Origin of the sequence: Gimesia aquarii, from assembly GCF_007748195.1 — a bacterium.
In the GTDB taxonomy this organism is placed as follows: Bacteria; Planctomycetota; Planctomycetia; order Planctomycetales; family Planctomycetaceae; genus Gimesia; species Gimesia aquarii.
Genome location: NZ_CP037920.1, coordinates 1,499,457 through 1,557,127 on the forward strand (window position 1 = coordinate 1,499,457; position 57,671 = coordinate 1,557,127).

Here is a 57,671-nt window from a genome sequence, read left to right on the forward strand (position 1 = left end):
ATTTACAGAGAAAGCAGCCGAGGGACGCAAAATGGATTATGCTGCCTTGGAAAAATTAGCCCGTGGTCGTGTTTATACCGGATCAATGGCTTTGAAAATTGGTTTGGTCGATCAATTGGGAACTCTTGAAGATGCCATCGAATATGCGCGTGAACTCGGTAAAATTCCCAAGGATCAGAAGTTTGAAAAATTAATTCTCCCTCGGCCTACCAGTCCTTTTGAACAACTATTTGGTACCGCTGATGCACAGTCGCGTCAGACTCAGGATCTTTCTAAAATGTTGAATCTGCTTTCTCCTGAGCTATCGGAGCAGCTGAAAAAACTGGATCTGGTTAACCTGCTTTCACGAGAAAAAACGTTGACGTTAATGCCCTTTGAGGTTCGTGTGAAGTAGTAATCGTCTTGGAAAAGTGTGTCTCGCATTGTGCCTCAGGCTGATATGGGAAACCAAATCAAACAATTTATGGTTAGGAAGACAGGATGCTTAACAACTTTTTAAGAGCATGTCAGAATTTTTACTTCATCGCTCTGGCTGGTTTGATCGTTTGTGGGAACTCAGTTCCGGTGTTCTCTGCTGAAGCAAATCAAGTAAATGACCTTGCCCAATATTACGGATTCAAACCTCTCGAGATTTTCAAGTTATCTGCTCGCTCATCAAACATGCTGGCTGAAGATTTGAACGGTGATGGGAAAACAGACCTTGTACTGATTGATAATAGTAATAGCCGCATTGATATCTTGCAGCAAAGGAACGGAAAGCAAAAAAATACAACGGAATCAAAAAATGAAGAAATCAACTTCATTCCTAATGATAAACGACTGGAGCACATTAAAGTTCCGGTAGATGTATCGATTTCAGCTTTAACAGTTGGCGATTTCAATGGCGATGGTCTTAACGACCTGGCTTACCTTGCGCCCCCGGATCGATTGATCATCCGCTACCAGTCGAAATCAGGAGACTGGACCAAACGCAAACGAATCCGTCTTGCCGAGCTGCAATCAACTCAGTGGACAATCGCCGCCGGTGATCTGAATTACGACCAGAAGACCGATCTAATCGTGTTGGGAAAAAATCACACTTATGTCGTAATACAGGATCAAAATGGAGGTTTGAATGCTCCGCGATCCATCTTGAGTACCTCGCCTAAGTTAGGACTTGCTACGATTGCTGATCTGAACGGCGATGGCCGAAATGATTTTACCTATGTGACCCGCGATGGAAAAAATCAGATTTTATGCAGCAGAATTCAAAAGCAAGATGGAAATCTGGGACCAGAAATCAGATTTGAACTATCAAATCCGCGTTCTGTAACGTTGGCTAACGTTGATGGGAAACCAGGGCATGAAATTCTGACCATTGATTCTCAAACCAGTCGTCTCAAAGTTCAACAATTGGAAAATGCACATAATGGAAATGGTCAACTTTCCAAGCGACTCACGATGTATGGATTTGGTGAAGAAGGCGCGGGACGTAATCGAGGATTTGATCTTGGTGATATCAACGGTGACGGTCTGACTGATGTGGTGGTTTCTGATCCGGAAACAGCACAAATGCTGGTTTATCGGCAGGCAAAGGGGCGCGGGCTCGATCTGGGACAGACTTACCCGGGATTGCTAGGTGTTCAGCAGTTGCGTGTGGAAGATGTTGACGGTAACGGATTGGACGAAGTCTTCGTACTCAGTGAACGGGAAAAAATTATTGGTGTCAGCTCCTATGCCAAGCAACGCTTATCATTCCCTAAAATTCTTCCCATCAAAGGAGAGCCGCTGGCTTTCGAACTGGTAGACCTGGATGGTAATCAGTCGCTGGAATTAATTTATGTTGCGAAAGTGGGAAACAAACGCCAATACAGCTATAAGTTGCAGGCTCTGGTTCTCAATCAACAGGGAGTCTGGAGCGAATATAAATTCCCGAGTGCCCCCCCTGCCCTCGATTCCGCCCCCAAAAGATTGCTCAAACTGGACGCCAATTCAGATGGCCTTTTTGAATTAATGGCCTTTTATGGCCTCTCACGTGCGCCAAAAATATTTACATTAGTTCCAAGACAGACACCCAAAGTGATTACTCCTTCGGGCGGAATTAATTTAGATGAAATTAAACCGGAGTCGACTTTCGTTGGAGGTCCAAAGCGAGATTGGTTTTTGACAGCTCAGAATAATTTCGCACGCAGACTGACCTTAAACTCAGCCAATCAATGGCAGGTCGTTGATCAGTTCAATGCTCCTGAGACAAAAGCACGCGTGGTGGGAGCTGTCAATATTAACCTCGATGGAAAACCTGGAGACGAAATTGTTTTGGTCGATTTGGGTGTCAAGAAGCTTCGTATTCTTCGCAAGGAATCCAATGTATATCGTCCTTGGAAAGAAGTAGAAATTGGCGAGTTCCCTTACCTCTCAGCACATGTTGCCGACTTGAATGGTGATCAACAATCAGACTTGCTGCTCTTTGGTCGTGGTCAGTTTGGAATCCTTTACTCAGGTCAAACACCACCAACTTTGAAAGAGGTTGCATCGTTTGAATCAAAACTACCTCAGGCCTACTTTACCGATTCCGTTGCGGGAGATCTGAACGGCGATAAACGATCCGAAATTGTAATCCTCGATACGAGAACGCATCATCTGGAGATCTTGAATCTCAATGCGAAACAGGGTTTGAGGCATGCTTTAAATTTTAAAGTCTTTGAGGATAAAACCTTTTCTCGGTCCAACCGAGCCGGAATTAATCCCCGGGAAGCGGTGATCGCAGATGTGACAGGCGATGGTCTCAAGGATCTGATTCTACTATGCCATGATCGTGTTTTGCTCTATCCACAAGATGATGGTAAGAATTGAGGCCCGAATCAATCAAACTTCTGAAGTATCATGTAGTGCATATTTCTGCGAAAGCTTGTCGAGCCCCCATACCAGAAAAGCAGCTCCGATAATCAAAGCAATTGAGGTCCAGAATGTGCCTCCAAATTCAGTTGGCCAGATATTTTCATAGATACGATGTTTGAAAGGGACCATTTCGGGTGTTTGACCGTCTGAATAAGGTGTCACATCGATCTTGAATGGCCAGATCCGGCGTAGGGAGCCGACCATCAACCCACAGAGCACAGCCATAATCAAAGAATGATAATTGTGTAGTAGCCAACGCAGTAGTTTACTGAACAGGATCAGTCCCAAAGCACAACCGATCACAAAGACGAACACTGTCAACAATCCACTCCAATCGATGTTCCCCTGTAATAGCTGTTTTGGAATACTTTTGAGCAAGCCGGTGATGTCATGATATTTTCCTAACAAAACCAGTATGAGCGCTCCGCTGATTCCGGGTAAAATCATTGCACAGATGGCGACCATTCCACAGAGAAACACATACAGATTCCCTTCGGGAGGACGGACAGAATGTTCCCCGACGAGCCAGTAGATCCCCATCAGTGAGACGAGAAAGCCAACAATGTTTGACACATTCCAATGTTCCACCATTTGCGCAACTAAAAAACTGGATGCGAGGATCAAGCCAAAAAAGAGAGACATGGTCAATTGAAGATGGTGGTCCAGTAGGTAATGCATCAGACTCGCCAGGCTGATAACACCTGTCAGAATTCCAATGCCCAAGGGGATCACAAAACGCAAGTCCAGATGGACAGCAGCCTCTCCCCATTTTCGGCTCGCCAGGAGTTTGAAAAGCCGAATGTCAACATGGCTGATCGCAATAATTAATCGTTGATAGATTCCCAGAATCAAAGCCACAGTTCCCCCTGAGACACCGGGAATAATGTCTGCCCCACCCATTAAAAGGCCCCGTCCTACCTGTAGAAGATCTTGTTTGGATGGAAATTTTGACTTTGGCTGGGCAACGGATTCTTGGGAATCTGACATCAATCAACCTTGATTTAATGAACAAAAGGACTTTCGATTCAATTATTTCTACGCCAGCAATTGAACAACAGATACGGGATCAGGTATGTTTCATAGAGAGCAAGAGTGTAATGTAGTGAAGCGTTTCTGAAAAGCGTTGATTTCAGGTCCTCCAGGAGTAAAGAGAAAAGCATTATGAAAGGCCCCGGATTAAAGCTGGACCTCGACGTCAGAAGGCTCTGGAAGTGTCCTAAAACCGGTGAAACGATCCGTTTGAGTGGTAATGTTGTTTCTAAAACCATGCAAGTGGAAGGCGAAGAGGTCTTCATGCAACTGGTCGAAGAAAAACGAAGTCTTTACCGCGATCCTTTTCACTTTGATTATTTCGAAATGCCCACAGACGATCAGTCTTCTTCAGAACGCGCTGCCGCGGCTGCACGTTCGCTTGATGAACCTGAAGCAACGCAGAAAGAAGTAACTCCAGAGCAGGAAGTGCCTGAAACTTCAGTGAGTCTTTCTGAAAAGTCTGAGTCTGAGGTTCCTCAGAATCTTGAACAGGCAGACGATGAAGATGAGGACAGTTTTGGAGGCGGGCTTCTCTAAAACACATTAACTCAATGCGTTCGACATTATCATGAATTAGTTAGACATTCTTATCTCGGCATCAGCCGATTGGTATAACGCGGTCCATGTCACAAACAGATATCATCATCACCGGTGCTCGCGAGCACAATCTGCAAAACGTCAGTGTCCAACTTCCCCGAAACCAGTTAATTGTTATGACGGGAGTCAGTGGTTCCGGTAAAAGTTCACTTGCTTTTGATACATTGTATGCGGAAGGTCAAAGACGCTACGTGGAGTCGCTTTCCAGTTATGCGCGTCAATTTCTGGGACAAATGCCCAAACCGGAAGTAGACTCGATATCCGGTCTCGCTCCTTCGATTTCGATCCAACAAAAAATGAGCGGACGAAATCCACGCAGCACGGTAGGAACGATTACAGAAATCTACGATTACTTGCGTGTGCTGTTTGCCCGGGTGGGGCAGGGAGTTTGCGAAAAATGTGGCAAGCCGATCACTTCACAAAGTAGCGAGCGGATAATTGACTCCATTTCCTTGCTTCCCGCTAAAACCCGCTTTTCGGTTTTAGCGCCCTTAATTCAACAGCAGAAAGGAGAATATAAAGATCTCTTTGAGGACCTGTTGAAACAAGGTTTCCTCAGGGCACGCGTTGATGGTCAAATTGTGCAACTCTCCGACCAACTTCAGCTTGACCGGCAAATGCGACATACAATTGAGGTGGTCGTTGATCGTCTTGTTGCGGGAAAGACCAGTCGCTCCCGGTTGGCAGAATCCGTTGAGTTAGCTTTGAAACTTTCGAATGGAACTTTGATTGTTGCAGAAGAAGTTTCATCCCAGCATCCAGACAAAACAAACGCGGATGCGCTTCAGGATAAAATTTATAGTTCCCGATATGCCTGTGCCGATTGCGGTATCAGTTATGAGCCACCAACTCCTCAGCTTTTCAGTTTTAATAGTCCCCTGGGGATGTGTACTGAATGTAATGGGCTGGGAATGCGATACGATTTCCCGTTGGAGGCACTCATCACGAAAGAACATCTTTCGATGCAAAAAGGTGCCTTTGAACTGATGGGGCCGATGAGCAAAGTTGGAAAGTGGCGACGACATATTTACGCCGGTGTTGCCCGCTCGATCGAAAAAGATTTAAACCTGAAGGAAGACAGCTTCCTGAAAACCCCCTGGAACGAATTACCCGAGGCTGCGCAACACCAGTTTCTCTATGGAACCGGTGATCGAAATATTACCTATAGCTGGCGGCATTCAGGAGGAGTCTGGAAACATGGTGGCACCTGGAATGGATATGTCGAAGAACTGCTGGAGAATTATCGCAAAACCAGTAACCCGATGCTGCGGAAGTACCTCGAAAAATACATGGAATTTGTGCATTGTTCCAGTTGCGATGGAACGCGTTTGAATTCACAGGCTCGCCATGTTCGCATCGCTTCCAATAGTTTTTCCTCTAATGGGAGCCGAAAGGCAATAGAAAAAACGCTACCAGAAGTTTGTGCTTTCAGTATCGAAGAAGCGGCCGCGTTTTTTGAATCACTGGACCTGGATGAAACTGGTTCTCTGATCGCAGATGAAGTGTTAAAAGAAATTCGGGGGCGGCTTGGTTTTCTGTTACGCTGTGGTCTGAATTACCTGACGATTGACCGGACGGCACCCACACTTTCCGGAGGCGAAAGCCAACGTATCCGGTTGGCAGGGCAGATTGGCTGCGGTCTGGTGGGCGTGGTTTATATTTTAGATGAGCCCTCGATTGGCCTGCATCCCCGCGATAATACGATGCTACTGGAAAGCCTGTGTGACCTGCGCGATCAAGGTAATACCGTGATCGTAGTTGAACATGACGAAGAGACCATGCGTGCCGCCGATCATATTGTTGACTTTGGACCCGGTCCGGGCATACGCGGAGGCCATATTGTTGCGGAAGGTTCATTTCAGAATGTTCTGAAAGCGAAAGAAAGTGTAACGGCTCAATTTCTTTCCGGGAAAGAAAAAATTGAAATTCCGGAAACACGACGTCGACTGATCAAAAAAGAATCCATTACCATCAAGGGAGCCAAACACCATAACCTGAAAAATATTAATGTCGCGATTCCGACGAAGGGGTTTATCTGTGTCACCGGTGTCAGTGGTTCCGGAAAGAGTTCTCTCGTCAATGATATTCTCTGGCCTGTGTTGAATCAAAAGATCAACAAGGGAAAGGGAAGTCCGGGCGAGCATCAAAAAGTCACCGGGTTAGAATTCATCGACAAAGCCATTGATATCGATCAGTCTCCCATTGGTCGAACTCCACGTTCTAATCCAGCGACGTATGTGAAAGTCTTTGATCTGATTCGTGATCTCTATGCCAAACTGCCTGATTCTCGGATGCGAGGCTATAAATCCGGAAGATTCAGTTTCAATGTGAGTGGCGGACGCTGTGAGGCCTGTGAAGGGCACGGGGCCAATAAACTGGAGATGGACTTTCTCGCGGATGTCTGGGTACCCTGTCCGGTCTGTGAAGGGCGACGCTTTCATCACGAAACTTTGGAAATTCGTTACAAGGGAGCCAATATTGCGGAGGTCCTGGATATGGATATCCAGCAGGCGATTGAACATTTTCAGAATGTTCCCAAAATTTTGAAACTGCTTGAATCACTGCATGCGGTCGGACTGGACTATCTTAAGCTGGGACAACCTTCCCCTACGCTTTCTGGTGGCGAAGCACAACGGGTTAAGCTGGCTCGCGAGTTAGGCAAGCGTTCAACGGGGAGTACATTCTATCTGTTAGATGAGCCAACGACGGGGCTGCATTTCGCTGATGTCAAGTTACTGCTTGATGTGCTACATCACCTGGTTGATGCCGGCAACACGGTGCTGGTTGTGGAACACCATCTAGATGTCATTAAAACGGCGGACTGGGTCATTGACTTGGGACCAGAGGGAGGGGAAGGGGGAGGCACCATTCTGGTGGAAGGTACACCCGAGGAAGTTGCTGCTTGTCCGTATTCCTACACTGGTTTAGCTCTGAAAGAACAGACAGATCTGGTACCCGCGAAAGCAGCCAAGCAGAAGAAAAAAACAAAGCCTTTGCAACTCAATAATCCTCATCTGCGTTGGCAGTCAGCAACAACCAAACAAAATGGAAAGGCTAAAAGTGACAGCTCTCGCATTACCATTCGAGGGGCGGGACAGCATAATTTACAGAAATTAGATGTGCAAATTCCCCGTAACCAGATGAATGTGTTCTGCGGTCCGAGTGGCAGTGGTAAAAGTTCACTGGCGATGGATACACTGTATGCGGAAGGACAACGGCGCTATGTTGAATCGTTGTCTGCGTACGCGCGGCAGTTTTTAGGGCAAATGCCCAAGCCAAAATTTGAACACATTCATGGACTCTCCCCGGCGATTGCCATCGAGCAAAAGACAACAGGCCACTCACCACGTTCGACAGTCGGGACAGTGACGGAAATTTACGATTACCTGCGTGTGTTATATGCCCGCCTGGGAGCCATGTATTGCCCGGACTGTGATGTTCCCGTTGAAACGCAGACGACAGATGAAGTCATCCAGAGAATTCTGGCCATGGAAACAGGCACAAAACTACTCATTCTGGCTCCCGTAGAAATCAATGTGGGCCAGTCCTATGACACTCTCTGGGAAAAGTTACAGACACAGGGTTTTCTGCGAGTTCGCATCGATGGCATCACCTATCGCCTGGAAGAGGTTCCCGATATCGACCGTCGTCGTCGCCATGAAGTAGAAGTTGTCATCGACCGAATTACGGTAGCTGCCAAGAGCCGTTCGCGAATCGCCGATTCCGTCGAGTCGGCATTGGCACTCGGGGAGGGGCTGATGTATGCCTGCTATTGTGATGATGAGATTCCGGAAGATGAATGGGACTTTGAAACATTCAGCCTCTATTACTTCTGCGAACAGTGTGGGCAAAGTTTTGAAGAGCTTACGCCTCATAATTATTCTTTCAACAGCCCTTTGGGATGGTGTGAATACTGTGAAGGCTTGGGGACCGAACTGGGTACGAACTTATCTGAGTTGATTCCTGATCCGAATCGCAGTTTGCAAGATGCTGCCGTGGCAGCCTGGCCCGATCCGCGATCGAATCCGCAATTCAAAAAAATGCTGGCAGCGATTGCCAAACAATTTCGCATTCCATTGGATGTGCCTTTCAATCAACTCAGTGTGAAACAACAACGGTTGGTACTCTATGGTGATGAGGAGCGTTGGGTTTCACTGGATCGCTCCGGGAAAATTCAATTCCAATACAAGGGGCTCTATCCGGCCATTGAAGAAGCCTCGCGCCTGTCGTTTGCCTATCGCAGTCGTTTACATGAGATGACAGGCGAAGTGCCCTGTTCGGTTTGTAATGGAAGTAAATTACGTACAGATGCCGCCGCGGTGCGATTTCATGGGAAAACGATCAATCAGTTCTGCGAGCTTCCTTTGAAAGACGCTTTAATCTTTATGAAAAAAGTAAAGCTTGACAAACGAGAAAAGCAGATCGCGGGTGACTTGATTAAAGAAGCAACCAGCCGACTGCAGTTTCTGGTGGATGTCGGTCTTGACTATTTAACGCTCGGCCGTCCTTTGCCTACGCTCTCCGGTGGGGAAAGTCAAAGAATCCGTCTAGCAGGACAAGTTGGACGATCTCTGACCGGGGTCCTGTATGTCTTGGATGAACCGACCATCGGTTTGCATCCGCGTGATAACACTCGCTTGATCAACACGCTCAAAAAACTCCGAGACATCGGCAATACAATTGTGATGGTCGAGCACGATCGTGAAGTGCTGGAAGCGTCAGACCGTCTTTACGACTTCGGACCCGGTGCAGGGCGATTTGGCGGAACCATTGTTGGTGAAGGTTCTCCCAAACAATTACAACGCAGAAAGAAATCACTCACGGGTCAATATCTGTCGGATCACTTAACAATCACAGTTCCTGAAGAACGTCGAGTGATTTATCAAAAACAGGGGAAGCGAGAAAATCCCGTTTCCCCAACAGGACACTGGCTGGAACTAAAGGGCGCCCGGCAAAATAATTTGCAGTCGGTCGATCTTTCGATTCCTCTGGGAGCGTTTGTTTGTATCACCGGTGTTTCCGGTTCAGGAAAAAGTTCTCTGATCGAAGAGACTTTGGCTCGCGCCGTTACCAAAAAACTACATCGTTCTAAAGAAGCACCCGGCCCTCACGATGAACTACTGGGACTCGATCAGATCAATAAAGCCATTATTGTTGATCAGAAGCCGTTGGGAAATACGCCTGCCTCGAATCCCGCCACTTATACCGGCGTGTTTGATCAAATCAGAGAACTCTTTTCACGACTGCCTGATTCAAAAGTCCGCGGGTATCAACCAGGTCGATTCAGCTTTAACCGATCCGGCGGTCGCTGTGAAGACTGTGATGGGAATGGCCAACGCTGTATCGAAATGCATTTCCTCCCCGATGTGTGGGTCACCTGTGAAACTTGTAACGGCAAGCGATACAATCAGGAAACATTGGCCGTTCAGTATAAGGGTAAGTCAATTGCCGATGTACTGGAGATGTCGATTGGCGAAGTGGCTGATTTGTTCAAAAACATTCCAGCCATTCGTCGTACCATGGAGACGCTCTGTGCCATTGGTTTGGATTATTTGACCTTAGGGCAGTCTGCACCCACTTTATCGGGAGGTGAATCACAGCGCGTTAAACTGGCAGCAGAGTTGGCCCGTCCCAATACCGGGAAAACGTTGTATCTGCTGGATGAACCGACGACAGGCCTGCACTTCGATGACATTGCCAAGCTTTTGAAGGTACTCAACAGTTTGGTTGAATTAGGAAATACGGTGATTGTCATCGAGCATAATCTGGATGTCATCAAAACCGCGGACTGGTTAGTCGACATCGGACCGGAGGCCGGTAGTGCCGGAGGTCAGATTATTGCTTCCGGAACTCCGGAAAAACTGGTCGAACATGCAGAACAATTTCAGAAGCAGCCGACTTCAACTAAATCGCGAAAATCAAAACGAGTGCCTCTCTTAAGATCATATACAGGAGAAATACTGAAACCGATTCTCTCATCTGGCAAACGGCAGGAGCGCGAAGTCTTTGATGCGCAAAGTTTGAGTGAAAAGCAGGCGGGAGATATTGACCTGAAACAGATTGGCCGTGATGCCCAGATGCCCTGGCAGAAAGATGGTCAAGCCTGGCACACACAGGATCACATGGCACTATCGGGGGCTTCTTGCAAGTGGGAAGGGAAAGCTCTGGAAGCCATCATTGCGTTCATCGAAACCAAAGAAGGATTTGGTGAGATTAACTGGAATCATCGCAGCATTGTCGAAGTAGGTGGTCCGGTCAAAAAGCAGGGTTGGTTTTTGCATGCAAATACCGGGGACCAGTGGTTACTTAGGCTCAGCTTCCGGGTAAAACGAAATACATTCAAGCAGGATGAATTACGCGGACAGTTGGCGTTGAAGTCGCTCGATGACCTGGATGAATTGCCCATTTACGGACGTTCGAATCGTGTACGCGTCAAAAACCTGAAAGGACCCTGGCAGGAGGTGAGTCTGACAATTCACTGGTACGAAGAAATTGACACGTCCGAATTTTGGGCATTTCTGGAGTCGGCCTGTGAGTCTTATCTGGGATTAATTCACCGAGATCAAATCAAACCCGATGAAATCATGCCCTGGAAAGTATTGAAAAAGAAATGGCATCTTTCTCGAAAAGGGTTTCCTAACAATAAACGCATCGCCTGGGATGCAGAACTATTAGAATCACTCTTTGAATTGGTCGAAAAAACATATCCCGATTCGACTATTCAATGGGACAATAAATCTTTGGTCAATTTTGTGAGTTCTGGTAAGAAGAAACCGTTTCTGATCATTCATACCAAACGACGTGAAGGTGTGGATGTCACTCTGCAATCGGCAAATGGAGAAATCACGCTGGGTAAAATTGCGGAACTCGGAATGGAACGTGAAATCAAATCTGATTCCAAAGGCAAAGAACAGGCGCGAATTCGTTTCGCCAGTAAAAAACAGATTCAATCAAAAGCTTTCAAACAACTTCTCAAAGAAATGGTGAAGTGAGCATGACCTTGGGGAATCCATCAACATATCCCCATAGAATGAGGGGTTAATACCCTCAAGTTGGAAAAGATATTGACGTTTTTAGTACAACCAGATACCATGCTCACTGTGAGAGTAGAATTTGTGCTCTCATGTCGTATAGGAATCGAATCTTAATCAGGTCAAAGCTGCTCTTATCACCCATCAGTCAAGAAATGGGGACCTGTTCAGTAAATGACTACGAAATCACTTTAGTAGGAACTTTGGAAATGTGACGGATGCTCTTTTCTTACTCCAACTCGCGCTCCCTTACAGTTCAGACTCCTGCGAAATTAAATTTATTCTTAAGTATCGATCATAAAAGGCCCGATGGTTTTCACGATATTACTTCGTTGATGCTTTCGGTAGGAATATACGACACTTTAGTTTTCACGGAGGAACCTTCATCAGAAGTTGAGTTGCATGTTGTTGATGCAAACCCTCTTCTTTCCCCAAAAGCTAAGCTCCAGCAGTGTATCCCGTCTGGAGAAGATAATCTGGTTGTGCGTGCTCTCAGGTTGCTTCAAGAGAAGACAGGAACACACAAAGGGATTCGAATTCAGTTGCTGAAGCGAATTCCCTCTGAAGCGGGTTTGGGGGGCGGATCAAGCGATGCAGCGGCAACATTATTTGCTGCCAATAAACTTTGGCAATTGGGACTGACGCTAAATGACTTACGTGATCTGGCGTCTGAACTGGGAAGTGATATTCCTTTCTTTCTCACAGAAAGCAGCAGTGCTATCTGTCGGGGGAGGGGCGAAATTATTGAGTCTGTTTCAATTCCCCATTGTCTCTACTTTGTTATTGTGCGTCCCAGTTCGGGGTTATCAACGGCAGACGTTTATCGGCACTGTCGAGTAAGAACGCACTCGGAAAATCAAGTTGATCAACTTGTCAGCCACTTAGCTTCTGGTCAATTTCATTCATTATCCAGCCTGATTTTAAATGATCTTCAGATTCCAGCCGAAAAACTAAATTCTGAAATTTTAATTTTGAAGGATTTTTTTGCAAAACAATCTGTTTTGGGGCATATGATGAGTGGTAGTGGGACTGCCTATTTCGGGATCTGCCATAACAGAGCCCAGGCATGTCAAATTGCCGCCCGATTACGATCCACAGTGAAAGGGCACATATTTGTTGTCCAAAACCGACTATAGATGAGCAATTCTAATTTTGGCACAAATGGAGTGAGGCCATGGAGATCAGTGAAGTTCGCATCAAGTTGATGAATGATCCACACGAAAGGTTACTTGCCTTTTGCTCGATTACTTTCGATGTTTCCTTTGTCATCCGGGATTTGAAGATTATTCAAGGTTCCAAAGGCGCCTTTGTCGCGATGCCCAGTCGCAAATTAATGGACCGTTGTCCAAAGTGCCACAATAAGAACCATCTGCGGGCATCGTTTTGCAATCAGTGTGGTGTGCGGCTCGATGAAAATCGAGCAGATAAAGATGATGCCGGACGGGCGCGTCTTTATGCCGATATCGCACATCCCATTAATTCCGAGTGTCGAGAACTCATTCAGGAAGAAGTGCTCAAAGCCTACCAGGACGAAAAAGTCTCTGCCCAACAGGATGGGTATGTCTGCCGCTACGATGATTTTGGCGAAGAGGACTATGCCAGACTCAGTCCTCAAGAAGCAGAGTTTGAAGAGACCATTCCACTTGAGACATCAGGTTCAGAATCGACTCATATCCGTAAAAATAATCAGATTCTCCGAATTGATTCTGCCGAGCGTGCTGAGGAAACGAATCAGCCACACCACAATTCATCAGACGTGCCCGAACCAGACAAAGTTTCATCGAATGAGAATGAACCTCGTTCCAAAGGTGATACGTTCGGCTCGGGGATTGTCTAAAATCATTTGAGATTGATTCTGCTATGAATCTGAAACTCATCTTCATAGCAGAATCCCTCGTTTTGCCACTACCTCTGGTGGTCAAACTGCTTAATTGCATTACATCAAAAACAGTCCGGTCATCATAATGGTGATACCGGTTGCTTTTGAAGTCAGCAGATTCTGCAAACGATCCATCATATTATCGTTTGTCTCAAGTGCGACTATTTCCTGCTTTTCCACCTCTTTACGTAATTCCGCGTTCAACCATTCCAGGACTGAGATGCTAAGATTTTGAGTCTCGTCAGTTTTCTCTAAAGAATCTTTTTGAATCATCAGTGAATCGGATGGTGTCGTCGTTTTTGGTAAAGAGTATTCGGGTGTGATCATTAATTGCTGCATGCTGCCCATTTCTTTCTCGGTTGATAACCGAAATCATTGGCCGATGATTTTGAACGCGGGGAAGGAAATTTCCGGCAATGAAGATTAAAAATGAAACTGTTTTCCCTTTGAGGCGAATCAGTAAAAGGAGAGTACATGTTATGTATCGGTAATCTTCGAGGGATCTACCGCATCTATTGGAAAGATAATGCAGTAAATATGACTCATGAGAGAAAGATGTACCGATTATATGCGTCCTGAGTAGAAGACAGGCAGGCAGGCTTTAGTGTGTCGTACGAATATTGTAGGATACGGGTCAGACCAGAAATTGTGTTGCGCGCCAAGTACAGAAATTTCAATAAACATGCCTTGAAAGATAATTTACCATGAAATACCTGCCCACGTTTTTCATTTTGAGTTCCGTAGCATTTCTTATCAATGGTTGTAGTGGTGACTCACCGACTGAGAAACAAAAAGAAGAAGCAGCCAAGGATGTTTCCGCAATTGACTTACCAGAAAAAACGTTAGAATCGTTATTTGAAGTTGAAAAAGGTTATACGCTTCTGACCTTGAAAGACTTTAAAGAGTTTCAAGGGAAAGCAGCAAAATCTGTCGAGGAGCCTACTTGGACAGAAAAAGGAGGAGTGATTTCATGCACGGGTAATCCCAAAGGTTATCTCTATTCGTTGAAGAGCTATAGTAACTTCTCAGTGCGTCTTGAATATCGTTTCCCGGAAACCGGCCAGAAAAATGACAATCCGAATACGGGCTTCTTATTTTATATCACCGGCGAAAATCGGATCTGGCCTAAATGTCTGGAAGTGCAAGGGAAGTTTGCAGAGATGGCTCATATCAAATCCAATAGCAAAGAGATCACTCTGGAAGTGACTGACAACCAGGAAGCAAGAGAAATGGCCCGAAAACCTGTGGGTGAATGGAATAGCATCGAAGTCATTTCCAAAGATGGTGCACTGACTTCAGTTTTGAATGGGACGCCGATCGCCTCATGTAAACCGAGTGAACTCAAGGCAGGCTACTTTGGTATTCAATCAGAGGGTGATGCAGTCGAGTTTCGAAATATCCGCATTCAGAAACTGACTGATTAGGCGTTTGGTTTGCATTGGCTTGACTGCTTATTTTAAAATAAACAAACAAATTCTGGCTTTCCTCAATACCCAACCGCGGAGTGAATATCATGCGTTTTCCCTTAATAGTTACAACCTGCCTGCTGGCGTTCTCCTGGCTCGTGACACCTTGTAATGCGAAAGCTGAATCAGGAAAGACCCGGATTCTGATGCTCACTCAGAGTAAGGGTTATACCCATGGTTCTGTCAAACGAAATAAAACAGAGTTAGCGCCTGCGGAAATCGCGATGGTGCAATTAGGAAAGCAGTCAGGTTTGTTTACCGTCGATTGTACGCAGGATGCTGCTGCCGATTTCACTAAAGAAAACCTGAAGAATTATGATATTGTCATTTTTTATACCACGGGTATGTTACCTATTAAAGAAGCAGACATGCAGTATTTTTTGAATGACTGGCTGAAACAAAAAGGGCACGGATTCATCGGCTTTCATTCCGCCACCGACACATATAAAACCTACCAGCCTTATTGGGACATGGTGGGTGGTTCCTTTAACGGACATCCTTGGAATGCAAATAACATGGTGACGATTACCGTACATAATCCTAATCACCCGGCCATGAAGCCCTTTGGGAAAGAGTTTCAGTTTAAAGATGAAATCTATCAATACAAAAACTGGCAGCCCGAAAAAGTGCATGTGTTGATGAGCTTGAATATGGAGAAAAGCAATCCTAAACGTCCTTATCAAGTTCCCGTGGCCTGGGCGAAAGAGTGGGGGCAGGGCAAAGTCTTTGTAAATAATTTAGGACACAATCCACAAACATGGACGAATCCAGCATTTCAAAAATCAGTGATCGGAGCCATCAAATGGATTAGAGGCGACGCTCCTGCGGCTGTTCCCGTGAATCCTGAGCTTTCCAAAAAGGAAGATGCAAAAGCGGCTGCCGCAACGAAAGCGGCTACGAAATAATAGCATCATTCAAAGCAGGTAGAAGTTTAGGAAAAATTCATGGCGAAAGTGATAGTGGTAACCGGAGTGACCCAGGGGCTGGGTCGCGCCATGGTTGATGGTTTGATTGAAGCGGGGCACACTGTCATAGGATGTGGACGTTCCAGGGAACGGATCGATGAATTGTCAAAGCAGTATGGTTCACCTCATCAATTTTCGGTCGTTAATATTGCAGATAATAATGCCGTAGGCTCTTGGGCTAAAAGCACACTTGATCAATTTGGCCCTCCCAATCTACTCATTAATAATGCCGCTCTGATCAACGAAAATGCACCGCTCTGGGAAGTTCCCACAGAAGACTTTGATGCTGTAATCGATGTGAATATTAAAGGCCCTACCAATACAATCCGCCATTTTCTACCTGCGATGATCGAACGTCAAACAGGAGTGGTTGTGAATTTCAGCTCTGGTTGGGGACGTTCCGCTTCTGCAGAAGTCGCCGCCTATTGTGCGACAAAATGGGCTGTGGAAGGTTTAACGCTTTCACTCGCGCAGGAATTACCCCGTGGTATGGCAGCGATTCCTCTCAACCCGGGGGTTATCAATACATCCATGTTACAAAGCTGCTTCGGTTCTCAGGCCGCACATTATCCTACGGCCGAAGAGTGGGCAGAAACTGCGGTTCCCTTTCTACTGAGTCTTTCTGCAAAACATAACGGACAACAGTTGACAGTTCCCGTTTAGAAAGATTCATTCTCGCCACTTCCAATTTAGGGGTTTCTTTCCGCTGGTTGGAAATTCGCTTCTATTTAGATTAGACTCAGGGTAGATTTCATATTCATCTAAGATCGACAATCGAGTTCCCTCCCGTAAAGTAATCAAACATGGCCAAATATTTTAAGTATAAATCTCCTGACGATGTTGTTGCAGATTCTGAACGTCTGGGCTGCCCGATTCAGATGTCGAATCACTTTGATGTGTTGTACCAACCGATTCAGATTGGTCATCTGGAAGCCAAGAGTCGTTTGGGAATTCAACCGATGGAAGGCTGCGATGGAACAACTGACGGCTTTCCTGATGAGTTAACTTACCGTCGTTACCGAAGATTTGGAGCGGGAGGGGCATCATTAATCTGGGGAGAAGCGACGGCAATTGGTCCCGAAGCACGAATGAATCCCCGTCAGTTAATGATCAACGATCGGACGGCCTCTGCGCTAGAGCAAATGTTAGTCGGTTGTCGCGATTCACATCAGGAAGTTTTTGGCTCAGACATAGGACTCGTGATCGGACTGCAGCTAACGCATTCGGGTCGGTTCAGTTTTGAAAAACCGCTAGTGGCCACCCGCGACGCTGTGCTTGACCCGCGTACGATTGATAAAGCGACCGGGCGTCCTATCGACGAGAGTTATCCGATTCTCACCGACGATGATCTAAAGCGAATTGAAGACCAGTATGTTGCTGCTGCCAAACTGGCGGAGTCAATTGGAGTTGCGTTTGTCGATATCAAGCAATGCCATCGTTATCTCTTATCAGAATTATTGGCATCCAAAAATCGTCCTGGAGAATATGGCGGTTCTTTGGAAAACCGGACCCGGTTGGTGCGAAATGTCGTTCAGCGCATCAAAGAAGAGTGCCCTCAATTGGTCATCGCGACTCGCATGAATGGCTACGATGGTATTCCCTATCAGGGGGCCGGTGACGATTTTATTGGAGAACCTTGCCCTCACGAACTACCCTTACAGACGGCCTTTGGTACGGACCCGCATGACCATTTAAAAGAAGATCTTTCAGAACCTATCGAAGTGGCGAAGCGACTACGTGAGTGGGGCGTGAGTATGATCAATATTTCCAATGGCAATCCGTATGCGAATCCCCACATTGTTCGTCCCGCCGAATTCCCTCCGACGGATGGCTATCATGCGCCCGAACATCCATTCATCGGTGTTGCCAGACATTTTCGGATTGCTTCGCAAATTCAAGCAGCAGTTCCCGATATTCCTGTAGTGGGGAGTGGCTACAGTTGGTTGCAGGACTTTGCAATGCATGCCGCCGCTGCCAACGTGGAGCAGGGAAAGATTTCTATTGTCGGCATGGGACGTGCGACGCTTTCTCAACCCGAGTTTGCCAAAGTCTTACGGGATGAAGGCAAGCTCAATCGGAAAACTGTCTGCCGGACATTCTCTTATTGTACGAACCTCATGCGGACGAAAGACCATCCCTTGGGGCAGTATGCCACTGGATGTCCTCCGTTTGATAAAGAGGTCTATGATCCACTTTGGAAAGAAGCAAAAGTCAAGTTGGAAGAAAAAAAGAAAGCGTCGTCTGAGTAATCAGGCGGCTTGTTGCAGCGGAACTTCCTCACTTTGCTCATCCGAGATGACTTCTTCTACCAGACCGGCATAGTCTTTTGCACCCGGACAATTTTTGGAATAATCAAATACCGATTGTCCAAAACTGGGAGCTTCCGCCAGCTTAATATTACGGCGAATGCGACTCTGGAATACTTTGGCCGAAGCCCATGGTGCCTCGGGATCACTTTCACTTAAAAATGCGGACAAGTCATCTGTAACGTCGGCTGCCAGTCGTGTTCCTGTTTCATACAGACACAAGACAACACCCGAGACTCTTAGTTCGCGGTTCAGACGACGGCGGACCAATGCAGTTGTTTCCAACAGTTTGGATAAACCCTGCAACGCGAAAAAGTGAGGTTGCAGAGGGATGATGACTTCCGTAGCTGCGGTTAACGAATTAATTGTCAACACACCCAGAGAAGGGGGGCAGTCCATAATCAGATAGTCAAATGGTTCGGTTTCCGCCATCTTATGAATGGCATTGCGTAACACAATTTCCCGATTCTCGGCATCAACCAATTCCAGTTCCGTCGCTGCGAGATCCAGAGTCGCGGGAACGACCCATAAATTTTTCGCAACCAGCTGCCGGGTTTCGGCCAGTGTTTTAAAACCAGAAAAAACATCGTAAGCTGTCGGGACATTTCCCATGGGTTCGATTCCCAAGTGCAAAGAGGCATGTCCCTGCGGGTCCAGGTCGACCAGACAAACTTTTTTGCCTTGCATCGCCAGTCCGGCAGCCATGTTCACGCTTGTCGTTGTTTTGCCAACGCCCCCTTTTTGGTTCATAATCGCAATGATACGCATCGGGAGTCCCTTCCCTCTTTCTCTTATGTAGATTGGGTCATATATTTAATCCAAACGTCTTTATAATAACACCTTACGTCATTCGTGATTCAGGTGAAAAACGCTGGATTTGAGCTTGGTTTCGCCTTAAGGTGGGGAAGTATATCGGGAAATCGCTTTTAAGGAAACACGAATCACAGGGCTCAAATCTTGGATCGTTCTGGTACATTTCAAATGTTTTTACCTCCTTTGTTTCTATGACTTTCGCCGCATGACACAATCCATTTCAATCAGAAACAGCGAATCATGATCTCGTGAGACAGGGAAGAGCCCCGTCAATTCAAAGCTTTTCTCTCGAAACGCAGTCATCGACTCAATGTAGTCCGGCATCTCCTCATACAAAGGGAGAATGGCGATTTCTGATTGGAGTGCAGCAATCTGTTCGATAGATTTTTCTGCTCCCTTAAAAACTTCCTGATCAAAACCCTGAGTGTCCATTTTCAAATAAATCTGGTGATTGGTTCCGGAACATTTGGAAATCACTTCTTCAAAAACGTCGTCCAGTTTTTTGACTTCGACGGTTTCTTTTTGATCAATCTGAACCTGTTCGCTCCGCACCTCTTTGGCATATTCATTGGGATTCAGAAATGACGCAAACACAGACGAACTGGTAAAATTAATTTCCGTCGTTTCAGATACAGAACCCAGGGCACAATTGTAAGTGTGCCACTTGGTATCTCCCGCGCTACTCTGTAATAATTCCTGGTATGCTTCTTTCAAGGGTTCGAACGAAATGATATCGCCTGTAAACCCCATCTCGCGAAGCAGACATCCATATTGCCCGCGGTTGGCACCCACATCCAAAACGATGTTGATGTTCAATTTTTCAAATAAAAACTTTAAGTGTGACTCAAGCGTGGGGTGGTTTCTTTGGATATGAATCAAGTCATATCCGAATAGTTGTGGAATCCTGCGATGTAGTCTCATGATTAATCCTTAATCATTTTCGGTTACTGATGAACCTGATCTCTTCTTAAGATCAAATCGTATTGTGATCGCAAACTCAATTTAGATGATTACTATGAGCTATGCAATAAATTATCGCTCTCTGTTTTTGTTGAACTCTCCTCTAAACGCTGCAAGATGTAGAGCACATGTTGGGCTCTTAAGTTGGCGAGCCACGCTTTTTCAACCGCACGATGATTGATGATTGGAATTTCCTGCAAAATCTCAATTCCCAATAATCGCATCAGATCCTGAAAGTCATGCATCGACATTAAATGCAGGTTGGGTGTGTTATACCATTCGTATGGTAAAACTTCGGTCACCGGCGCACGTCCCTGTTTGAGAACCTGGAGACGAATTCGCCAGTTTCCAAAATTGGGAACTACCACCAACGCCTGTTTCGCGACGCGGACCATTTCTTCCAGCAGCTGTTTCGGATGCAGCACCTGTTGCAGCGTTTGACTCAGCACAACGTAATCAAAAGCGCCATCAGGAATATCCTGCAGGCCTTCATCCAGGTCTGCCTGAAGCACGGGGACACCGCGGGCAATGGAAGCGTGGTGTTGCGTAATATCAATTTCAATTCCCAACACAGAAGCATCTCGTTCATCACGCAACCGCGCCAGCAGACGACCATCGCCGCAGCCCAGGTCTAATACGCGACTTCCCGGTTGAATTTGTTCGAGTAGCAGTTTATCCGTCACTTCCAGCGACGGGTCCTGCATACAATATCGATGTTGTGCACACATAGTCAATTTTCCGTGTCAACCATTGGTAGCGAAGTGCCTTCAGCTACCTTTGATCATGATTTTTTGGCACTCTCCGCTAAACGGGTTTGATAAGCTTGTTCCAGAAAAGGCGTAATCATTTTTTGTAACTGTTCAATTTCAATCAAAAAAGAATCGTGGCCGAATGGGCTTTTTAATTCAATGAAGGAAACATGTTTGCCGCATTCAATTAACGCTCTCACCAACTCTTTACTTTGGGTCGTAGTAAACAACCAGTCCGAATCGTAGGAAGCGATCAGAAACCGGGCATCCGTTTTTCCGAGTGCCTTGGTCAATGAACCATATTGAGAAGCGAGATCAAAATAGTCCATTGCTTTCGTAAGATATAGGTAGCTGTTAGCATCAAAACGTTCGACAAATCGTTTTCCCTGATAATGCAAATAGCTTTCGACCTGAAATTCGACTTCTGGCAGCATCTCGTACTGAAAGGTATCCTGATCCTGTAAACGTCTGCCGAACTTCATTTCAATCGATTGATCAGAAAGGTAAGTAATGTGCGCAATCATGCGCGCGAGTGCCAATCCATAACGGGGGCCGGCTCCTTTTTCATACTTACCCTCCTTGTACTCAGGGTCTGTTTTGATGGCCCGCCTGCCCACCGCATTAAAGGCAATTCCCTGTGCCGAAAGTTGAGCGGCGGTCGCCAGACAGATCGCCCCTCGAACTTGATCAGGAAATCGAGCCGCCCAGTCCAATACCTGCATCCCTCCCAGGCTGCCTCCAATCACAGCCAGCAACTGGTCAATCCCCAGATGTTTTGTGAGCGCCGAATGGACTTCCACAATATCACCGACCGTAATAAATGGAAAATCGAGTCGATAGGAATGATCGGTTTCCGGATTTTTGCTTTCGGGCCCGGTCGTCCCCTGACAGCCTCCCAGCACATTCGCGCAAATCACAAAGTATTTATCGGTATCAAGGGCTCTTCCCGGGCCGATTAAATCGTCCCACCAACCGGGCTTCGCTTTTTCGTCGTCCTGTTCGTAGTAACCGGCGGCGTGCGCATCGCCCGTGAGTGCATGGCAAATAAAGATGGCATTATCTTTCGCGGGCGTCAATTCGCCATACGTTTCATAGGCCACCTGAATCGGTCCCAGTTCTCCTCCTCCAGCCAGTTTTAAACTATGAGGTGGTTCAAATAGAGTTGCCAATTGGGTCTGAACAAAACCAACACCCGAGTGTTGGCGAATTTCAGAAATTTCCTGTTGTGTAGCCATAGAAAAATTACGTTTCCGGTTTCCTGCAAAATAGACAATAGTCGCTTCGTTGTTAAATCAGTATACCGAACCTCCTTCTGAATTTCGACACGTGGCCGCTGCGTTACCTGCTGACCTTGCAATTTTAGAACAGAAGCACCTCAAATTCATTCATTGGCACGGATTATTACAGGCTCAATGTTCTCTTTCGTCATCGAGTTTACTGGGTCAATTCCAGAAAACGGTCCACCCGTCGGTCAATGATATCGATGCTCTTGTTCCAGAACTCAGCTTCTCCCAGGTGATAACCAAATGTATTGGCGACTGCCTCCTCAGTGAGCTGACAGCCGGTGGCAATCAAGAGTTCGCGGTATTTGTCAGCAAATTCGGTTTGATCAGAAAAGGTATCTGACAGAGCATAAACTCCCAGTGACAACAGGTAACCAAAGGTGTAAGGGAAATTATAAAACGGTAATTCGCTGATATAAAAATGCAGTTTGGAGACCCAGAACAGCGGATTCCAGCCTTCGTCATCCAATGAATTCAGGTAGGCTTCTTTTTGCGCCTCTAACATCAGTTCGGAAAAACGCTCTGATGTCAATTCGCCATCCAGACGTTCCTTGTGAAGTCGGTCTTCAAACAGAAACCGCGTATGAATATTGAGCATGAAAGCGACGGAGTCTCCCAGCATTCCATCCAGGATCTGCAATTCTTCTTCTCTGGTCTGAGCAGCACTCAAGCGTTGTTCGCCCAGAACGGCTTCGGCAAACGTCGAAGCGGTCTCCGCCAGATTCATGGGATAGTCACTGAGTACGAATGGCTCATCCTTTAAGACATACGAATGGTAAGCATGCCCCAATTCATGAGCGAGCGTTGACATGCTGTCAGCAGAGTTGGTATAGGTCATAAAAATACGCGATTGTTTTTGAACCGGGAATCCCGTACAAAAACCGCCTTGCCGTTTGCCGGGGCGATTCTCGACTTCAATCCAACGTTCGCGGAGCGCCTTTTCTGAAAACTGACTCAGATCGGGGCTGAATTTTTCAAAGGAGTTCACAACCAACTCGCAGGCACGGTCATACTGGAGTTCCGCAGATTCCCCCCCGCTGAGAGGTAGCGGCGCATTCACATCGTACCAGCAGAGTTTGGAAAGACCGAGAAGCTCTGCTTTCTTATCGAGGTAGCTCACCAGTTTATGTTTGCGTTCGGTGATCACCGACCACATGGTATCGAGGGTGGCACGTTCCATTCGGTTGTAAATCAAAGGAGCATCCAGATGGTCGTTTACTGGCAGGTGTTTGTAAGTCGTTAGTCGAGTTCCCGCGAGATGATTCAAAGCATCGGCACAGGAGTCAGCAATGGTGGCCCAGGCTTTGTTTGCTGCATAAAAATTATTCTCACGAATTGTTCTTTGTGGCGAATCAAATTGAATCTGACCGGGCGAGCGGTCTACCAACTCTCCTTTTTCCATCACACGGATCTTGAGTTCTCCCGACAGACGATCATAGAGCCGTCCCCAGGCATGCAATCCATCGACGGCTAATTCGGAAGCGAGAATTTCCTGATCTTTAGGTAATCGTAACTTGGCATTTCGTTTGGAATCTTCCAGAAAGAAATGAATCTCTTGCAGACGACTGTCGGCTTGAGCAAATTGTTGTAAGACTTCATCGGTGACATCGCGCAGTGTCAGTTGTAGCTGCGTTTCGATGTTCTCCCGCAAAGGGCGAATGCTGGCCAGTCGAGCCATTAATACTTGAAAGTGTTTGTTGTAGGCGTCTTCGGCACAGTGGCATTCCAGGAACGCAAAGAGTCCAGATAAGTCGGCAGTCGCCGCTTGATAGTCTGTTAGAAAATCCCCCCAGACGGCCGCACTCGCTTCGGAAGCGGTCGCCTCAGGTAATGCTTCAACCCGTTCGATAAGGCTTTCCAGAGAAACCTTCATCTGATCCAGGCAGTTTTCAAAATCAGAGTGATCCGGATGAGGATACAGGGAATCGAGTTCCCAGGTCAGAGGATAAGCGGCTACTTCAGTCATTGTCGTCGATCCCGTTCAGTAAATGTGGGGTAATGATTCACAAGTTTAAATTTAAAAGCACCTTGAATTAGGGGCGTTTCGAATGTGAAGAAATGTGTGTTAAGCCTCACATTATCGCAGAACGACACTAAACTGTCGAGCGGCCGGAAAAAACACATTCCAATTTTAAAGTGATACTCCACACCACTCCATGAGCGGTACGGCGCTAGCCGCCGGTACCATGTTTTTTGTATTTGACAGAGACACATCTCTTCACTGATCAGCGCGCATAACCGATGATAATTCAGGTCTTGACACGGTCGCGCCGTTGTTGAAACTCCCTGTTCTGCGTCGCGCGCGCGAGGGACGTTTTTTCGATGGTTGAACACCGCGCACCACTTCAATTTATGCATGCGAAAATTGATCGTTTTTCCACATTTTCACCTGAAGTACCAGAGCTGGTTCCCAATGTCTCGTAGCGAGCCACCCCTTTTGAACACGTTTTCCACACCCACAAGGGAAACCAAACCATCATTTCGTACCACTTCCGAGACATTAAGGCGCATAAGTTTCTCTTGATCCTCCCACGCCTTTCCGCATGATAGAGAACCGTCAGAACAATGAATGTCATACAAACACAGAGAAACAAAATCCGAGGAAACAAAGGCATCACAACCCTCAAAAAACAGAGCATAAACAGGAGCAACCCACCAACCCGGCACCAGAACCACTCCAGAGTTTGCCTGCGAATTAGCAATGGAGCAAGTCGGGAATCTTTGGTTCTATCAAAGGCCGAACAATTTTACCGGATGCAACTCGAACGCCTTAGATGAATAGAGAGCACCTTTGCACAAGCGGAGTTGCGCTGTAGAAAAGATGTTGTGAATATTCATTCGTTTAAATGGATGAGAGTTACGAGTCTCTCGGCAAAAATTCTCTAGGTTATGTTTATCATATTTGTGATGTATGGTTCATCAATGTTCGGTGGTTTATGAGTAAGAGCCATTCCACATTGGAGGAATTAGTGGCAGTAAATCTACAAGTTGTGCTCATAGATCACTACTGCTTATCTAAGTAACATGACGAAGAATTTCAAAGTGATAAAATATTACCAAATGGATTTGTCACAGGAGAGATTTGTTATTGAATCGAAGTGATTTCTCGCTGAGAACTACGGTGATCTACTCACCACAAGCGTCATTAAACGAGCCCCCACACATGTGTTGGCAGGAAAGGCAACAGTTCTTGATTTCCCAGAATTAAAAGTGGTCGAAGTGATGAATTTCAATCGCGATTTGTGTGAAGTGTTGAGGCCCTATATTAAAGGGTGATTATCATACTGATGAACAAATAAGAAAACATTATGGAGCGTATTGCTGTTTAGATTGTCCATGAAATAAAAAGTGTGGGAGACTTGCTCGGAGAAATGGAGTTCTTTCGAAGTCAGGAATGCCGCAAAATGTCGAATGCGGCATAGCACTACAGTGCAATATTGTATAGGGAAATTAACTGGCAATCCATCCCAAATCACTGTATAATTCAGTACATTTATATAAACTAATTCATACTGGGCCACAACAGTTGGTAGTGTTTTGCCAAGCTTCGGCGGTCAAATACATATTATGTAACATAAAGGCATCGTTATGGAAGTCGCACTCTACTATCCCCATACCACAGTCCGAACAAAGGGTGTTCTGAAAACTGGGCTTCTTTTGTGGGACCAGATTCACTGCATAATTCCCAGTGACGGAAAATTTGAGCGTCAAAGATACAAGAAAAAAGAGTACAACGAAGCATTCGATTTGCTCGCTCGCAATCACAAGCCAACTCGGGATGAAAAAAGGAATGCTCACATACAGTTAAAAAAGTTCTTAGCCGAGGCGCCACCTTCATCGTTTTTAAAAGATGTGGTCACCAAAAGCCGTGGCGAATACCTCATCTATCCTAAAAAGTTCGATAAGGGTACATGGAAGCTACTTGAGCAGCATGGTCTTGCATATTTTGACGAGTCCTCATCCGACTATGCTCTTCCTCGAGTGTTTGGATTGCTTTTGATGTCAATTCTGGCGGACCAATGTGCTGGGAAGCAAAAGCAAAAGATCACAGATCACGCAAAAGTGTATTCGTGGGTCTCACAGTATTACGCAAACAAACTGGGCGGAACATATGTCTCCGGTTTGGATGCAAGCGAAGTTGGTGCAAATTATGAACGTTTAGTAACAATTTCGCTTCAAGTTCTCGGGACGAAAAACATACCGATCAAAAAGCTAATAGATATGAGAAAGCGTGAAGAAAAGAGCAATAGTGGTGATTACAGAGCGATGCGGAAACGCTATCGTAAAGCTTTATCAACTTACGTTGATCGCCTCACTAATGAGGTTGAAACAAAAAGTGACGTCAAGGAAATCGAGCGTCAATTCAAGGAGGAGATGAAACAGGATCTCAAGGACCTCAAGAAAGAACTTAACTTGTCAAGTGTCAAAGCACTGTTTTCAAAAGAGATGGTACTTACAACAATCGCAGTTGCTGGAACATTTATTGAGCCCATATCTGGATTGACAACACTTGCGACCACATTACAGGGGATTGGCGTGGCTCCGCTAATCAAAACCGGAGCAGAATATCGAGCCGCGCGAAGTAAAGTATTGCGAGGATCGTCTATGTCTTGGTTATATACAGGAGAACAAAGACCGCTTACACTCCACTAATTTGCATAGCAACCCGTTCTACATAGACTGTACATAAAGCCTTCGGTGGCACTGTCGGCTTGCCCGACATTGCGAACCTATGAAATGATCTGGTGGTATTTCATCGGCATGTGTGACGAGGAAGAACTGCTCTCGCGCATTTCCTGTTTGCAAAAACTGAACGACTGAAACGCGAGCCTCTGGCACGTCTTGTCTGTCTTACTTCACGCTGTGCCGATTCATCTGAGAGCGATTGTTCGAATTACCACTCCTCAGATTTTACAATCATTGAAACCTCCGATCTAAAAATCAGACGCCGAGAGCAACTGCCGAACCGAACAGTATTGAACCAGCCCCGTTTATTCTTTCCGTGTGATCCTGGTGGTCTCTGGTGCGAAATTAATTGGCAATCTTCAAAAAGTTATGGCACTTGCGAAGCCATCGTCTGATGTCTCAAAGTCCGAAATTTCTGAGACGACGAAATACTGTTTCCCATAAACAAAGTCTAGTAAACAGGTTGTATCTCGATGCCCGGTGAGCTGGGGATTTTGATCGACCCTTTTATACTCCTGGCGGCACGTTCTTTGCATCACTATATGCTGGAACACGGTGCTCTGTCCCTCTCCAGTGGAAGTCCTCTAGACGAGCTTTTACGTTGAATGTCCTCTTACTTGATATCATCCAATACTACATCAGCACAAGAACTGAGTTACTTATTGAAAACCAATTCCTTGTGCTATACCGAAAGGCTACTTTTACTTTCCTGGAAACGGCGATTCAGAAGGTGGGGCACGAGCCAGATCCTTTTCGTTGGCTACTCCCTTTTATTTCAGGAGCTTATGGTCATTTGAGAATATCGTGTCGAATAAGTGGCTTAATCATTATTTAATAAATATTTAAAAATAGTATACTATTTACTACTAATACGTTAGAACTGAAATATAATATTAGTCAGTGTTTATGAGTATCCTTCCCATTATCATCACTACAAAATCATCACTACAAAACAATTACATCACACTTATCAGCTTTAACATTTTCAGATCCTGTGAATTTATTTCTAATCCTATGAATTTAAAGAGGGAGTTATTTGATGTCGAGGAACATATACAGCAAGAAGGGTTTTACTCTGATAGAACTACTCGTTGTGATTGCGATTATAGCCATTTTAATCGCATTGCTGCTCCCTGCCGTGCAGCAGGCGCGCGAGGCGGCTCGCCGTTCTACCTGCAAGAATAATATGAAGCAGCTTGGTCTGGCTCTGCACAATTATCACGACGCGCACACCAAGTTTCCCTACTCAAGTGCCAACAACGCCATGGTCTGGACGCAGGCCGGAGATCCGATCCTGAATACATCCGGCTGGACACTACTTCTGCCTTATCTGGAACAGTCTGCGCTCTACAATCAGTTCAACTTCACCGCCGCCCAACGCGACAGTACGTTCAGTGGGTGGTCTTCGACCAGTGCGGGAACAGTGATGGGAGCGTCAGCGGACATTACCGCTAATATGGAACTGACGAAAAAAGTCATCGCCGTTTTCAATTGTCCGAGTGATGATAACAATCAGACCTACAATTCCGCGACTTCCTACTACGGCTGTGGTATCTCGGGAAGTGCCATGACCAACTATGGGTTCAGTGTCAGCTCCGGCACAGGGCCCTGGGCGTTGTGGGGAAATGAAGGCATTACCACGAGAGCTCTCTTTGGGGAGAATTCCAATTCCGATATTTCGAAGATCAAGGATGGCACCAGTAATACCGTCATGGTGTGCGAAACGACTCGTCAGGTGCGGGATGGAACCGGTAACTACTGGGGATGTAGCGTCTATGCGGGAAATGGCGTCAACCTGGCCCACAGTCGGGGAATCAACTACTGGCTTTGTTGCTCCTGGACTCCTCCGATGACGGAACGGCCCGGCGTACTGGGATCTTACAGTATGCCCGGAAGTGCCCATGTCGGAGGTTGTATGATCCTGCTCGCCGATGGTGCTGTGCGATTTATCAGCGAGAACATCGATTCCACTATCCGCACCAATCTTTCCAGAATCAAAGACGGCCAGGTGATTGGCGAATTCTGATCTGAGAAATTGTTTGCCGGGAAGTTTCAACGCTCACGGATAAGGAAACCCGTGAGCGGAGGACTCTTCTTCTCTTAATCAATCCTGCTTCTTCAATCTCTGGTGGATATACATGAGTGCTGGCTTAGATACGACGCGTAAATTGACTCGACGATTTGCAATACCTTTCGCGGTTATGCTTGCTTCTCTTTCCGGTTGTGGGGGTTCGAATTCCGGCCCTAACATTGAAATGATTCCTGTTTCGGGATTCGTGGCGATGGATGGTCAACCACTCGTCGGTGCGATGGTTGAATTTCATCCCACAGGCAACACGAAAGGGAACGGCGGATTTGGCCTGACCGATGAAGCAGGCAAGTTTACTTTGTCTGACTATCATTCGAATCCGGGGTGCCCTCCAGGGGAGTACGGTGTGACCTTCTCGAAGATCACGCAACCGGACGGGTCTCCGGTGCCTCCGAATACCCAGCGAGGTCAGGTCGAGATGAAAGAACAAATTCCCCCTGCCTATAACCTGTTCAAGCCTCATGCGATCATCCAGGGAGCCACAGTCAAGGCGCCGGATTCGAAATTCGAGTTTGAGCTCGACTCAAAATTCAAGCCCCCGCGTTCGTTTTTTCAAAACTGATCATCGAGTCTCAAGGTGTGTTTGGTCATAAAAGAATAGATAAAGGGGGCATGTCTCAAGCAGTTAACGTGCCTTCCTGCATGTAGATGAACCAATTTACAAAATACGAACGGCACGAAATACACGAAAACTCCCTGTTCGCAGTAATTTTTAGCAGTCAGCATAAACTGTGCCGAATACTTTTGGACCTTCTTCCTTTATAGCTCCTCAGATATATATTCAGTCGTGGTTACGCCGGATTCACGCGCACGTTGGTGATTGTTTGAGGAAAGCATTGTATCAACAACGGTATCGGTGCAAAGAGCAAACACAGGACGATGTTTTGCACCCATATGAGCATATTCATGGCAGGAGAGCAAATTTGCCTGGATTCAAGCTGCGAAGGATAGCGCCGTTTGACGAAGTTCGTGGAATCGTAGGCGATACTGAGGTCGTTGATGGATTGAAACGGTGTGACGATTTCGTGGAAAGGATCTACTTTGGCTTCCGGTCGATAGAGGAACGAAAGCAAAATGGAACCGATGCCAAACGGGATGAAGAAAATGAGTAAGTGATCACCAAAGCCGGTTAGCCAGACAATCAACAGGCATGCAAATAACAAAACGGCAGCAACTGGTTGCACGAAGGACCAGAGATGTGTTTTCTTGACGGTAACAGTGGAATTCGAATCCAGTAATAGAAGTAATCGCTGGAAGTAATCCCATTGTGGTTTGGACAGCACAACGGGATGATCAATACCATCATCGTAGAAATACCAGACAGTCTCAATGACAAATTGCACTGTCGTGTCATCGGTATCAGGAAAATCCACCAGCGCATCATCGAAATCAAACGCTGTCAGTTGGTCGTCGAGATATTGACGAATGAGGGCAGCAAGTTGGTCTCGTGCATCGCGGTCAACCATTATTTAAACTCCTGTTGCGAAATCTATTTTTTGAGAACAAATCAAGATCCGTTTTTTCGTATCGAGACTATTTGTTATGTTGTCTTCTACCAAAACAGAACTTTGACACTCAGCAGCGTAAATCAGGTTCCAGTGAGTAGCAGTTGACAGTGCCTTCCAGATCGCGTATGGCCATCACTAATGCTCCCTGCTGATTAAAGGTACCCTTCTGTTTGAACTGTACCTTACCTTTGGTTTTGCCGCATTCCCAGTATAGCCCGCCTTGTCTGGTGAACTCGTCATGATCAGTCTCGGCCCGAAAGACATACATTGAGCCCAAGAGTAATCTGATTCCTTTAGGTAAGTGTCCCGGGGCGTGGGCTGAAGTGAAGAAGAGATTCGATTGAGTGGGACTGGTTTTAAATGTGACCTGCTCGATAATCCTAAAGCTCCAGGGCCACTTGCGCGCACTGTCTAGTAATGGGTCGGCTACTTTCTTGTTCTCTTCACCGTTGATGTCTCCGGTTACCATCGCCCCCATGGTTAGCCCTGCCACCATTTTTACCGCGTCTCTTCTGCTCAGGTCACTCATGTCAGTCTCCCGATGAGTATTATCAACACGTGAATTTAAAACTGATCGTTGATCGTATGAATGTTAGTTGAACGAATGAAGTCGCATACATTTTCTACGATGCAATGTAATATTAAATCGTACCAGTCAGTGGTATACTGTCAACAGCGAGTTTTGTATTATCCCGTTTCAATCAGAGCCATTTCTCAGGGGCGGTGCCGAAGCAGGAACGTAAAAAGAGATAAAGCCTGTTTTTCAGTGTTTGGGAGCCAGCCATGAAACAACGTAATTCAGCACGGGCGATTCTGTTGAACAATCGGAGTCAGTTGCTATTGATCCAACACCAAGACAGCATTCCGGTTGATCCAGCACAGCCTGATGTTCTCAAGTATTGGGCAACGCCCGGCGGTGGAATCGAAGCGGGGGAGCAGCCAGTAGATGCACTCCAGCGCGAGTTACGGGAGGAACTCACGCTGGAGAACGTTACGATAGGGCGACAGATTGGGGTTCGCAACGTATCACTGAATCTTCCGGGAGAAGGTTGTGTCATCAGTCACGAAATCTACTTTGTATGCTATGTCTCCGAGAGGCCGGAACTCAATCCAGCTGGTCTGTCAGAATGCGAATATGGTACGTTCAAAGAAATCAGATGGTGGTCGCTCGAAGAGCTTCATAACACGACTGAGATTCTCCGTCCCAGCGCTTTGACTGAATTGGTTGAGAATGCATTGTGCGTCGATTCCGAACTGGTCCTTTTATAGGACTAATCGTCTGGTAGATGGTCTAAGGAATACGATCTAGTAGAGGTCATTAAGTTTATCGGGCACGAGATTTAATGCTATTTTGCCAACGGGTTAAGGGGTTTGAAATGGATGCCGTACATCTCACTCCAACGCAGCATAATCCATCAAACGACTGGAAATGCGACTGGTGATGGAATAAAATGTTGCGGCTTCGGCAAAATTCTGTATTCTTAACAGGCTGCATTCTGCAGTGTATTAAGTGGTATGCGAAAGCCTCGTATTACTGATAGGGGCTGCCTCTATGGCCTAAAGGATAATCAAACTATGAATGACGAAATCTCAATGCCGAATGACATCGTTGAATTTGCTGAGGAATTGACCAATGGTGGGCCAGGGGCCTTGGAGATAATAAAGATCCAAGAATTCGAAGGCGACGAAGATACGAATGATGACGCATTAGAACGGAAGCATCGTGAGTTCGAAGCTGTCCACCAATCACTTGTCGAGGAGTTATCCAGTCGATTCGGCGCTCCAAATGTTTCGAAGGTAGAAGATGAATTCGAAACCATTCCACTCTGCGGCGTCTATCCAGCCGCGACATGGGAGGTGGAAGGGATGGAGCTATTTTTGGCAATTTCCCATGAAGATCGAGAGACTCCCATGCTACTCGCAATCGGCACTACATGAGAAAACATATCATTCAGTTTTATTCCTCGCGGAATGCGACGATCCCTTAAACAGTTTGCTGGGGCTAATAAAACTGCCTACTTAAGTATGTCGTTCAAAATGATGCCGATCTTCCATGAGATATTAACGAAGAAGGAAAAGTATTTTGTGTTACAGTCAGGGAGTGTCGTTTAATTCCGGATCAACTCGGAATACGGGGGCGCGTTTTTCAAGAAAGGCCTGGATGCCTTCGTGATAGTCGGGACCATAATAGACTTTCCGTCGCAGCCCATGAATGTACTCGAACTGCGATGCACTAAGTGGTACGGCCTGACTGAGCATGTTCAGCGTTGTTTTGGCAACGGCAATCGATGCCGCTGATCGAGACGCGATGGTCCGCGCTATTTCATAGGTTTGGCTTTCCAATTCTGCATGGGGCACGATTTGATTGACCAGTCCGGCTCGCTCGGCCCGCTCTGCCGTCAGCAGGTTGGCCGTGAAGAACAGCTCTTTGACAATGTTAAGAGGTAGCCTGGAAAGAAAGCTTTGGAATCCCGATGCATTATACGGGAGTCCCAGTTTGGCAGGGGTGATTGCGAAGGCACAGGTTTCATCAGCGAGAACCAGATCGCAATTCATAATCAGGTCACACGCGCCTCCCCAGACGGAGCCGTGCACCATCGCGATCACAGGGGCGGGAAAACTGCGTACAGCCCGTAGCAGCTTTTCGAGCGGATCATCGTAAGGGAGTGGGTCTGTATCCGCCTGCGGGAGTTCATCCACATCATGACCGGCTGACCAGACTTTTTCGAAGGTCGCTGCCCGCAGCACTACGGCGCGCGTGCCATTTTGTTGCATTGTCTTAAGGGCTGATAACACTTCGGTGATCAGATCGGCACTCAAAGCGTTTCGCTTCTGATAGTTGTTGAACACAATCGTTCCAATTCGATCTTCATTGCTGACTGTGATAAAAGACATGGTCCACCTCAAATTAGAGTCACGCGTTTTGCGGCTGCGGTCAGTTCATCTCGAAAATCAGGATGAGCGATGCTGATCAATGCTTCGGCCCGTTCCTTGGTTGATTTGCCTCTCAAATTGACAATGCCGTGCTCAGTGCAGACGTATTCCACATCCATCCGCGGGTCTGTCACCATGCCGACCTTGGGCACGATTGTCGAGAGCGTTCCTTTGCGTGCCGTCGATTGCAATGCGATGATGGATTTTCCCCCTTTCGACAGGGAGGCTCCCTTTACAAAATCATACTGGCCACCGGAGCCACTGTATTCATGCTCTCCGATAAACTCGGCATTCACCTGGCCGTACAGATCGATTTCGATAGCCGTGTTGATGGAGACAAAGTTGTCATGTTGTGAGATGACACGGATATCGTTGACATAAGATGAGGGATAACTTTCGAACGCTGCGTTATCGTTCATGAACGCGTATGATTCTCTGGTTCCGAAAGCGACCGTGAAGACATGTTTAAAGGGATGCAGCGTTTTCTTTTTCCCGGTAATCACTCCTTTACGGATCAGGTCGGCCATGCTGGGAGAAAACAGTTCCGTGTGAATTCCCAGGTCTTGATGATTGCTCAATGCCTCGGCAACCCCCGAAGGCACACGTCCAATGCCCAGCTGGATCGTTGCACCATCAGGGACCAATGGTGCGATCAAAGCACCAATGGCACGGCCTGCTTCCGAAGTTTCAGCCACTCCTGCCTCAATGAGTGGTACATGATTTTCCACAATGGCCTCGACTTCACTGACATGAATCTGTGATTGCCCGAATACTCGAGGCATGTTTTGATTGACCTCAACGAGCAGACGCCTGCAATGCCGTGCAGCGGTGGAAGCGAAATCGTTGTTCGTACCCAGAGAGAAGTAGCCGCCCCCATCCATGGGACTGACTGTAACCAGAAACGTATCGAGATCGATGATTTCTTTGAACAGCCGAGGAAGGTCGCTGAAGTGTACGGGGACAAAACTCATCACCTTGTGACCTGTCTGCTGCTGGTCTTTGATAATCTGGTGTTCGGTGCCGCTCAGGAAGAAACAGTGGGGGTCAATTTTTTCCCTGACGCCTTCCACCAGAAGTGAGTCGCTAATCGGCTGCATTCCGATCTTATAGTAAAAGCGAATCGATTTGAGGCCATTCGTTCGCAGGCGATCTCCCAGCGCCGCTACCAGTGCGGGCGGTTGTCCGATTGCCATACCAGCCGAGACGGTCTCACCTTCTGAAATCAGTGCGACTGCTTCAGCAGTACTTTTGAGTTTTGCAGTATACAGATCAGCGGCGTCCATTCCCCACGGCCCTTTTACGGAATAAGAATCTATACGAGACCATTGAATACAAGAGGACTTTCGCGTTTTCGAATTAAAGTGTCAAGAGGGAATGGTAATACCGGTGGTAGGATCAGCCATTTGTTGGCAGACTAATACAAAGTTTCCTTATTCACCAAACTTCTCTACAACCAGTTCCTGAAGCAGATGACGATCGAATTTGCCCATGCCCATGCATGTTGGTTCGTCGAAGAGCAGGTAGTGCGCTAGATTTTTATATTCAGTAAGGATGTCAGAAAAGGGAGGCAGGGCAGGTTCAGAAAATACTGACCCCTAAACTCTCTTGTTACGCTTCGTCTATTACCGCTTGCATAAATTCATCCATTGTATACAAGCATCCTTTCAATCACTTCAAAATTCGTATACAACAAGAGTGTTGTGATAAAGAGTGCGTCTCAAAAAGTACTTTTTTTAGACTGTATCAAGGCGTAGTGTAAATCGTTTTTCTGACAATGACCAGCTTTTTCGAAAAAGTAAACGAGCTTTGGTCTTTTTTCCTGTTTGGAAAATAGGCATGAAATAACGCAATTCGGCTGGGTGCCTGAATGAGTAGAATTCAGCAACATCTATAGAACAGGAAGGAAGGGAACCGTGATCACGGCAGGTGGCAGATTTCGCAAAGCCATTGAAGAAGAACAACCCTTACAGTGTGTAGGAGCCATCAATGCCTACCATGCTCGCCTGGCGGAAGCCTCCGGGTATCGGGCCTTGTATCTGTCCGGCGGAGGAGTATCAGCGGGGTCGTGCGGTCTTCCCGATTTGGGAATCACCACAATGGACGATGTGCTGATCGATCTCAGACGAATGACTGATGTGTCGGGTTTACCGATATTGGTTGACATCGATACCGGCTGGGGAGGGGCGTTCAATATTGCTCGCGCCGTTCGAGCTATGAACAAAACAGGAGCCGCGGGCGTGCATCTGGAAGATCAGGTCCAACAGAAACGTTGTGGGCATCGTCCCAACAAGGCCATCGTGACTCAGGCAGAAATGGTCGATCGAATCAAGGCCGCCGTTGATGCCAAACTGAATGACGATTTTGTGATCATGGCTCGCACCGATGCCCTGGCCGTGGAAGGCATGCAGTCAGCCATCGACCGCGCGTCTGCTTGTGTGGAAGCGGGGGCCGATATGATTTTCCCGGAAGCAATGACTCAGCTCGAGCAATACCGGGAGTTTGTCGACGCGGTGCAGGTTCCTGTCCTGGCCAATATCACTGAGTTTGGAGCTACTCCTCTATTTACCGCGCAGCAATTGGCAGACGTGGGAGTGAGTATTGCCTTGTACCCGCTGTCCGCCTTTCGCGCTGCCAACAAAGCGGCTCTCAATGTTTATCAAATGCTCCGCAAAGAGGGTACTCAACAAAGTGTGCTTGATACGATGCAGACGCGTGAAGAACTCTACGAATATCTTGGTTATCACGATTTTGAAAACAAACTCGACCAGCTTTTTAAAGAGAACAGTTCGGAGGACGAACCATCATGAATGAACCACCGGCCGATGTTAGAAAACCGAAAAAATCGGTTGCACTCTCGGGAGTGGAAGCGGGCAATACAGGAATTTGCACCGTGGGTCGTTCAGGAAACGACCTGCATTATCGCGGTTACGATATACTCGACTTCGCCGAGACAGCCGAATTCGAAGAAATCGCATACCTGCTGATTCACGGATCACTGCCAACGCAATCGGAACTGTCTGCTTACAAAACAAAATTAAAGTCGCTGCGGAAACTACCCGAGCCCGTCAAAACAATGTTGGAAGCCATTCCCGCCTCAGCACACCCCATGGATGTCTTGCGGACGGGCTGCTCGATGCTGGGAACGTGCGAGCCCGAACCCGCCGAGCATACGGCTGAGACAGCCCGGAATCTGATCGACCGATTGATGGCCAGCTTTGGTTCGATGTTGTTGTATTGGTACCATTTCGCCAATAACGGGCGACGGATTGAAGTGGAAACCGATGCGGATTCCATTGGCGAACATTTCCTGCAACTGTTACACGGTGAACAACCCACCGATTCCTGGATTCGAGCGATGCACACCTCGTTGATCCTTTACGCGGAACACGAATTTAACGCATCCACCTTTACCGCTCGTGTCATCGCCGGGACGGGGTCGGATCTTTACTCTTCAATCACAGGAGCCATCGGTGCGCTCCGGGGACCCAAGCATGGCGGTGCGAATGAAGTCGCCTTCGACATTCAGAACCGTTATACGGATCCCGATTCTGCCGAGGCCGATATTCGTGAACGCGTCAGTCGAAAGGAAATCATCATTGGGTTCGGCCACCCGGTTTACACAACAGGCGACCCGCGCAACACCGTGATTAAATCGGTCGCCAGACAACTCTCGGAAGAAGCAGAGGAAATGACGTTGTTCGACATTGCCGAGAGACTGGAGTCTGTGATGTGGGAAGTCAAAAAGATGTTTCCCAACCTCGATTGGTTTTCTGCGGTTTCCTATCATCGAATGAACGTCCCCACTGAAATGTTTACCCCGCTGTTTGTCATGTCCCGCATTGCTGGCTGGGGCGCACATGTGATCGAACAACGCGAAGATGGTAAAATCATTCGCCCCGGCGCCCATTACACCGGCCCCGAAAACCTCGACTGGATTGCACTGGAGAACCGTTAATCGATGAGTGAAACTGATGTCAACAATGCCGCCCGCCCGGAATTTGACCGGGTGATTCAGGACATTGCCGATTATGTATTGGACCTCGACACCGGGCAAACAGTAGTTGAGCAGTCGAAAGAAACCATGGAAACGGCCCGTTATTGCTGGATGGATACCATAGGCTGTGGGCTGTATGCGCTCAACTACCCTGCCTGTACTAAGCTGCTGGGACCCATCGTACCGGGGGCGGAACTTCCCGGCGGTGCACGAGTGCCCGGGACTTCCTATGAGCTCGATCCCGTGCGGGCTGCCTGGAACATCGGTGCTACAATTCGCTGGCTCGATTTTAACGATACCTGGCTGGCTGCGGAATGGGGGCATCCTTCCGATAATCTGGGAGCCATTCTGGCACTGGCCGATTATCAATCTCGAACCGGGACTAACTCTCTCTCGATGAAAGACGTGCTCGTCGCCATGATCAAGGCCCACGAAATTCAGGGGGTCATTGCGTTGAAGAATTCATTCAACCGAGTAGGCCTCGACCATGTCATGCTGGTACGCATCGCCTCAGCGGCTGTCTCCGCACAGATGCTGGGCTGCAATCGCGAACAAACACTCAACGTGATTTCCCATGCCTGGCTCGACGGTTCATCGCTCCGCACCTATCGGCACGCGCCGAATACGGGTTCACGAAAATCGTGGGCCGCCGGTGATGCGACCTCCCGCGGTCTCTTTTTGGCCATGTTGGCCCAACGTGGAGAAATGGGCTATCCCACTGCCATCACTGCACCAACCTGGGGATTTCAAGATGTTTCGTTCAAAGGCGACACTCTCTCTTTCAGCCAGAAGTTTGGAACCTATGTGATGAAAAACATCTTGTTCAAGATTTCATTCCCGGCCGAGTTTCATGCCCAGACCGCAGTCGAAGCCGCGTTGATTTTGCATGAGGAAGTGAAAGACCGTCTTGATGAGATTGAACGAATCGTGATTGAAACGCAGGAGTCGGGAAACCGTATCATTAACAAAACGGGGCCGCTCGATAATCCTGCCGATCGAGACCATTGCCTGCAATATATGGTCGCTGTGCCGTTGATCTTCGGGCGACTGACGGCTGAAGATTATGAAGACGCGGTTGCCGCTGATCCGCGAATCGATGCACTACGCAACAGAATGCAATGCCGGGAAAACGAACGTTTCACCCATGAATACCTGGAACCCGACAAACGTGCCATCGGTAACGCCGTACAAGTCTTCTTCAAAGATGGGACTCAAACTGAGCGAGTCGAAATCGATTACCCGGTCGGCCATTACCGTCGTCGGGCTGAAGGAATTCCTTTGTTGAAAGAAAAGTTCGAACGCTATTTACGCGGTGGTGTCTCGGAAACAAGTGCGAATCGCATCCTCGAAATCTGTTCGGATCAAGAGACATTCGAATCAACGTCCGTCGAGGAAATGATGTCGCTATTAGTCGCCTCTCGCATTCCGAAATAAACAAGCTTTGCTTGCATGGATGTCTGCATTATTATGAATCGACAGCGGATACGACTAGCTCAAGACGCTTACTCACCAAACTTTTCTGCAACCAACTCCTGAAGTTGATGACGATCAAACTTGCCAGTGCCCGTGCGTGGCAATTCGTCGAAGAACAGATAATGCACTGGATTTTTATATTCAGCAAGTTGATCCGCGATGTAGGCGCGAATGGTTTTTTCGCTCGAATCGTCTTGCTTTCCGATCAGCGCGACACACGCCACAGGCACCTCGCCATCTCTCGGATCGCGTAAGCCTACAACAACGGCAGCATGCACTAATGGATGCTCATCAATGATCGACTCAACTTCCGCGGGGGCAATGTTGGAACCACGACGGACGATCATCAGTTTCTTTCGGCCGATGAACCAGACATATCCATCATCGTCAAAATGCCCGAGGTCGCCGGTATGCAGCCATTCCCCTCGAAATAAATCCGTTGTGGCTTGTTCGTCATTCCAGTAGCCGATTGTCGCTGAAGGCGTCCGCAGCACAATTTCACCCGTTTCACCAGAGGGACAATCATCTCCTTCGGCTGTGACGATCCGCAACTCGGTATCAGGAGTTGGTAATCCAAGCGATCCCCACTTACGGGTTCCAAAACGGGGATTCGCCGCGTAGTAACCTCCGATTTCTGTCATGCCTGCCCCTTCCATCACTTCCCAGCCTAACAGGTCACGGAAGCGATGGTGAAGGTCTGTCGGGACCGCATCTCCCGAACCGATGCTGTTTTTGAGCGTTGGTAGTTCTGTCGGATTCTGTTCCAGGTATTCCACGAAATCCAGAAGATCGCTGGCAAGCATCCCGTATTCAGTGACAGATTCGGCCTGAATCATCGAGACGGCCGAGGCAGGAGTGGGTCTCATGGAAAGGACGACTCGCGCACCGACCGACAGGGCAGGCATCAACTGAGTCTGCAAACCACCGGCATGACTGATGGGTTTGCCCACCAGCACGACATCCTCATTCGTAAATTCAAAAACCTGACGCGAGGTCTCGATGCCGGCAAATGCTCCTGCGTGGGAATGGATGACTCCTTTCGGATGACCAGTACTTCCCGAAGTAAAGAGAATGAAAGCCGGGGTGGCGGGTTCAACATTGATTCCCGATACCAGTGCATCAGTTTCCAATAATACCGAAAAGGGATGTACGTCATCTGGCGTGCTCTGACTCGAGCCAACCGAAACCGCAGTCATGCCCGCGCGTGCAGGGAGCAGCGGTTGAACAATTTGCATCTTATCGACATGAAACAAAATCATCCGGGCGTCGACACGTTGAACGACATCGATCACTTCCTCAGCGACATAGCGATAATTCAGGGGAACGGCTACTGCACCGATCTGGTAGCAAGCAAGAGTCGTCAGGACCGCCTCCAGACAATTCGGCAGGAACCAGGCCACACGATCTCCCTGGTGAATTCCCAGCTTTTGTAATCCGCCCGCGACTTTCCGAACCTGATGCTCCAGATCTGTATAACTGACACACTCACCCTCGAATTGAATCGCTGTTTTAGTAGGACACTGTCGAACGGAATTTTTGAGAAGCGCCTGGAGATGCGTCATGAAGTTTTTGTCCCCTCTTTTTCATTCATTTTATCATCGGCCTCATACGCTTTGCAAATCATGAAGTCAGACAGTTTTTTCCATCGTGCAGGAAACGCATTTCATGAGAGGATGTTCAATACACTTCTCCTGGCATTCAATTGGGTCTGGTAAATGACATACGTGAATAGCGCGTACACCCGCGCATAATTCATGGAAAGAGCTTTGTAATGCTTCTCTTCCTTGCGGATCCATCCCAGAAGTCGTGTAGATTAGAAAATCTGGTTTGGTGTAGGCGATTGCGGCAACAGCTAAGATACAGCGAGGGTTTCCGGCATTGCAATTAAGTCGTTCATGAACCGGTACGGGCAGTTGAGTAATGATTTCTGACGCAGCTTGACGTGAGCAGCGCGCAGTGCGTGCGAACCAATTGCTGGCAGATTGTGGAAAGAAGTGATCGAGCCAGCGCGGCTGTATTGTAAACAGACTCGCAAAGTGCGCCGTATACCCAGACGTGCGGAGTTCATTCACCAGCGATTCAGAGACAGCGAATACGTCAGAGTCGCCGATGTGGCAGCAAAGTGAATCTTTACTACGGTCAATCTGTTTGAGAATCGATGCTACTTGAGTGAATTCGTGACTCATTATCACAGCTCAAAGGTAAAGGGAGACTGGTTTTTTCACGTTTAATATTTATTTCATTCGCGATGATATTCCAATCTAACGATATTAATACCTGTAGAAGATTATCTTGATATACGAAAGTCTGTTTTGTACAAGATGCCATAATTGTCCCTGGGAGCTTTAATTTTCATACTTTCAACCTGAATTTCGCTTTAAACTACGTTGTTTCTAAATAAAGATAACTATTGGTTGATCATGAGGTACTGTAGAAAAAGTTCAATTTAAGTGTAAATCCTCCTGGATATAGAATTAATCACGTGTATATTAATAAACTAATGTATTAATTGATATTCGATCACTTAAATTTATTTCTTTTCTGCAGGAGTCGATCATGAGTCATAAACCACATCGGCATGGATTTACACTGATTGAATTATTAGTGGTGATTGCGATCATCGCAATTTTGATTGCCTTGTTGCTACCAGCCGTCCAACAGGCCCGTGAAGCCGCGCGACGGAGTTCTTGCAAGAACAATCTGAAACAGATTGGCTTAGCACTCCACAATTATCACGATGCTTTTCGTACTTTCCCTCCTGGTGGAATCACAGTGGGTAACTGTTGCGGAACCAAAAGCGGAATCACCTGGGGAATTTCGATTCTACCTCAACTCGATCAGGCATCCTTATTTCAACAGTACAACTCAAACGTGTTCAACGAAGATCCTCCCAATGCGGCTGTCCGGGAACAACTCGTTGTTGTCTATAACTGCCCATCGGATGACAACGCCGGAAAATTGAGACAACCAGCGAGCGGACCGGGCAGTGGGTTACAATATCGTATGAGTTCCTATCGCGCCGTTTCTGGGAAAACCGATACGAGTGGCTGGATGGATAATGCCGATGGATCAGGTCTACCTGAGAACTGGAGAGGCTTGTTACATAGTATTGGAACGAATAGTTTCACGGTAGAGAAATTCAGTACAATTAACGATGGCACTTCGAATACGATTGTAGTGGGTGAGTATCATACGAAGTCCCAGCCCCGCCGGGGGACCTTCTGGGCCTACACATACACTTCATACAACCAGTCTTCTTTTGTCGCCCAGCGTCGCACACTTCTCCCTGATTATGATCGTTGTGTGGCGATCGGAGGTGCAGGAGGCAGCAACGCTTGCAAACGTGGTTGGGGAAGCATGCATGTCGGTGGCATGCAAGTTCTGCTGGCAGACGGATCAAGTCGCTTTCTCAGTGAAAATATCGACTTAACACTCTTTCAAAACCTGGGATCGATTTCAGGAGAAGAAATCATTGGAGAATGGTGATCGATCGTTTCCTTGCATGGAATGGTTACAGCCAGATTGAAAACTTATGGTTTGAGTTCTGTTTAAGGAGTGCTTTACAGATGAACGACTATTCGATTCCTCAATTGTTTCTGATGATTAATGCACTAGTGGTTATGACAGGCTGCGGAGCTGATGAAGTAAAACTGGCTTCTGTAGCCGGGACTGTGACGATGAATGATCAACCGTTACCAGGAGCCACCGTACTGTTTCGCCCGCGAACGACGGCGGAGGACAGCGAAGACAAAGGAGCCGCTGAATCGTTTGGTAAAACGGATGAAAACGGCCGGTATGAACTTGCCCTGGTGATGACAAACGACGATGGAGCTGTCATCGGGCCGAATGACGTGATCATCACGCTTGATGCGTTCGAGGAAATCTTGCCTTCCTACGATGCTTCTGGAAAGGACCGCCGCGGTCCGAATCCGATTCCACCACAATACAATTCAAAAACGACACTGGAATTCAATGTTCCTCCGGCAGGAGCCGAAGACGCCGACTTCAAACTCGTCAATCCGGATTTCAAAGTTCCCGATAAAAAAGCAAACCCTGAACGAGATGTGTGATCGAATATAGATTAGGTGACTGCTAATTGGAAAGAATAGATATTTGATAATGAAAAAAGTGGTGAGCCTGTTTTTCTGGTCAGCCTCTTTAATCTTGCTGGTTAATTTGTTTCAGTACTGAAGTGGCCAACAGAGTCAGCCTTATATTTTTTCAATTCAGAAAATCATTTTCATTCGATTTCTTTTTTTGGGGAGTCTCTTGTTTTTCAGACACATCCTCCTTTGTGCCATTTTCGACGGGAGAATCTTGAGGAAGTGCATTACCAATTAAGGGGGGATTTGATTCCCCAATGTCGGTGTTTGCTTCCTTAATTTTTGCGGCCAAGATATCTGGATCTTCCGCGAAAGCCGGTCCATCAAATGAATTGAGTGTCTGATCGCCATTCTCGATGAGCGTCAACTGATAAGTCCCCCCTTTAAACAGGCTGAACCATTGATAATGGTATGTGTTCAAACCCTGGTCATTCGGTCGAGGTCCTTCTTTCTGGCTAAATCCGATCATCAATTGACGTGCTTCATCAATGGAGACATCTCGAATACCATTGGCGACTTCCTGGAGTGCGGAGACAGACGCATCATAGTTCTGTTTCGCGCGATACTCGATAGCTACGATGACAATCAGAACTGTAATTCCTCCCCAAACCAGGATCCGTTCGAGAGGATTCCGTTTGTGTGGAGAACCTGAATTGGTTTGAACTGCGTTCTCATCATTCTGATCCTGATTCATGGGGCCTCCTCGGGCTGAAAAGTGAAAGGAAAAAAGCACCAACTCAACGAGTGGTGCTTGGAAAAGTGGCTCTGGTTTGAGAGTGATGGTTCAATCAACTTTGGCAGGCAGAAGCTCTTCCATTTTTTTGGATTCTTCTTCCATCGCCTGAATAGATTGTTTCTCTTCCTCTTCAGTAAATTCTTCGCTACACCCAGAGAGAACGGGAATTATCAGTGCTGTGATTAGACACCATACAAACTGTTTCATAACTCATTTTTCCTATAAGACAGTAAGCTAAGGGGGCCGGATCAATTACATGATTAAACCGGCACCACCAGACTTATTTTGTGGACTTATTCAGGACAAAGATAGCAAATGGTAGTCTTAGAACTCGCCAAGTATTTCTGTGCCGTTGTAAGTGTTAAGTGCCATCCACACTCCGCCTGATCTGGGATCACTCAAAGGAATTGTTGTGGCAGGCCAGGGGCCGGTATCGATGTTCGATGAGATAAATCGCACCGCACCATCCGCCAGCAGATAAAACGCCCCCCCTTCGTGAACGCTCCCTGATCCAGGCCAGTTGGCGTTGGGACCCCAGGCGGCAAGAAACGTGGGTTGAAAAGCAAAGGGTGATGATCTCCACCATGTTGCCGTCGCAGGGCTGCCACCACGGGGAGTTCCTTCAGGATCGAGTAACGGTCCGACGTTGACATCCCCATTCGAGTTGGTTGCAAGCAACGAGGCACGAAAGACACCATCATTTCCACGACGCCGATTCCCCGTTCCCCCTGTGCGAATTGCACCTGTATTGTGTCCGTGGGCGGAAACCTCACCGACAATAATGGTATTCGAAGTACCATCAACGCAATCACGGACTCCGACGGGAGTCAGGATTTCAAAGATGCCACTCAGCCGATGACCTTGACGACGGTGCCAATCGTACCCCTCTGCACCCGCATAGTTTGTCCAGGCGACTTCATGCCGATTCGCTTTACCGTAGCCTGGGTCGCTGGGACAGAGCAACTGGGGGAGCAACGTCGAAGCAATGCGGTTCCCGTTACCGTCTAATTGCGGCCAGAAGGATTGAGAAAAATTAATGGAATTATAAAGTGGTGCCTGATCAAAATAAGGTAGAATCATTGTGATCCAGGAGAAGTTCAAAGGTGTCGTTCCTCCATTATCGATATTGGGGTAGCGATAAATTGCGGAAGGAGGAAACGTTTTATAAGTACTGTGATAATTATGGAGTGCCAATCCAATTTGTTTCATATTATTTCGACACTGTGTACGGCGTGCGGCTTCGCGAGCCTGCTGGACAGCAGGAAGTAACAACGCGATCAGAATCGCAATAATGGCAATGACCACCAGCAATTCGATCAATGTGAATCCGCGCTGACTTCGTTTGTTCCTCATCATCTACTCCTCCAAGAAAAAGTATAAATTCAAACGGATATTAATACATTAGTTTATTAATATACACATGATTAATTAAATGTCTATGAGACTTTACATCTAGAGTGTGTTTTTTTGCATATATTATTGAGGAACAAAATATTAGTTTTATTAATAAAAGGTGACCAATGTTCTAATGGTTTCATTGGAATGTGTAACATATGCAGAGTTAACTCAGATGAGTGCCTTCCCAGAGAGTAGGGCGTATTAGATCGGGCAGGAAAGAGACTGAACGGAGTAGACAAATCAAACTAGTTGAATCGTCAATTCGTGCGTTTCAGTGGATGGTTCTGTAATTCGTTTTGAAAAACAGACCAATGTGAGCTGTCATGAAATCTCGCAAAGCAGGAGATGAAAGGCTCTAGAAATAAAAAAGACCAGGCTGATCGACCTGGTCTCTGATTCGATGATCTCTTTTTAAGGTTAGCTTTTCTCGAAGACGACGGTTGGGTTATTTTCTCCTTCGCTGACGGTCACCTTGAGATCGCTGGTTGCCTCATTCCAGTACTTGTCGGGCATTGAGGTATCCATCTTGACCCCCGTCGGCTGCATCTCGGGATCATCTGGTGCCTGCGGCTTGGGAGCGAGATAAACAGTGTAAGTTCCTACTCTGACTTCTTCACCGACGGAAAATTTTCCGTCTGCGGCGACGGGCGCGGTATAGGCTTGTCCCGAGGCGCTATCCAGAAACATCAGAACTGCGTCCACATCAAAGGGGCGGTCTCCGATCTTTGCGGTTCCAGTGAGTGTACCGGTTTTGAATTCCGGTCCCGAAGATCCACAACCACTGGAGATGACTGAGACACACATCAGGACAACCAGGATTCCATACTTTCTCATTGCGATTTCTTTCATTAGCAGAAATTTGAAAATATCTCTCAACACACAGGCGTTTTGAATGTAAGGCACAGGATGTCGAAAGTAGATTAAAACTCTCCCACGGGTACCCCGTCATAACGCACACATAATTTTTTGAGTGTGAGGAAGTCGATATTTTCAGAAAGAAAATGAACACTGCCATCGCCCAGTAGAACATGTAAACCGCCGGTATGTTCAGAATTGATAACGGTGTTATTACGGTATTTTCGGTCAGTGGCACCTGTTTGAATGATGTTTGAGTTTGGAGCAAATCGAACACAGGTTGTGCCTGCAGACCATAAGTCAGAACAACTGGGGCCGCTGACCCGGGAGTCGTTGCGCGCTCCATGCCAGCCACCGTAATAATTGGCTGTCAGGTTTTGTCCGTTGACACGACCTGACTGCTCAGAAATGATGATAGTGTTCGAAGAGCCGTCAATGATCTCTGCGATTGCAATGCATTCGTTCGAGAAAAATGTTCCATTGTCACACGACCAGCCGTGACTACAGTCTCGCGTTCCCTGGTTAGCATCAGGGCCAGGGATTGGCCGGGCTGCTCCCTGAATACCGACGTAGTGATGGTTGAGACCTCCCGCAGTATTGTTACTGACTCCCGAATTATCAAACGGCTTGAGAACGCTGGAAGGACACAGGAAGACTGGCATCTTTAAACCGATCAATACTTCATTGCCGGTGTAGGTTAATCCGTTGAATGTTGCATTCACATCATCAAAGGTCAGTTGGTTATAGACGGTAGCCTGATCGATATTCGGCAGAATCATTGTCCGCCAGTTCGTTCCGTCACGAAGCGGCCATTGATTGTTGGTCATTCCATAGTTACCCTGTGGAAACTTTCGATGCGTGTCATGGTAATTGTGGAGTGCTAACCCAATTTGCTTCAAATTGTTTTTGCAAGTGCTTCGTCGGGCCGCTTCGCGAGCCTGCTGGACGGCTGGTAAAAGTAAGGCAATTAAGACTGCGATGATCGCGATCACGACTAACAATTCAATCAGTGTAAATCCATATCGACATGTTTTATTCCTCATGGCCCACTCCTTAAAAAAGAAATAAATTCGAGCAATCAAAACTAAGATTAATACATTAGTTTATTAATATACACATGATTAATTACATGTCTATAAGACTTTACATGTAAAGTGGAATTTTTTTACATCAGATCATGAGGTACAAAATATTAGATTTGTTAATAAAAGGCCTGTTATGCTCTTAAAATCGGTCTGATTGAAGTAAGATTTGCTATTTTGAACACTACACCATCGGCTTTGATGAGAACATGAGTTATGTACGGGGCATGCTGGCCGCTTGAGCAGGCATTAAGCCTTAAGAACCGGAAACATTAGACCGATGAATCGGTCATGTATGAGCGATTTGGTGTAGTAAAATCAGACTTTTTGGCCGTATCAATAATTCAAACAGGACGCTTGATACTAGAGTATAATTAATAAAGAAGATCTTGTTTGAGTGATCATACAGAAAGAAAAGTTCATTGAGTTTTGATACGCCGACCATTTTGATGTGTCCTCCTGACTATTACGGCATTGAATATGAAATCAATCCGTGGATGAGCCGCAGTCAGCAAAGCGATCCAGAAGTGGCCCGCCAGCAATGGGAGTCTCTCTATCAAGTTCTCAATTCTTTAAATGCCAGAATTGAATTGCTGACTCCAGTTAAGGGCTTGCCTGATTTGGTCTTTACGGCGAATGCAGGGCTGATCTGGAAGAAGCGTGTCTTTCTGGCGCTGTTTCGGCACGAAGCCCGACAAGGGGAAACACCCGTTGATCAGGAGTGGTTTCAGGACGCGGGATTCGAAACGATTGAAATGCCCGACGATTATTTCTTTGAAGGAGCCGGCGATGCACTCTTTTGTGGAGAGACGCTCTTTGCCGGTTATCTGATCCGTAGTGATGTGAGGGCGATGCAATGGGTGGCCGAAAAAATGAATTGCCGGGTGATTCCTCTGCAACTCGTCGATGACTTTTACTATCACCTCGATACCTGTTTCTGTCCTTTGAGTGAAACGGAAGCCATCTATTATCCGCCAGCCTTTGATGAGTATGGGCAGCAGGCATTGAAAGAACATGTGCCGCATTTAATTCCTGTCGTAGAGCAGGAAGCACAGCGGTTCGCCTGTAATGCGGTTGTCATTGGGAAATCAGTGGCTCTCAACACGGGATGTCCCCAACTGGAAAAAGATCTTAACCAGCTTGGTTATGAGACCTATAGTACTCCCCTGGATGAATTCATCAAAGCCGGTGGTTCTGCGAAATGTCTGACCTTAAGGTTGGATGGAGAGTGCGCGGCTGTTTGGCCTTAAGGGGGAATTGAAATTCAAACGGCTCATACGTGAGATTCCTTCCGATGTGACTTCAGAGGGCAAGAAACGTGTTCCGGTTTGCACGAGCGACGAATCACGGGGCTGTGAAAGATGTCGTAAAGGAACAGCGCCTGAAGACGCTTCAAAAACTCCGTTACCAGGAGAAGTGAGTGTGACTTGTACTTTCCCCAGCGCATAGACATTTAAATTATGTTCGGGAGTGGGAGCAGGTAATCTGACAATCCAGGTTTGATCATTGGGTTGTCCCGCACCGAATCGGTTGCCGACGCGCGGCGTTTGTGTTTCCGGAGTCGAAGAACTGTTACAGGTCCAATTTGCCAATGTCATCGTTTCGACGGGCTGCGCTGCGAACTGCTGATCCCAAACATGGAGCAGCTGTTGTCGCTGGCCATAGAGAGTGATATGAACTGTTCCGGAAATTCTGGCCGGATTTCCTTGTCGGTCGAAGCCTTGCACACGAATGGCTAATGCGTTCCAGTCTGCTTTACCTCGTGTATTCAATGGAGTCGCCTGCACCGCAATATTTGCCAGTTTTCCTGAGATAGGGGCTTGTACCGGTGGGGGAGGCAAACTGTCGGGAGCGGAAGAAGATCTTAATGCGCGCTCCACGACTAAGGTTCGCATCAATCCCAGTGCATAGCCACGCTCAAGCGTGGGTACTCCTTCTGGGTAATACTGATGAACTAAGGGCACATACGCATCGAGGGGATCATCGTGGATTCCAATAATCACACCGCGGTTGCAACTTGAGTGACATGGAGTCTGATTCGGTTGATTCAAAAACGAAGGGGGCGCTGTTTCTGTTTCATATTCACTGGGAGAGAACGGATCACGCATCACATTCGGAACTGAAGTCGTTTGAGTGGTATGAATCAAATCAGGATTGGCAGCCGCGATTTGGATGGTCTGCTGATCATAATGGCTGTCATCAATGGAAAGTCGCTTGATGTGATCCAGGGGAATTGTTTGTTGTTCTTGTTGCCCTTTGTTTGATGTTTCCAGGATCAGTGTTGCCGATGGTCCCCACTGAATCCGGTCTGCTGTTATGCAGTTTCCATCTGTGAGTTCGATTTCGACAGCAGCCTGTAGCGTGGTGGTCGAAATCAGATAGAAGCACAGAATCAAGACTAAAAAGCTGAATCGTCTTTTCATGATGTATCCTGTTGAATATTCAGGCAGCGCAAGTGATCTGCTATGAAATGAAGATGGTCAAACAGGATTGAGGGGCAAACAGTGCGCCCGAGCCATGGGATCTTCTCTGCAGGAAAAGCATTAGGATCCGAATTCTTAAGCATCCAGGCAATTTGGCATGGTTATGACAGTTACATTTCGTGCTTGGCGAGAAGAACAGCGTGATTTGAATTCGGTTCGATGGAAATGATGCGGATTCTGAACACGCGAAAGCGAACTATGACTCCCATTTGTTTCAGTTGCTTAACATGTTTCTCAAAGTGACGTTCGGCAGACTTTACAAAAGTTATCAGTGAATGCGATCTGTTTGAAACAGGTCGAAGTTTGTCCGTTTGTTGTGACTTTTCAGCTGGGAATGAGCAGAAATTGACAATCCGAGTGAGCGAAATTACACAAAGTCTGCTGAATATGGCACTTAGACCCCGATAATACGGCAAACAATCTTGCGAATATGCTTGACAGCACGGAATGAAAGCGTGATGATCATGCTTAACGCAGGATGTGTTGTCCTCACGCAAATTGATGTTAGTCTAACGGGAATATCTGTTTAGATAATTTCTTTTTTAGACAAAGCAGGTATAATTTGTTACTTTAATCAATTCGTTTTTATGATCGATTCCGATCGGGCCAGGCAATCGTAGACAATTCAAATCAACGATAGTGCGTTCATAGGGAATTCATGTGCCAACGTCGGATTTTGTCTTTTTAGAAGAGGGTGGGCTGGAATTATGGCTGCTGGTCACCGTCGTGTTGACATTGAGGAAGTCTCGGATGTCACCATTGCAAAGTTTATTGACAAGAAGATTCTTGATGAAGGAAACATCCAGATCATTGGGACTCAATTATTTGGACTTGTTGATGAAGATGGACGCAAAAAAATTGTTCTCGATTTTTCCAATGTAGAATATCTTTCCAGTGCTGCACTGGGGAAATTGATCACCTTGGATAAAAAAGTAAAAAAGGCAAAAGGCAAATTGAAACTTTGTTCAATTCGTCCCGATATCTATGAAGTGTTCGCTATTACCAGACTGAATCAACTTTTTGATATCGCTGAAACACAGGAAGCCGCTCTTGAAGGCTTTTAGCTTTGGCCCGGCAATTGCGGAGTGGATGCTCTGCGAGATCATTGCCGCTCTATCAAAGCGAAAGTTGAGAGCAAACGTTGTGAGATGTTTAAAATTAGGGTAAATGAAAAATCATTCTTATTTGAACTTTATTCCTGAGTCGTAATTAATTAAATATCTCTAAATTTAGTAACTGCACAAACACCAGAAATCGTGTGCTGGCCAAATTCATGTCATCGGACGAATACTTTGAAGTAACGATTCCTAGCGACACCTCGGAAGGTCAGGCTGTGCAAGTCCAGATTGTCGAGGCACTTGAGGTACGTGAATACCCGGAACGCGATGTCTTCGGAGTCCGCCTGGCTCTGGAAGAAGCGTTGGTAAATGCCATCAAACATGGCAATAGAATGTCGCCCGACAAGAGTGTGGAAATTAAATGCTGGATCAACGATGAACGAGTTCGCGTCGAAATCCAGGATGAAGGCCCCGGCTTTAATCGGAGTGATGTTCCCGATCCGACATTACTCGAAAATCTCGAACGGCCCTGTGGACGCGGGATCATGCTGATGGGGGCCTTTATGAATCTTATCGAGTACAACGAGCAAGGCAACAAAGTCACTCTGGAAAAGATTAAAGGGGTTGCCCCGGAACAGCCCGATACAGAAGGTGAGTAATTCGAAATAGTTACGAAATTCTCATAATGCTAAAATTATTGGGAATTTTATCAAAACGCTGCTGTTAAGTTCGGTTGACTTCATCCTATCCTCACAATATCTTATACCTACACTGAGGTTAAGAATTTCTTAATCTTCAATCTAATCCTCGATAGCTCAATCGGTAGAGCGAGCGGCTGTTAACCGCTAGGTTCAAGGTTCGAGTCCTTGTCGAGGAGCTTTTTAAAACAGGTCACGATCCAAATTACTAACCCTCAGTCAGAAGTTGTTTTCTGACTGAGGGTTTCGTCTAGTGTTCTTGAGTGCGAACGATAAACTCGGCTGGCGTATGGTCTATTCTTCCGATGATTTTGCATTGATCACGTTGTCGGCGAAACTTGCGTATGCTTCTCCGGCACCTTGAGCCATCGCGTCCGGATACACCAGAAAATCCCCCGATTCCAAGGCACCGATAAGAGCATCCGCTACCAAGTCGGGTGAAGGTGCACCATCACCCATCCCTGCGGAGTCTGACATGTCGGTCTTGAGTGGACCGGCAAGGATACTGATGACCTGTGTGCCCTGTTCGGCCCACGCTTCGCGAAGTCCTTGCGTCACTGAATACGCTGCTGCTTTTGAAGCACTGTAGGTGGTGAATGGTGTGAAGTTTTTCAGCGAAGCCAGCGAGTTCATCTGCGCTAGAGTTCCACCACCGTTGGCCTTCAAAACAGGTCCAAATGCTTGAGCAAGCCGAATCAATGGATAGACATTGCCTTCCATCTGAAACTGCAAACTTTTGACGGCGTCTTCGGCCAGCGGATCGGAAACATTGAGAACGCCCGCGTTGGACACGACGAGGTTGACGTCGGTGGCAATTTCAGCAGCGGCCACAGCCGTTTCTGGTCGAGTCAGATCAAACTCGATTGGAATAACACGGTCGCCATATCGTTCAATCAGTTCGTCAACCGACGCCAGATTTCTCACGGCGGCATACACCTTTACCGCACCGGCTTCGAGTAAACCTTCGCTAATCGCCCGGCCAATACCACGATTCGCACCAGTTACCAATGCGACACTATTTTTAATTGCAACACCCATTTGTTTCTCCTTTATTTGGTGGGATGGCCACACGTTTTGTGTTGACCAATCAGTCAAAATGGTTCAAAAAAATTTTACTTTAAGTTTGCTAGTTCCACTTGATCGAGCAATCCATGCTTAGCCGTGAAGTGTTTCATCATTGGCTGTTCCTGTAGTCAACTATTGCCAACGGTTTTGTATTATTGCACACAGTGTTACCTGGCTAACTGACCTTCATGCAACCAGGCGTTGCTTACGAAAGCATCGTCGAGGGGAGTTTTCGCGACATGATTGGTGTAGTTCGATAGCACCTTCAAACCAGTGCCGAGAATTACATCAAAAACCGTTTGCTTGGAATAGCCAGCAGACAGCAACGCTTGCACATCGCTTTCATCTGGCCAGCCACGGCTGGTGTTGACCTTCTCAGCAAAGACACGCAAGGCTTCCAGTTTCGCGTCGGCGATAGGTGTGTTCTCGCGAAGTGCTGTGATGACGTCTTCGGGCACGCCTTTCATCTGCGAAATTGTCGTGTGTGCCGCCATGCAATAGATGCAACCATTAAGACGATTGTTGGTCATCAGAATGATTTGACGCTCGGTTTCAGTCAGGCTTGTCTTATCGAAGATCCCCGCCAATGTCATGTATCCTTCTAGCATCGCGGGCGATTCAGCCATCGTAGCTAACAGGTTGGGAAGAAATCCATAGGTCTTCTGAGCTCCTTCAACAAGCGGCTTGCTGGCGGCTGGTGCGGTTTCTGCGGTGTGTCGTGTGAACTGGGTCATTGTAATGTCTCCAAATCATTTTGACCAATCGGTCAAAACAAGGTTCAAAAAAAGGGGAGCAAGCTCCTCCAACAAGTCACATGCTTGTCACTACATAAAAACTATATCGTGTTTTGAACGATCGGTCAATACTATTTTTAAAAAAAATTTTTGCAAACTTTTTTAGAGATAGTTTTGCCTTGTTGAAAAGTTATTTCACTATTTTTCATCTGGTTATTAACGCCGCAGGACAAATTTTGGAACCTAAAGTCCTGCTTCGGTAAACAGTAGTTTTTCTAACCGAGTTGACAATGCTGAACGCTGTTATTGACTATTTTCCTTTTTTTCTTTTTTATTTACCAATTTTTCATGTTGTGCCTTTAATGCCTCCAGTCTCTCTTGTTCTACCTTTTCTGCCTCCAGTCTCTCTTGGAATAACTTTTCACCAAGCTTAGACCGTTTCTCCTCGGCTTTCTTAACCTCTTTGGACTTCACGTCAATCCATACGGTCGCTTCATACTCTTTTGTCTCGTCTGTTAAACTAAGCTTTAATAAATTTTTGTCCCATTGAAATCCTGTCACAATGGGTCTCGGACCTCCGGAACTACCAAAACCATCGGCAAACACTATTGAATCTTTGATCACACCTTTCAAATTTGTCTTTACTTTATTAGCTGGGTAAGCACCTAGGTAAAAAGAGCCGCCCGTGACATCTTTTTCAAAACGATTGGTGAGATCAGGTGAAGGCGATTTCGGGTCATGATTCAGAATACTCTCAGTCCAAATAATTACATGTTCGACGACAAAAAAACCCAGAATTTTATTTTCAATCTCCAGGTATCCGTTCCGTTCAGGTCCCACCCAGATACTCCCTGATTCTGAATCGGAGAATGCGGTCACTGGTGTCGTAAAATTATCTGGACCATCACTGAATTCGTAATTTGTTCTTTTCGCATTGATAACAACTGCCGGCTGCTTACCGGATCGAAGTAACTTAACTTTAGAAGCTTCCCACTCACCAACTTGCTTCTTTTTAATTTTTTCCGGGATTCCAAAGCGTTTATTTCTCTGTGCATTTTCATTCTGCTCACACCCTGCAAGCAATACAAACATCAGGGCGCAACAAGTTAGTAAATGCGAGATGGACATCGAATCATTCCTTAATAACCTCTGTTAAAAAGTGGAAATTGTATCTCGTTGGTTGCGAGTGTTTCTATCATATCCTAAATAAGCGAATTGCCCAATATCATAAATAAGTGAGTTGCCCACCATTTTTGTAACGTCACCAGCCCCACCATCATAAGCAGTTATGTCGTAGCACAACTGCAAGTGTCAATGCCTCAGATAACAGCACCAGGGCCATCGGTTTTTTGTAAATCCATCTTAATCACGACATTTGTCTTTTTTAACATTGACATAACGACATTTGTCGTTATTAATGAAAGCATGAATCATCAAAAAGAAAAAATCCCGGATGCCGAACGTGACGTTCTCGTTTGTCTGAACCAGTTGGAAGAGGCGACTGTCAAAGAGATCTGTGAAGCCCTGACTCCAGTGCGCAAGATGGAACCATCCTCCGTCATGACCTTATTGAAACGACTGGAGTCCCGAAAACTCGTTACCAAACGCAAGGCTGAAAAAGGCAAGGCGTTTCTCTTCCGCTCGACGCCGGAGTCAATCCGTGCATACCGTCATCTGATGAACGACTTATTTCAAGGCGTTTTTGGGGGCGATACGCTCTCGTTTATGGCTTCGTTCTTCGAAACACGCAAGCCGACAGAAAAAGAAATCGAACAGCTGCATCAACTCCTTGACGATGTTCGGACCAAAAAGCAAAAGTCGAAAAAGAAGAGGAACCAGTGATGAATGCATTCAACTATTTTTCCTCCGAATGGATTCATTCGATGCAATCTGCCGGCTGGCAGGCACTGTTGATCGCTGTACTGGTATTTGTATTATTGATTCTGACACGCCGTTTCATAAGCGCACAACTTCGGTATGCAATCTTACTCCTGGTCCTGCTGAAATTTATGACTCCGCCGTTCTTGATTCTCTCCACCGGTTTCATTTCACAATACTCGACGATACGTTTCCAGCCAATCAGATCAGAAATAATCTCTTTGGATGCGTCAGCACAGACAATAAATGCTTCCACAACCTCTCAACCCAGCAATCAAACGAAAAACAGTTCCCCCCTTGTCGCAAAAAAGCTTGAAGTAATAAAAAACGGACCTGGTTCAAACCGTTCAGTGATGACTGAAGTATCCAAACCAAAACCGAAATTCCCATGGTCTACTCTGCTGATGTCCGTCTACTTATTCGGTACGACTGCATTCGCGGCATTACTCATTCATCGCTACCGATTAGTTCGACGAGTTGTGCGCGCGGGCGAAATCCAGAAAGACGGTTTTTTGTGGTCTGAACTGGAACGAATCGCGAAGCAGTTAAAAATGAAATCCATTCCCCAATTACGCATCTCAGACCAAACAGACGCCCCATTCGCGATGGGAGTCTTCCGACCGGTCGTTGTACTGCCACGTCTCATTGAAACGCAATTGCAGCCAGATCAACTCACCATCGTGATTGCACACGAATTAGCACATATCCGTCGACGTGATTTATTGATTGGCTGGTTCGAAACGCTGGTGAGTCTTGTCTGGTGGTTTCATCCGGCAATGTGGTGGCTCAGAAAAGCTCTGAGACAGACCCGCGAAGATTGTTGTGACGATATTCTCCTTACAAATCAACTTGCTGAGCCAGAACGATATTGTGAAACATTAATTGATGCCGCCAGTCATCAGTCAACAAAACTGGCAGAACCACTGGTGCTCGGTTTTGTTCGCAAGGAGCATCCTGTCGCCCGACGGATTCGCCGTCTGATGAACGGTTCTCTCTTCAGAGCAGACCGCCTGCGTTTTTCAGCCAGCATCGTGACCCTGGTATTGGCGTTCATTCTGCTCCCCGGTATGCGACAGGACCGTCAGAAACCTGTAACCCAAACCACACTGGAAGGATTGTTCGGGTGGCATAACCTTTCGTTTCAGCTCGATCCCAGTGAAGAAGCCGTCATTAAAAAATGCAATAAGATCGCCCGAACATACTTCTCGACAATCGGTAATAAAAAGAAAAAATTCTCGCTCATCGAAACGCGTGAGAAACTAGAAGCGATTTTGAGTGAGCACCCGGATTGTTTTTACGCACAATATTTACTCGGAACCTGGTACCGCTTAAACGGCGATCTCGAACGATCCACCCAACTGTTGAATGAATCACTGGTCAACGCTCCTGTGGTCCTCACACAAAGCTACAAACTCGGTAATGGCAAGCCAATTCAGGGAGTCGAAATTCCTGGAATCGAAATCGAGTGCAATCGGGTTCAGAATCACTCTCTGGATCCCAGTCTGAAAATGAAATTTGTGGGACTGATCACGGATTCTAATGGCATGGTTCACCTGCCAGTCTACGACACCATCTATCGCACTTTTTCTCAGTCATATCCTGTAGGCTATTACGCAGAATTCAAAAACCTCGGTTGGTTCCGATCGAATTCACTCAATGGTGAATTACCTGATGTCATGGTCTGGCGGCCTTGGTCAAAGCCCCGCAACTTCACACGCACGGCCGCTGAGTCTCAGTGGCTTCGTGATGCGGAAGGTACGGATACGCTGCAACTCGAATCTGGACCTAATACATACACAATCGGGGATGTTTCACGAGTTCAGTCTGACGGCACATTCACAATCGAAAACGGAAAAGGAGAAAGCCTGTCTTCATTCCCAACAGATTTACCAGACATCAAAAATGCGACATTTATGGACCATGCCATGATCAAGTTATCAAGCCCGGAGCCATCTCGTTTTGAAGTTGCCGAGGTGCATATTCTTGATTCGCAGACAAAGATTCCTTTACAACAATTCCAGAGCGGTGCTGGATATACCTGGAAAGACAAATCGAATTTTCGACTGTTCTCGATGTGGGATAAGTTACCAGATATGGTCGATCTTGTTCTGAATGTCTACAATTATGATCAAAATGTCTTCCGTTATAACATTCAGCCCAAAATCGGCACAACTGTATTACAGGATGGATTTTCTTGTAAAATTTCGCATCTCATTGCGGGACATCACATCGGCTGGGGGACACGTGAAGGATTTTACGGAGAAGTCCAGAGTCCTGGTAGCACATCTGAAATAATCATTGACATCATAGGAACCAAGCGGAAGCGCGTTTCGCTTTGGGTCGTTTCGAAAGAGGGACGAAAGGTGAATCTAAAAAATGATGTCTGGAATCCTGCAATTGTCAACGGCAGTCCACCGATTGATATCATGATGCCACTCGATGAAATCGACCACTTTGAGCTGCTGCCTTCCGTCAAGCCAGTAAAGATCTACTTTGAAAAGATCCAGCTACCTGCTCGTAAGGCCCCTTTGGACCAACAACTGCCTTTGATCGAATTTCCCGTCGAAGGGGTCGCTCGGAAATTCACAACAGACACTTTAAGCCCGTTGATAGTACATTTCGAAAGTCAACGCGGAGATGTCAACGATTTTTGTAGTTGTGGTAGCCAAGATTATTCTTTTTATTCTGAAAAGCCGGAAGACAAACGCTTGCGGGAAACGAAATCAACACTGACTTGGAATTATTTCGCTACCATCGATTTAAATCATCGGCAGGAAATCTTCGATAATTCTGGAATAGGAAAGACTCGCGGTTCCACAATTTGTAGTAGCCACTGGGGAACCGCCAGTATAACATTATGGGACGCGCCCTTGGAAACAATGGAATCCGTCCGCTTACAATTCCTGCCGAAGACAGCAGACTAATAGTACCATGGAACG

At 46.7% G+C, this 57,671-nt stretch carries 47 protein-coding genes and 1 tRNA gene (1 of these 48 only partly in view); 26 read left to right on the forward strand and 22 right to left on the reverse strand.

The genetic code is table 11. The annotated features are described in order from the left end of the window. Together sppA and V144x_RS06205 are read left to right on the forward strand one after the other, a co-directional pair. On the forward strand, window positions 1–394 hold the 3' portion of the coding sequence (gene sppA, locus V144x_RS06200) for a signal peptide peptidase SppA (protein WP_144982953.1). 1,415 nt of this gene lie to the left of the window's left edge; the window shows 394 of its 1,809 coding nt (coding positions 1,416–1,809); its start codon lies beyond the left edge, outside the window; it ends in the stop codon at window positions 392–394. 86 nt (window positions 395–480) lie between these two features. Beyond that, window positions 481–2,832: an FG-GAP repeat domain-containing protein gene (locus tag V144x_RS06205; RefSeq protein WP_144982956.1), complete on the forward strand. Its 2,352-nt coding sequence runs from the start codon at window positions 481–483 to the stop codon at window positions 2,830–2,832. Window positions 2,833–2,844: 12 nt separating this feature from the next. Here the strand turns inward: V144x_RS06205 and V144x_RS06210 are convergent, their stop codons facing one another. Then, a complete protein-coding gene (locus V144x_RS06210; protein WP_144982959.1) occupies window positions 2,845–3,864 on the reverse strand; it encodes a DUF368 domain-containing protein in 1,020 nt (339 codons plus the stop codon). Window positions 3,865–4,038: 174 nt separating this feature from the next. On the opposite strand from V144x_RS06210, the gene V144x_RS06215 reads away from it, so the two are divergent. The 4 genes from V144x_RS06215 to V144x_RS06230 all read left to right on the forward strand — a co-directional run bounded on the left by V144x_RS06215 (window position 4,039) and on the right by V144x_RS06230 (window position 13,374). Continuing rightward, window positions 4,039–4,446: a hypothetical protein gene (locus V144x_RS06215; protein ID WP_144982961.1), complete on the forward strand. Its 408-nt coding sequence runs from the start codon at window positions 4,039–4,041 to the stop codon at window positions 4,444–4,446. Between the two features lie 86 nt (window positions 4,447–4,532). Continuing rightward, on the forward strand, window positions 4,533–11,498 hold the full coding sequence (gene uvrA, locus V144x_RS06220; protein ID WP_144982964.1) for an excinuclease ABC subunit UvrA: 6,966 nt from the start codon (window positions 4,533–4,535) through the stop codon (window positions 11,496–11,498). A gap of 257 nt (window positions 11,499–11,755) precedes the next feature. Further along, window positions 11,756–12,673, forward strand: a complete 918-nt coding sequence (gene ispE, locus V144x_RS06225; protein ID WP_144982967.1) for a 4-(cytidine 5'-diphospho)-2-C-methyl-D-erythritol kinase — start codon at window positions 11,756–11,758, stop codon at window positions 12,671–12,673. Window positions 12,674–12,711: 38 nt separating this feature from the next. Further along, the gene (locus V144x_RS06230; RefSeq protein WP_144982969.1) at window positions 12,712–13,374 is read left to right on the forward strand and encodes a SpoVG family protein; all 663 of its coding nucleotides are present in this window, start codon (window positions 12,712–12,714) and stop codon (window positions 13,372–13,374) included. A 99-nt stretch (window positions 13,375–13,473) separates the two neighbouring features. On the opposite strand, the gene V144x_RS06235 is transcribed toward V144x_RS06230, so the two are convergent. Further along, complete coding sequence (locus tag V144x_RS06235) at window positions 13,474–13,755, reverse strand: hypothetical protein (RefSeq protein WP_144982971.1); 282 nt, start codon at window positions 13,753–13,755, stop codon at window positions 13,474–13,476. A 365-nt stretch (window positions 13,756–14,120) separates the two neighbouring features. Here V144x_RS06235 and V144x_RS06240 point away from each other — a divergent pair, with 365 nt between their 5' ends. The 4 genes from V144x_RS06240 to V144x_RS06255 all read left to right on the forward strand — a co-directional run bounded on the left by V144x_RS06240 (window position 14,121) and on the right by V144x_RS06255 (window position 18,096). Then, on the forward strand, window positions 14,121–14,840 hold the full coding sequence (locus V144x_RS06240; protein ID WP_144982974.1) for a 3-keto-disaccharide hydrolase: 720 nt from the start codon (window positions 14,121–14,123) through the stop codon (window positions 14,838–14,840). 89 nt (window positions 14,841–14,929) lie between these two features. Beyond that, on the forward strand, window positions 14,930–15,787 hold the full coding sequence (locus V144x_RS06245) for a ThuA domain-containing protein (RefSeq protein ID WP_144982977.1): 858 nt from the start codon (window positions 14,930–14,932) through the stop codon (window positions 15,785–15,787). 39 nt (window positions 15,788–15,826) lie between these two features. Next, window positions 15,827–16,510 (forward strand): SDR family oxidoreductase, encoded by a 684-nt coding sequence (locus V144x_RS06250; RefSeq protein WP_144982980.1) that lies wholly within the window; start codon window positions 15,827–15,829, stop codon window positions 16,508–16,510. A 140-nt stretch (window positions 16,511–16,650) separates the two neighbouring features. After that, window positions 16,651–18,096, forward strand: a complete 1,446-nt coding sequence (locus V144x_RS06255; RefSeq protein WP_144982983.1) for an oxidoreductase — start codon at window positions 16,651–16,653, stop codon at window positions 18,094–18,096. Here the strand turns inward: V144x_RS06255 and V144x_RS06260 are convergent, their stop codons facing one another. From V144x_RS06260 to V144x_RS06280, 5 genes are all read right to left on the reverse strand, one after another. Further along, window positions 18,097–18,921, reverse strand: a complete 825-nt coding sequence (locus V144x_RS06260) for a ParA family protein (RefSeq protein ID WP_144982985.1) — start codon at window positions 18,919–18,921, stop codon at window positions 18,097–18,099. It abuts the gene before it with no gap. Between the two features lie 234 nt (window positions 18,922–19,155). Next, complete coding sequence (locus V144x_RS06265) at window positions 19,156–19,887, reverse strand: FkbM family methyltransferase (protein ID WP_144982988.1); 732 nt, start codon at window positions 19,885–19,887, stop codon at window positions 19,156–19,158. A gap of 92 nt (window positions 19,888–19,979) precedes the next feature. After that, window positions 19,980–20,654, reverse strand: coding sequence for a methionine biosynthesis protein MetW (gene metW, locus V144x_RS06270; protein WP_232102733.1), 675 nt, complete (start codon window positions 20,652–20,654; stop codon window positions 19,980–19,982). A gap of 53 nt (window positions 20,655–20,707) precedes the next feature. Continuing rightward, a complete protein-coding gene (gene metX / locus V144x_RS06275; protein WP_144982991.1) occupies window positions 20,708–21,910 on the reverse strand; it encodes a homoserine O-acetyltransferase MetX in 1,203 nt (400 codons plus the stop codon). Between the two features lie 199 nt (window positions 21,911–22,109). Next, complete coding sequence (locus V144x_RS06280) at window positions 22,110–23,924, reverse strand: M3 family oligoendopeptidase (protein WP_144982993.1); 1,815 nt, start codon at window positions 23,922–23,924, stop codon at window positions 22,110–22,112. A gap of 1,622 nt (window positions 23,925–25,546) precedes the next feature. Between V144x_RS06280 and V144x_RS06285 the strand changes: the two genes are divergently transcribed. The 3 genes from V144x_RS06285 to V144x_RS06295 all read left to right on the forward strand — a co-directional run bounded on the left by V144x_RS06285 (window position 25,547) and on the right by V144x_RS06295 (window position 29,295). Continuing rightward, window positions 25,547–26,611 carry a hypothetical protein gene (locus V144x_RS06285; protein WP_144982996.1) on the forward strand — a complete coding sequence of 355 codons (1,065 nt, stop codon included), beginning with the start codon at window positions 25,547–25,549 and terminating at the stop codon, window positions 26,609–26,611. Window positions 26,612–27,683: 1,072 nt separating this feature from the next. Further along, on the forward strand, window positions 27,684–28,670 hold the full coding sequence (locus V144x_RS06290) for a DUF1559 domain-containing protein (protein ID WP_144982999.1): 987 nt from the start codon (window positions 27,684–27,686) through the stop codon (window positions 28,668–28,670). 112 nt (window positions 28,671–28,782) lie between these two features. Then, window positions 28,783–29,295 carry a carboxypeptidase-like regulatory domain-containing protein gene (locus V144x_RS06295; RefSeq protein ID WP_144983002.1) on the forward strand — a complete coding sequence of 171 codons (513 nt, stop codon included), beginning with the start codon at window positions 28,783–28,785 and terminating at the stop codon, window positions 29,293–29,295. A gap of 229 nt (window positions 29,296–29,524) precedes the next feature. On the opposite strand, the gene V144x_RS06300 is transcribed toward V144x_RS06295, so the two are convergent. Next, window positions 29,525–30,199, reverse strand: coding sequence for a hypothetical protein (locus V144x_RS06300; RefSeq protein WP_144983005.1), 675 nt, complete (start codon window positions 30,197–30,199; stop codon window positions 29,525–29,527). 109 nt (window positions 30,200–30,308) lie between these two features. Further along, a complete protein-coding gene (locus V144x_RS06305) occupies window positions 30,309–30,770 on the reverse strand; it encodes a hypothetical protein (RefSeq protein ID WP_144983008.1) in 462 nt (153 codons plus the stop codon). Window positions 30,771–31,024: 254 nt separating this feature from the next. Here V144x_RS06305 and V144x_RS06310 point away from each other — a divergent pair, with 254 nt between their 5' ends. Together V144x_RS06310 and V144x_RS06315 are read left to right on the forward strand one after the other, a co-directional pair. Then, a complete protein-coding gene (locus tag V144x_RS06310; RefSeq protein ID WP_144983026.1) occupies window positions 31,025–31,510 on the forward strand; it encodes an NUDIX hydrolase in 486 nt (161 codons plus the stop codon). A gap of 306 nt (window positions 31,511–31,816) precedes the next feature. Further along, window positions 31,817–32,179 carry a hypothetical protein gene (locus tag V144x_RS06315; RefSeq protein WP_144983029.1) on the forward strand — a complete coding sequence of 121 codons (363 nt, stop codon included), beginning with the start codon at window positions 31,817–31,819 and terminating at the stop codon, window positions 32,177–32,179. A 156-nt stretch (window positions 32,180–32,335) separates the two neighbouring features. Here V144x_RS06315 and scpB read toward each other — a convergent pair whose 3' ends face one another. Further along, entirely contained in the window at window positions 32,336–33,136 is an 801-nt protein-coding gene (gene scpB / locus V144x_RS06320; protein WP_144983033.1) for a methylmalonyl-CoA decarboxylase, read from the reverse strand. A gap of 8 nt (window positions 33,137–33,144) precedes the next feature. After that, window positions 33,145–34,458 carry an acetyl-CoA hydrolase/transferase family protein gene (locus V144x_RS06325; protein ID WP_144983036.1) on the reverse strand — a complete coding sequence of 438 codons (1,314 nt, stop codon included), beginning with the start codon at window positions 34,456–34,458 and terminating at the stop codon, window positions 33,145–33,147. A 630-nt stretch (window positions 34,459–35,088) separates the two neighbouring features. Here V144x_RS06325 and prpB point away from each other — a divergent pair. From prpB to V144x_RS06340, 3 genes are read left to right on the forward strand one after another with little or no spacing between them, the layout of a single operon-like run. Continuing rightward, window positions 35,089–35,982 (forward strand): methylisocitrate lyase, encoded by an 894-nt coding sequence (gene prpB, locus V144x_RS06330; protein WP_144983039.1) that lies wholly within the window; start codon window positions 35,089–35,091, stop codon window positions 35,980–35,982. Continuing rightward, window positions 35,979–37,130, forward strand: a complete 1,152-nt coding sequence (gene prpC, locus V144x_RS06335; RefSeq protein WP_144983041.1) for a bifunctional 2-methylcitrate synthase/citrate synthase — start codon at window positions 35,979–35,981, stop codon at window positions 37,128–37,130. Before prpB ends, prpC begins: the two co-directional genes overlap by 4 nt. 3 nt (window positions 37,131–37,133) lie before the next feature. Next, a complete protein-coding gene (locus tag V144x_RS06340; RefSeq protein ID WP_144983044.1) occupies window positions 37,134–38,603 on the forward strand; it encodes a bifunctional 2-methylcitrate dehydratase/aconitate hydratase in 1,470 nt (489 codons plus the stop codon). 68 nt (window positions 38,604–38,671) lie between these two features. Here V144x_RS06340 and V144x_RS06345 read toward each other — a convergent pair whose 3' ends face one another. Next, window positions 38,672–40,204 carry a class I adenylate-forming enzyme family protein gene (locus tag V144x_RS06345; RefSeq protein WP_144983047.1) on the reverse strand — a complete coding sequence of 511 codons (1,533 nt, stop codon included), beginning with the start codon at window positions 40,202–40,204 and terminating at the stop codon, window positions 38,672–38,674. A gap of 66 nt (window positions 40,205–40,270) precedes the next feature. After that, the gene (locus V144x_RS06350; protein ID WP_144983050.1) at window positions 40,271–40,828 is read right to left on the reverse strand and encodes a hypothetical protein; all 558 of its coding nucleotides are present in this window, start codon (window positions 40,826–40,828) and stop codon (window positions 40,271–40,273) included. A gap of 370 nt (window positions 40,829–41,198) precedes the next feature. Between V144x_RS06350 and V144x_RS06355 the strand changes: the two genes are divergently transcribed. Together V144x_RS06355 and V144x_RS06360 are read left to right on the forward strand one after the other, a co-directional pair. Continuing rightward, window positions 41,199–42,128: a DUF1559 domain-containing protein gene (locus V144x_RS06355; protein WP_144990732.1), complete on the forward strand. Its 930-nt coding sequence runs from the start codon at window positions 41,199–41,201 to the stop codon at window positions 42,126–42,128. Between the two features lie 80 nt (window positions 42,129–42,208). Beyond that, complete coding sequence (locus V144x_RS06360) at window positions 42,209–42,712, forward strand: carboxypeptidase regulatory-like domain-containing protein (RefSeq protein ID WP_144983053.1); 504 nt, start codon at window positions 42,209–42,211, stop codon at window positions 42,710–42,712. A 151-nt stretch (window positions 42,713–42,863) separates the two neighbouring features. On the opposite strand, the gene V144x_RS06365 is transcribed toward V144x_RS06360, so the two are convergent. From V144x_RS06365 to V144x_RS06380, 5 genes are all read right to left on the reverse strand, one after another. After that, window positions 42,864–43,439 (reverse strand): hypothetical protein, encoded by a 576-nt coding sequence (locus V144x_RS06365; protein WP_144983056.1) that lies wholly within the window; start codon window positions 43,437–43,439, stop codon window positions 42,864–42,866. Between the two features lie 90 nt (window positions 43,440–43,529). Then, window positions 43,530–43,688: a hypothetical protein gene (locus V144x_RS28305; protein WP_197998782.1), complete on the reverse strand. Its 159-nt coding sequence runs from the start codon at window positions 43,686–43,688 to the stop codon at window positions 43,530–43,532. 117 nt (window positions 43,689–43,805) lie between these two features. Then, the gene (locus V144x_RS06370; RefSeq protein WP_144983060.1) at window positions 43,806–44,837 is read right to left on the reverse strand and encodes a DUF1559 domain-containing protein; all 1,032 of its coding nucleotides are present in this window, start codon (window positions 44,835–44,837) and stop codon (window positions 43,806–43,808) included. Window positions 44,838–45,296: 459 nt separating this feature from the next. Continuing rightward, window positions 45,297–45,713, reverse strand: a complete 417-nt coding sequence (locus V144x_RS06375; RefSeq protein ID WP_144983063.1) for a peptidase associated/transthyretin-like domain-containing protein — start codon at window positions 45,711–45,713, stop codon at window positions 45,297–45,299. An 86-nt stretch (window positions 45,714–45,799) separates the two neighbouring features. Then, on the reverse strand, window positions 45,800–46,777 hold the full coding sequence (locus V144x_RS06380) for a DUF1559 domain-containing protein (protein ID WP_144983066.1): 978 nt from the start codon (window positions 46,775–46,777) through the stop codon (window positions 45,800–45,802). A gap of 461 nt (window positions 46,778–47,238) precedes the next feature. Here V144x_RS06380 and V144x_RS06385 point away from each other — a divergent pair, with 461 nt between their 5' ends. Further along, window positions 47,239–48,066: a dimethylarginine dimethylaminohydrolase family protein gene (locus V144x_RS06385; protein WP_144983069.1), complete on the forward strand. Its 828-nt coding sequence runs from the start codon at window positions 47,239–47,241 to the stop codon at window positions 48,064–48,066. On the opposite strand, the gene V144x_RS06390 is transcribed toward V144x_RS06385, so the two are convergent. Further along, the gene (locus V144x_RS06390; protein WP_144983071.1) at window positions 48,028–49,239 is read right to left on the reverse strand and encodes a hypothetical protein; all 1,212 of its coding nucleotides are present in this window, start codon (window positions 49,237–49,239) and stop codon (window positions 48,028–48,030) included. The two genes, V144x_RS06385 and V144x_RS06390, sit on opposite strands and share 39 nt — an antisense overlap. Window positions 49,240–50,006: 767 nt before the next feature. Here V144x_RS06390 and V144x_RS06395 point away from each other — a divergent pair. From V144x_RS06395 to V144x_RS06405, 3 genes are all read left to right on the forward strand, one after another. Then, window positions 50,007–50,363 (forward strand): STAS domain-containing protein, encoded by a 357-nt coding sequence (locus tag V144x_RS06395; RefSeq protein ID WP_144983074.1) that lies wholly within the window; start codon window positions 50,007–50,009, stop codon window positions 50,361–50,363. A 209-nt stretch (window positions 50,364–50,572) separates the two neighbouring features. Next, a complete protein-coding gene (locus tag V144x_RS06400; RefSeq protein WP_232102734.1) occupies window positions 50,573–51,016 on the forward strand; it encodes an ATP-binding protein in 444 nt (147 codons plus the stop codon). Between the two features lie 145 nt (window positions 51,017–51,161). Continuing rightward, a tRNA-Asn gene (locus tag V144x_RS06405) sits at window positions 51,162–51,234 on the forward strand. Window positions 51,235–51,349: 115 nt separating this feature from the next. Here V144x_RS06405 and V144x_RS06410 read toward each other — a convergent pair. From V144x_RS06410 to V144x_RS06420, 3 genes are all read right to left on the reverse strand, one after another. Then, window positions 51,350–52,093 (reverse strand): SDR family oxidoreductase, encoded by a 744-nt coding sequence (locus tag V144x_RS06410; protein ID WP_144983080.1) that lies wholly within the window; start codon window positions 52,091–52,093, stop codon window positions 51,350–51,352. Window positions 52,094–52,287: 194 nt separating this feature from the next. After that, a complete protein-coding gene (locus tag V144x_RS06415) occupies window positions 52,288–52,854 on the reverse strand; it encodes a carboxymuconolactone decarboxylase family protein (protein ID WP_144983083.1) in 567 nt (188 codons plus the stop codon). Between the two features lie 303 nt (window positions 52,855–53,157). Beyond that, entirely contained in the window at window positions 53,158–53,982 is an 825-nt protein-coding gene (locus V144x_RS06420) for a hypothetical protein (RefSeq protein ID WP_144983086.1), read from the reverse strand. 297 nt (window positions 53,983–54,279) lie between these two features. Between V144x_RS06420 and V144x_RS06425 the strand changes: the two genes are divergently transcribed. After that, window positions 54,280–54,696, forward strand: coding sequence for a BlaI/MecI/CopY family transcriptional regulator (locus tag V144x_RS06425; protein ID WP_197998783.1), 417 nt, complete (start codon window positions 54,280–54,282; stop codon window positions 54,694–54,696). After that, complete coding sequence (locus tag V144x_RS06430) at window positions 54,696–57,656, forward strand: M56 family metallopeptidase (protein ID WP_144983093.1); 2,961 nt, start codon at window positions 54,696–54,698, stop codon at window positions 57,654–57,656. Before V144x_RS06425 ends, V144x_RS06430 begins: the two co-directional genes overlap by 1 nt. Window positions 57,657–57,671: the final 15 nt, after the last annotated feature.

What these genes read in the sequence shown, in the direction of transcription:
- ispE (WP_144982967.1), top strand. Translation starts at nt 11,756, where the DNA reads ATGCTCTTTTCTTACTCCAACTCGCGCTCCCTTACAGTTCAGACTCCT.
- V144x_RS06355 (WP_144990732.1), top strand. Translation starts at nt 41,199, where the DNA reads ATGAGTCATAAACCACATCGGCATGGATTTACACTGATTGAATTATTA.
- V144x_RS06380 (WP_144983066.1), bottom strand. Translation starts at nt 46,777, where the DNA reads ATGAGGAATAAAACATGTCGATATGGATTTACACTGATTGAATTGTTA.
- V144x_RS06325 (WP_144983036.1), bottom strand. Translation starts at nt 34,458, where the DNA reads ATGGACGCCGCTGATCTGTATACTGCAAAACTCAAAAGTACTGCTGAA.
- V144x_RS06420 (WP_144983086.1), bottom strand. Translation starts at nt 53,982, where the DNA reads ATGTCCATCTCGCATTTACTAACTTGTTGCGCCCTGATGTTTGTATTG.
- V144x_RS06240 (WP_144982974.1), top strand. Translation starts at nt 14,121, where the DNA reads ATGAAATACCTGCCCACGTTTTTCATTTTGAGTTCCGTAGCATTTCTT.
- V144x_RS06315 (WP_144983029.1), top strand. Translation starts at nt 31,817, where the DNA reads ATGAATGACGAAATCTCAATGCCGAATGACATCGTTGAATTTGCTGAG.
- V144x_RS06295 (WP_144983002.1), top strand. Translation starts at nt 28,783, where the DNA reads ATGAGTGCTGGCTTAGATACGACGCGTAAATTGACTCGACGATTTGCA.
- metW (WP_232102733.1), bottom strand. Translation starts at nt 20,654, where the DNA reads ATGTGTGCACAACATCGATATTGTATGCAGGACCCGTCGCTGGAAGTG.
- V144x_RS06340 (WP_144983044.1), top strand. Translation starts at nt 37,134, where the DNA reads ATGAGTGAAACTGATGTCAACAATGCCGCCCGCCCGGAATTTGACCGG.
- metX (WP_144982991.1), bottom strand. Translation starts at nt 21,910, where the DNA reads ATGGCTACACAACAGGAAATTTCTGAAATTCGCCAACACTCGGGTGTT.
- scpB (WP_144983033.1), bottom strand. Translation starts at nt 33,136, where the DNA reads ATGTCTTTTATCACAGTCAGCAATGAAGATCGAATTGGAACGATTGTG.
- V144x_RS06265 (WP_144982988.1), bottom strand. Translation starts at nt 19,887, where the DNA reads ATGAGACTACATCGCAGGATTCCACAACTATTCGGATATGACTTGATT.
- V144x_RS06305 (WP_144983008.1), bottom strand. Translation starts at nt 30,770, where the DNA reads ATGAGTGACCTGAGCAGAAGAGACGCGGTAAAAATGGTGGCAGGGCTA.
- V144x_RS06215 (WP_144982961.1), top strand. Translation starts at nt 4,039, where the DNA reads ATGAAAGGCCCCGGATTAAAGCTGGACCTCGACGTCAGAAGGCTCTGG.
- V144x_RS06365 (WP_144983056.1), bottom strand. Translation starts at nt 43,439, where the DNA reads ATGAATCAGGATCAGAATGATGAGAACGCAGTTCAAACCAATTCAGGT.
- V144x_RS06425 (WP_197998783.1), top strand. Translation starts at nt 54,280, where the DNA reads ATGAATCATCAAAAAGAAAAAATCCCGGATGCCGAACGTGACGTTCTC.
- V144x_RS06390 (WP_144983071.1), bottom strand. Translation starts at nt 49,239, where the DNA reads ATGAAAAGACGATTCAGCTTTTTAGTCTTGATTCTGTGCTTCTATCTG.
- prpC (WP_144983041.1), top strand. Translation starts at nt 35,979, where the DNA reads ATGAATGAACCACCGGCCGATGTTAGAAAACCGAAAAAATCGGTTGCA.
- V144x_RS06400 (WP_232102734.1), top strand. Translation starts at nt 50,573, where the DNA reads ATGTCATCGGACGAATACTTTGAAGTAACGATTCCTAGCGACACCTCG.
- uvrA (WP_144982964.1), top strand. Translation starts at nt 4,533, where the DNA reads ATGTCACAAACAGATATCATCATCACCGGTGCTCGCGAGCACAATCTG.
- V144x_RS06375 (WP_144983063.1), bottom strand. Translation starts at nt 45,713, where the DNA reads ATGAGAAAGTATGGAATCCTGGTTGTCCTGATGTGTGTCTCAGTCATC.
- V144x_RS06235 (WP_144982971.1), bottom strand. Translation starts at nt 13,755, where the DNA reads ATGCAGCAATTAATGATCACACCCGAATACTCTTTACCAAAAACGACG.
- V144x_RS06350 (WP_144983050.1), bottom strand. Translation starts at nt 40,828, where the DNA reads ATGAGTCACGAATTCACTCAAGTAGCATCGATTCTCAAACAGATTGAC.
- V144x_RS06230 (WP_144982969.1), top strand. Translation starts at nt 12,712, where the DNA reads ATGGAGATCAGTGAAGTTCGCATCAAGTTGATGAATGATCCACACGAA.
- V144x_RS06285 (WP_144982996.1), top strand. Translation starts at nt 25,547, where the DNA reads ATGGAAGTCGCACTCTACTATCCCCATACCACAGTCCGAACAAAGGGT.
- V144x_RS06300 (WP_144983005.1), bottom strand. Translation starts at nt 30,199, where the DNA reads ATGGTTGACCGCGATGCACGAGACCAACTTGCTGCCCTCATTCGTCAA.
- V144x_RS06210 (WP_144982959.1), bottom strand. Translation starts at nt 3,864, where the DNA reads ATGTCAGATTCCCAAGAATCCGTTGCCCAGCCAAAGTCAAAATTTCCA.
- V144x_RS06280 (WP_144982993.1), bottom strand. Translation starts at nt 23,924, where the DNA reads ATGACTGAAGTAGCCGCTTATCCTCTGACCTGGGAACTCGATTCCCTG.
- V144x_RS06290 (WP_144982999.1), top strand. Translation starts at nt 27,684, where the DNA reads ATGTCGAGGAACATATACAGCAAGAAGGGTTTTACTCTGATAGAACTA.
- V144x_RS06255 (WP_144982983.1), top strand. Translation starts at nt 16,651, where the DNA reads ATGGCCAAATATTTTAAGTATAAATCTCCTGACGATGTTGTTGCAGAT.
- V144x_RS06360 (WP_144983053.1), top strand. Translation starts at nt 42,209, where the DNA reads ATGAACGACTATTCGATTCCTCAATTGTTTCTGATGATTAATGCACTA.
- V144x_RS06410 (WP_144983080.1), bottom strand. Translation starts at nt 52,093, where the DNA reads ATGGGTGTTGCAATTAAAAATAGTGTCGCATTGGTAACTGGTGCGAAT.
- V144x_RS06310 (WP_144983026.1), top strand. Translation starts at nt 31,025, where the DNA reads ATGAAACAACGTAATTCAGCACGGGCGATTCTGTTGAACAATCGGAGT.
- V144x_RS06430 (WP_144983093.1), top strand. Translation starts at nt 54,696, where the DNA reads ATGAATGCATTCAACTATTTTTCCTCCGAATGGATTCATTCGATGCAA.
- V144x_RS28305 (WP_197998782.1), bottom strand. Translation starts at nt 43,688, where the DNA reads ATGAAACAGTTTGTATGGTGTCTAATCACAGCACTGATAATTCCCGTT.
- V144x_RS06205 (WP_144982956.1), top strand. Translation starts at nt 481, where the DNA reads ATGCTTAACAACTTTTTAAGAGCATGTCAGAATTTTTACTTCATCGCT.
- V144x_RS06415 (WP_144983083.1), bottom strand. Translation starts at nt 52,854, where the DNA reads ATGACCCAGTTCACACGACACACCGCAGAAACCGCACCAGCCGCCAGC.
- V144x_RS06395 (WP_144983074.1), top strand. Translation starts at nt 50,007, where the DNA reads ATGGCTGCTGGTCACCGTCGTGTTGACATTGAGGAAGTCTCGGATGTC.
- V144x_RS06345 (WP_144983047.1), bottom strand. Translation starts at nt 40,204, where the DNA reads ATGACGCATCTCCAGGCGCTTCTCAAAAATTCCGTTCGACAGTGTCCT.
- V144x_RS06250 (WP_144982980.1), top strand. Translation starts at nt 15,827, where the DNA reads ATGGCGAAAGTGATAGTGGTAACCGGAGTGACCCAGGGGCTGGGTCGC.
- V144x_RS06370 (WP_144983060.1), bottom strand. Translation starts at nt 44,837, where the DNA reads ATGATGAGGAACAAACGAAGTCAGCGCGGATTCACATTGATCGAATTG.
- V144x_RS06260 (WP_144982985.1), bottom strand. Translation starts at nt 18,921, where the DNA reads ATGCGTATCATTGCGATTATGAACCAAAAAGGGGGCGTTGGCAAAACA.
- V144x_RS06245 (WP_144982977.1), top strand. Translation starts at nt 14,930, where the DNA reads ATGCGTTTTCCCTTAATAGTTACAACCTGCCTGCTGGCGTTCTCCTGG.